Raw genomic sequence first — 51638 nt, 5'->3', positions numbered from 1 at the left:
AACACCTCCAAGCACCCATGAAGGCGCAATTGTCCGCCCGGCGCTTTCCACGGCAGGTTCAAAGCATAAAGTCAAAGCCAGTTCCATCCGGCTCAAGCCCGGAAAGCGTTCTGTCGTCCAACGGATCAATTCAAGATCCTTTTCTGTGAAAAGACGATCTCCGATCCAAAATGGCGGGTTCCATCGTGGCTCCGTAACCTATCACCCCAACGCTATGATACAACCACGCCATCAAATTGTCAACCCCTATCACATTAATTTATCGCGGCTCCTTAGTCTTTTGCATCTGCATGGATTTAAGAATATTGCCGCCAGCTTACGTAAACTGGGGTGGAATCGCGAACTTGCTCTGTCACTAATTGGTATTTAGTGTGACTTTGCCGGAGACCTGGGTATTGGTTTATTATTTTCTACTTCATCCAGTAACCATCCAGAAGCTGCGTCAATAGCCATGTCGATAGCGTCAGTTAAGGTATCGCCTTCGGTTATGCACCCCGGCAAATCGGGGAAAATGACAGTATACCCTCCTTCTTCGCAAGTATAAAAGCAGGCAGGATAAATTAATTTCATCAAGAATGACCTCCATTTATAATATATCGCATTCACAAGCTGAGGCTTACTTTAGCCCTGCTTGTTTCAAGATTGAGTTTATTGTCTTGGGCTTTATTTCTTTATTGTGGCAGGGTATCGATATTTTTCCGGGCTTGGTTGGATGGCTTAATAGCAATACGCATTATACGTATTGTCAACATGACTTTTAAAGTTTTTATGAAAAAGTTTTAAACGGCGCCTTCCCGGCTGGTAACCCCGCTCGGGGCCATGTGGAAGCGAAAGCTGGGATACTGCCTCCGGCTGCTCCCGCTTTTTATTGGTTAATAAAAACCCGGGTTATTTACCCGGGCTTTGTTATTTAGCAGTTTGTTTTTGTCTTTGTATATTTATTTAGGCAACTAACCTTCTAGAAACTATACTTCACAATCAACATCAGTTCATCAAGATTTGTCAGCTGTTCAGCGTCGGACATGGATAATGTAAACATTGTGTCCAAAGCAATATCACTGCTGTTTCCTTTATAGAGTAAAAAGTCGGATATCAAAGAGAAGTCTACATCATTCTCATTAATACTAATCGAAAATTCGGCCGGTTCACTCTTGGCTCTGGCCATGAAAATCACATCTTCTATGGCCGCATCCAGTGTTTGAGCCATGTAGGGCAGCCGGAATTTATCAATTTTCAAATCTACGGTTCCGTTTTTCTTTAATAAGTGCCATTCATTGGGGTAGTCATGTTTTAAATTGATGGCGACATGCAGGCCTTCCTGGTTAAGTCTTTGCTTTATTTCAGCCAGGCGTTCTTTCAAGGTGGTTTCCGCCAGCCCTCTCAGAGTTGAACCTCCTTCTCTGGCAGTGTATTTTACATGCAGAATGACGTCCGCAATTGTATTGTAATCAAACTGCCTGATTTCCTGCGGAAGCTCCAGTCTCCAGCTGCTGACGGCTCCGGCGCCTTCAAACGGCAGGTAACGCTCATCCCGGAAATTCAGTTCAAATACGCCGCTGTCGTTTTGCGAATTACTTGCGGCAATAGATTGAATAGCTCCCAGATTGTATGCAAACCGCTCATCATTGCCCAAGTCCTCATCATATTCTGTTCCCATAGCATTGTCCGGATTTGTGTTCTTCCTATACTTATTGCTTACCAAAGAAAGTTTTGCGCTCACAGAAGTATATGGTCCGGTGACGCAGGGCAAACTGATGCTTATGGATTTCAGCCTTCTGAAATATTGCCCCGGATAATCCATATCGAACAAAGCCTCCGGAAGATCAAAATCGCAAACTCCCGTTGACTTGAACTTAATTAAAGCCAGGGGATCCAGTATCGCAAGCGAAACATGTTTGGTAAGTTCGTATTCCCGCTTGTTCTTATCCAGGTAGCTGGTTTCCATGCGCTTTATATCGTAAAGGAGATGATCGGCGGTCTGCAAACCTTTTTTCATACTGTCCCAGTAACCATATTGAATGAATGTGTCATCTCTGCCCAGTTCAAACTGGTAACTTTTTTCCGCTTTTTTAGCAAAATCATGCGCTAATTGATAGGAACGGAAATACACTGAAGTGATCTGCCCGATCATCCAGTTGTACAACTCCACATTGGTAAACTTGCTGCGCATAAATTCATCTGTTTTCTTGGCGTTTTCGATTTGCAGTTCATGATTTCTCAAGTCGGTTTCTGCCATATCTTTCCTTATTTCTGCTGCGGCAATTTGTTTTTCTATTTGGGCCAACTCTTTTTTAGACAGACGTTCCTGCAGTTTCCAGTCATCATATCGTCTGTCGAACCCGGCCAGGATAGAAGCCCTGTTCGCTTCGTAGGAAGCCGCGCTGCTTAGAATATTCAACACATCCGCTCCTGCACCGGCAGCCTTGGAAAACGCCATACCTCCGGTTTGAAAAACTGCTTCCGGTGACCCACCGAATCCATTAGCGCCCAGATGTATTTCAGGAATAAGAGCCAGCGCTCCGGAAACTGTCCTCAATATCTGAGCCGACAGTTGATAATCCTGCGCTTCGCTTAATTTATCCAGATTTAATTGTTCTTTAGAAATTATCTTTTGAATACTCGAGTAATATTGCTCTCTTTCTTCAGTCACCGCCTTCGTTCTCTTCAGAACTTCGATCTGTCCCTTGGCTTCCTCAATCGCAAGCTGCTTCATATCCTTAACCATAAGCAGCAGTTTAATTTCCAGGGCGCTGCGGAGCAAAGACAATGCCTCGGCGTCTTTCTTCTCCATAGCCTGCAGCAGAGCGTTGCCCAGAGTTCTAACCTCCTGAGCCAATTCAGTCGCTTTTTGAGAAAGTGTGCTGAAGCGATAATATGGCGCCGGAGCATTCATGCCGGCAATAACGGCCGATATATCCAGACCTGCGGCGGCTGCCCGCACCAGCATACCAGGATCAATGGGCGGCGCAAATAGGGCCAGGCTTCGTTCCACCCCGTCAATGTTCTGACAATGGCGAATCTTGAACAGGCGATCAGCGATACGGTCCCAGTATTCCTGTATTTTATCGTTTTGGGGAATGCAGAAATAAAGCATGGACAGGGTGATTGGAGCAGGAGGCAGTTCTTCTCCTCCTTCCGGCAATGCCGATAAGTCGGGCAGGATATTCTCCAGTTCAATCAAGGCGTTGCCGAAGGAATCTATTTTGTTCTTGATCTGATTATAGGTTTCATAAGGTTGCTTAATGACCGGTGGTACGACTCTGGGTTTGGGACCCAGCAGTTTATCGGCCAGAATATACATTTGCGTAGCCTGCGCAATCGATTCCATGGTATCCTGTCTGAATAAGCAGTCGCCCCATTCGGTAAGATTGTCGATGTATTTCATCAACAAGGCTTTCTGGTAAGCCACCGGCCTGAAACGGGCCACCACATGCGGCTTAAACGGTTTGTTCCGCCATTGTTCGATAGCTGCTTCCAGTTCTTTTATTTCAGGCGTACCAGCGGCAACTTTATACATCAGATTATTAATAAGTTGATCTTCATATTCTTCATCGTGAGTAAGGTAAAACGGTTTGGTTACCCAATATTTCTGCGGCGCCGGGCCTTCCAATGCCCCGGTGGGATTAAACATAAAGTGGAACCAGGTCAACGCTTCTTCGTACCTCTGATTTTGGGTCAGCCGGGTGGCAACTAAAAAAGGCAGGTGGAAAAACAGCTCCCAGTTGTAGCAGCTGTAGCTCCCGCCGACCGTAAAATCGATATCCTCGACCGGATAAAAGAATATTTCTTTATCTAAGGTTTTGATGCCGTATGTTTTGGGAACAAGGGCTGTGGGCTGATAATAGTTTTTAAAATTAAAATCCGGATTGATGTACCGCTGTGTCTCCCGCTTCATTAAGGCAGGGATTCCGTCTTTATACAAAGCTGCCCTGAGCGGACAGACCAGGGGGTGATACATGTTCCTAAATCCCTCACCATATTTTAAACCGGTATAAACCTGAAACTCATGCACGATTTCCAGGACGTCATCAATAAGCTCAGCCTTTTGCTCCTCAGTTGGAGAGGAATTTGCTTTATATTGTATATAAGCTTGAATAAAAGCGACAATATCTTCAAGCAGCTGCAGGACATCTGAAACTGTCCGTTTTATATTCTGGTATTCAGTCTCCCCTGACCCGGAAATACTGATGTTTTCCCCAATTAATCCATCAGGCTTATTAACCTGGGCTGCCTTTTCGTAGAATCCGGGTACGATAACATAAGAATGTACGCTGTCTTCCATATAATAAGGAAGCAAAGTCCCCAGGGGTATTTTCGCATAACGTAATATGGCTTGAACACTGGCTGTGTTTTTTTCCATATTGGCATAATTAATTAAAAAAGGCCAACAGAAAGCAAGGATATCAATTATAGTCAACTGGTGCGGATATGTTAGTCTGAATATCCCCGGAGTCTGTAACAACAATTCGTCTATTTGTTTGCTGGCCAGTATTGAATGTTCACCTAAAACAGCCAAGTCATTTTCAACGTTTTCCGTCTCTATATAACGCTGGTTAATTAATTTGGTATCCGTAAACTTGGGAAGAAAATCAAAGGTTAACGGAGTGGCCGCAGGGATAAAATCAGCCAGTTCGGGATATCCTTTGCAGCCTGTAAGGTTAAAGGCGCCCGCCAACACTTCATTATCGAACTCTTCTGATTTAATTGTATTATAAATAACAATTTGCTGGGCAAACACATTGTAAAAAAGCTTGAAATTCTCTCTCGGTATATCATCAGAAGTATAATAATCCGGTGTCATGATGGCGTCGGCAGATATTTTTTTCGGCTGCCATTTTTGATTGGCAAATTCACTGATGGCCAACTGGACCTTGAGTTTACGCTTCGGCTTGTCTACAGGCTGCGGATCCGTTGTACTCTGATCGGGCAGAGTGTATTTCGGCTGCGGGTCCGGTTCTTCGGAGAACACCGGCCAGGCCAGGTATAAACGGTGATTGCGCATAAAGGCCAAAAGGTGGCTGCCGGTGATGTCCAGTTCCACTTTTCCCCATGGTGTCCAGTATCGTTCCTGCTCGAATCTGCGGTAATAATAGAGCGCCGGATCACCGCCTTTGGTCCTGGCAAAGACATGCATAGTCTTTATATCCACCTGGTACCATACAGCCACAACTTCCAGGAAAGATATATTGTCCAGCTTTTCCAGATATCTGATCAAGGCTTGTTCCGCATTGTAATCTGTGAGCTCATTTTGCTGCAGTTCATTTTCCATTTCAGTAAATAAGAAAGATTTATCATCTCTAAGTTCTGCTTCAATCCAGTTTTCGGGATAGAGGAACACCTTGCGGTTGGCTTCCCAGACACGGTAATTTTTCATCCATTTCCACTGTTCCCAGCCCGGGTCATCTTCCACATTTGCCGCTGCTTTAGGTTCAAGTCCCATCAGGCAGCGCTGTACAAAAAGCTGAACGACGCCATGTGCCTGTACAATCCTGGACGAAGGCATACCTGCTTCCATCTCTACATCTATTAAGAAGTGGTCATATAAATCATTGGTATCTTTAAATTCGGGATTGACGACCAGCAGATAGGCTATCAAGGCATTTCTTTTTTGCGGGCGGATTGAGTCCATTATTTCCTTGAGTGTAGTAAGCCAGGTATCTTCATCATAGCGGGATTTAAGGGATGTACGCAGCTGTTTGGTTTCCTCCGCGCTCAAAACCGGATCAATCAAAGCGAGAACCTTTTCCACGGTATAGCCCAGCTTCCGAAGGTGCTCCAGGCACGTGGTTATCGCTGTCCAGTTTTGGACATGGCGGTAATACTCCAAGCTAAAGACGGGACAGAGGTGATTGGCTGCCGCTGTTACATTTTCTTTATCATAACCGATTAACAAAGCAAACTTTTCCAGGTACTCTTCCTCTGTAACTGTGCTGCCGGGCAGGAGCAGTTCCAAAACATTGAAGAAAGTAACGGGATTTTCCGCATCGGCGGGATTAGGTACGGGAGTGAGCGTTTGAGCCAGGGAAAGGAATTGGGTAAAATCAGCATACTTTTGATAATCAATAGATGTTTGCCCGGTTTGGCAGGGAATGGCATCCAATTCCATCCATCCCAAATCAGCGTTATGGTTTAAGTACCACTCCAGTTCGTCATTTTCCAATTCTAAAGCACTAACCAGGGGAAGCAGTTTATGCAGCAGACGCAGGGACTGGAACTGCTCCGGGAATGCGGCAGCGTTTATAGAAGGCAGGACCGGTGTGGAGTGTGTATCGTTGGTATCGATCATGGCATCGGAGGATAAAATTTCGCTTAATAAGTCGTTTCCGGGCGCAGCCTGCTTCAGTTTTCCGTACTCCATGAGAGTGTTTATACATTCGGTATCTGCCTTGAAGGTAGCGGCAAGCTGCTCGGAGAGTACGGCTTTTTTATCCGTTGTGTACAGGTAAGCCGTTAAGGCTTCCATAAAAGCTTGCAGCAGGGCATTCCGCTCTGTTTCCAAGACAGCGTCAGAAGCTGCCTCCAGAGAATCTATGCAGGTTAAAATGCTTCCTATGGAACCCGTATCCAGGAATGGCCCAAGTTTGGCTGTAATCATTAATTTAGCGTCTGCGGCTGATGTCCATTGCCGGTCAATAAAGCCCATCATGGTTTGAACATCTTCTTCACTCAGCCCCGGATTTTCCGGATCGTCCTCATTGTATTTAGGCAACTGGGACAATAGCGCCTGCAGGCCTTCTTTTTGATTATCGGCGGATAAGTCAGGATTGAAAGGAGATTTATTGCCTGAAAAAGCCCTCTGGAATTCTTTTTGTAGTTTCTCCAGTACTGTTTGTACTTTTTCATCTTTTATTTCCCGGTCAAGCAAATTGGAGGCATCATGCCTGAGCATAAACTGCAGATCGGCAGCCTTTATTGGAGAAGCCTGAAAGATTCGTACTGCTTTCACAAAATCAAGCGTCTTTTGAGGCGCCTCCTGTATATTAATCCCTGTTAATTGAACCAGAATAATAAAATCTTCAGCTTTAATCTTCAGTTTGCGCATTAACCGTGAAGCCGCAAACAGGTAACTGAGATTGGCAAAGGTTACATGCCCGTCCGGTAAGATTTTGCATAAAACAGTTAAATCTTTTTCCGAAATTTGCAGGCAAACCGCAATACTGGTCAGGCAGTTTTCTAAAAGCTCAGAACCACTGTCTGCTTTCTCGGGCAGTAAGCGTTCATCGATAAAACCGGTCTTGGCTTTATTCAAAAATACCTGGTAATAAAGAGGCTTGGGCGCGTTATCAAAATCAAAGAAGCGGTGGGGAAGTCCACCGTAAAAACCGGCCAGTTCATCCGGCTTGATTCCTGTTTCTTCAGCAATTTGGGTTAATGCCGCCATGCGTATCAGACAGGCGCCGAGATGGTTTTGATCAGCGCTGTGCTGACAAATTATCTGATCAAGGACCTCTAATTTCAGCCCTGTCTTTTTCTGCAATCTAAGGAACCGGTGTATTCTGTCCAGAGCTGCGATATCAAGATTGGCTATTTCTTTTTTAGTAAGATCACTGGAAAACACAGGGTTGGCGGCGGATGGGTCGTCATAATTGTGGAGTATAAAAAGCTTCTGCTCCGGGTCAATAAAGTTGAGACAGAGCAGTAAAACCAGCTCATCATAAGTAAGGCCGGTCTTGTCCAGGAAATGGTCCAATCTTTTCATGTACTCCACGATGCCGCCATAAACAACGGGATCTGTATCCCAGTGTGAAGGAGTATTCCAGTACAATTCCTGATTGCTGATCTGCGGACGGGGATTGGCGATTAGATCACGCTCTTCGTCGGTCAGTCCCAGTATTTCCGCCGCAATGCCGCTGTCAGCCGGGCTGCCGGAAACCTGGAAAGCAGACATTAATTCAGCGCGGGAAATATTAAAACGGGAAAAATAAGCTTTAGCCTCGACATGGTTCAAATCGAAAGGAAGTTGGAAAGCAAACTTTGCGCCGGCCAATTCTTGATAAACCTGGCCGTTTACATACTCCGGCGCAGCATCAAGCTCTTCGGCGGCGGAGTATGTTTGTCTTAAACGTTTCACCCGCCAGCTGCCCCCGCCAAGATCGGTAAGTTTGCAGACGGCTTTGTCATCACGAAGATATTTTACAATTGGTGGTAAAACAGCCGGGGGTGGATCCGATATTTCCGTATCAAAGAGCTGTGCGTTTTCCGTAAGGGGAATATCAGCCGCTTTACAGGCTGCCAGGAGATCGGCAGAAACCGTTCCTGCGTCAGGGATAGGCCCATCGGAGAGAACCCCGCTGTATATAAATCCGTTATCCGGAATAATGGCATCTTCTAATTGTTCACAAACCAAATCAATGTAAGGCACAGGTGTTTCAGCATTTTCCACTCCTAAATCTATATCTCCCAAATCAGGGCGGCGTTCGAACAGTATTTCCTTTGCCAGGCAGTTACGTTTTTTCGGCGTGGTGGTCAGGTCTGTTACGATTCTATTGTCAAGAAACTCCAGGATCTCCACCAGGTAAGCGGCGGGACTGAGTACAGAACGTCCATGCTCACAGGCAAAGTAGTCTTTAAGTTTAAAAAGTGACTTCAGGTTGGGGAAATCCTGACTTACCGCTTCGAGCTTTTGGGGGAGTTTCTTTTTTTGCAAGGCTGCTAGGTCCGTAGACCGCATCATGTCCTGCATGTTGCCGGCAATCAGCATGGAAGCTACTGTAGTCTGCTCAGCCTTCCTGTAGATGGCTTTGGCTTCTTTTTCCTTGATTCCGGCTTTGGGCGCAACCTCTTTCAGGAACCGGGTCTTACCCAGGGCTGTTATACTGTATGCCGACCGGACTTTGTTTTCCAGCAAGGCGTTGGTTTTACCATAATGAGGGACTAATTTAAAAACACGCTGCATAGTTTTTAATTCTTCCCGCATAGATGAATCTGTCTCTGAAGTTAATTGCTTCTCTTTCAGAAAAAGATCAAGGTTCTGGCTTTGTAAATCGAAATCTTCATGTTCCGTTAAAAAGTCTGCGATGGCTTTTTGATTTTTGTATAAAGATTTTTTCTCACGTCCTAATTGAGCGGAAAATGCAGCCGTAGGATACAGTTTCTCCATTTTCCGCACCAATGAAGAAGCCTGTATGCTGATAACCTTTTTATTCAGTGGTTTGCCGGCCAGATTAATTTTATCTGCTGTTTTGGTAAGTACCTCCTGCCAGCCTTCTTTATTCAAGTAAGCCAGTTTCCGGATATCTTCCTTTTCATTAATTTTCAGTGATTCTTTGACTTCAGAGATAATCGTTTTTTCATAACCAAATAACTCACCGAGCATAACCGATATTTCCGATACGCCCGCTGCTTCGGCATCCGGATACACATTATTATCAGACATTGATTTCAGGAAAGCGCTTAGATCATCCTTATTTTCTTTGAACAGCTTTTCCACGGCTGATATTTTATCTTCCAGGATAAAGTTGCTGATCAGCCCGATAATTTTTTGCGGACGTTCATTTTGGTAATAGGCGGAAGCCTTATCCTTGTATTTCTGCAGTTTGGTATAATTATTTTTACATTCTTTTTTCATATTGGAGGAAACGATCATTTCCTTCACGGCAGTATCTACGTCCTGCTTAACTATTTTCCAGTCAACCAGGGCCATGTCATAAAGCAAAGGCAGAATCTCCGCATTGACATCTGCATTAAACCTTACAGGAAAAGACCCGGATGCTCCGCTTTTTAAAAAAGTGTCTTTGCGCAGGAGAGCGTAGAAAAAATCGGCGTCAATCTTCGATGCGGCCTGCAGGCGGTGGGCAACAACAAGGTGCTCTATCTTTTCAGCAGGCAGGCCGGTTTTCCTGGAAAGGAAAGTTATATCACGGTGCTGCTCATTTTCCTGTAATTCAGTAAGAGGAACCCGTCTAACGACTGCATTAATTTCTTCCAAAACAGAATCATAATCCGCTGCCTCGGGTTTAATATCTTTATCAACAATAATATTGATCTCTTCTCTGTCTGAAGCGTTAAATCTTACAATATCTAACCCTGAAGAAAACAGCAGATTTTTCTTTGTCTTTGTGAATACTTTGACGGTTATATCATCCGGCCGGCTGCTTTTCCATGTAATCTCGTATCTCCCTTTTTTATCGGTTACGGATTCACCCAGCAACTCCTCCGAACGCATATCGCGGTCATAAACACAGACTGTCAGATTAGCCAAAGGTTTGTTGCGCTTATCGGTTATTCTTCCAAACGCTTTTGACATTTAGTACCTCCCCTTTTTCTTAGACTATCCAAACTAAACTGCCTATTGCATCCATGAAGGCAGGTGGTCGGCAAGCCACCAGCCCAGGGTTTGAGTATATGCCGGCCTGGATTCATCTAGCACACCGGCGCTTCGCAATACCGATACGGCGCCTTGATCAAGAGCCGTTGCGCCTTCTGCGCCTAAGCCGCTGATGCTGTAATCCCCGTGCTGCCCTGAAGGCCGGGTAATCCCCCTCCAACTGTCTATAGCATCGCTCGCTCCCGTAACATTCATTAATCCGCCTACACCTTCATCCGCTAACCGCCCTAATGCATAACCGGCGGCGCCGGAACCTGCGACAGCAGCGGCAGGGCCCAGGGCAGCGGCGCCGGTCGTTAACGCTCCACCAACAGTAGTGGCGCCGGCAAGTTCCAATCCTGCGCCTGCCAATCCAACAGTCCCGACCCCAGAAGAGAAAAAGCCTAAGGCGCTGCTCACTGCATCTCCTCCTCTTTCCAAAACCGGACCTTGCCTGGAAATGGCGTCTTCAAAGCTGATCGCATTGCTGATTACCCCCAACGGAGCCAAGACTGCGCTTGCCCTGCTCATTCCCATGGGCAGCCGGCTGCCTACGATGGAGCCAGATGGGCCAAATACTCCAGGAAGCCTTGAGGCCGGCGCCGATATGGCATCCTCGGCGCGCAGCATGGCATCCCATCCCCTCATTCCCCTTAATCTGATCGCAGCATCCCTAAAAGTTGGCATGTTAATAGTAATCGGATTTACATTTTCAAAAAATCCGGCAGCGCCGCTGACTGCATTGTTTGTTGTAGAATTCCAAATCGGATTATCAAATAGTTCCCAATCAGAATCTTCGGAGGATGAGGTTTCCGATGCCGGAACATATATCTCAGAATGTGCAGGTTGAGGTGGAGCAGGAGTTGATACAGGGGCGCGGCATTCTGTCTCCTCGGGTTCGTATTCTAAAGAAACTGGCTCCTCTGTGTATTCTTGCTGAGGGGCAGGAGTATAAGTTTCGGGAGACTCGCAGACGCAATTTGATTCCAGTTCTTCCTCCCATGGAAGAGGCATACATGATTGTATTTCCGGATCACATGTACATAAGCCGCCGGGGTCATTGCTGCGCAGGGGATTATTTTCAACATACCGGAATACGTTTAAACCACCTCTAATCCCCAGCGGATCCGCACTTATCCATCTGCCGAGCCACGGTATATAGTACCTGGCGCTGTGATACTCCAGGCCGCTTTCTTCATCACGTTCCCTGCCTGTATAACGGTAGCGCTTGGCGGCAGATTTAATTGCTGTGTTTTTAGCCTGGAAGGCAGTGGCGCCATAGGGACGGTATTCCTCATAGGATATTACCCTGGCTTCGCTTGTGCCGTCAATTTCCAAACCGATTGAACCTATATGGTTGGACAGCTGATAGCGTACCAGATGTTTTTCTGTACCGTCATCCACATCGTTGCGTGTCTCTATAATTACAAAAAGATGCTGTTCGTCCATAAGACTAAGGCTGGTCCGTTCCAGCCCCGCATTATTACCGCTGTGCTTCTGGTAGAATTCATAACCGGCCAGGTAAACCCGTTCTTCTTTACGTTCAGGTGTAAGACCGGCGCCGGTTTGCTTTTCCGTAATTTTACGCAGGCGCTGCCCCTGGCTGTCATACTGGTAATAGGTTGTTTCCGGTGTCCCGTCATCTGTAATTCTCTGGCGAACGGTTCTTGCGATTTCCTCCTTAAAGTTCCAGCCTACTTCTTCCAGGTGGGGCATCGCGGTCATAAAACCATGCTGCGGGTGATAAGAATATTGATAATTATTCGTTCCGATCTGTGTGCTGATTAAGCGGTTGGTGTCTGTCTCGTAGCCGTAGGTCCTGGTCCAATTGTTGCCGGCAGCCAGATGCCGGATTTGCGCAATGTTTCCCGCTTCATCGTATTGGAAATTCTGACTGTAGTTGCGCATAACCATGGGATCGCCGGGATTGAAGCAGGCTGAAAAACATTGATCATGCCAGTTATCATTGCTGTCCAAAGCAAGAGCCGCATCGTTCTCCCTGCCGGAGGCTTCAACCAGCCGGTAGAGGGCATCGTAAATATAGCTGGATATGCCGGTTATTTTATGATTATCAAAGAAAACTGCCGGGATATTTTTATCTTCAATATGAGTGATGTTACCAACCGGATCATAGGTATAATACCAATCCTGCAGCGGATCACCATTACTTCTTTTGGATTCTAAGCGTTTAAGACTGAAAGTATTTTTATCATAGTAATATTTGGTGACTACATCATTTCCGTAAATGACTTTTTGGCGCTGACCTTTTTCATTGTACTCGATATTTTTAATATAGGTTGCGGTAATGGATGGATCCGGATGAACTACAATTTCTCCTTTAAGAAGCCCTGTATCATTGTAAGAAAAAATAATAATGCTGCCATCGGGTTTTATCTGTCTGGTAATTCTGCCGAGGGCATCGGTTTCCGAACCGAAGCTAAATTTTACCGGTTCAAGGTCTGCAGTTAAATGGTCGTCTGACCAGTTAACTTCAGTTTTGTAATTTTTAAACAGTGTTCTGATTGTTAATTCGGGATTCCCCTTGAAATCAAAGGCTGGGGTCTCCACAAGGCCGGCTGTATCAAAATGGCGTACAATTTTACCTTTGAGGTTTTTTAGTTTGGAACCGGGTTCCGCTTCTCCATAGAAGATTCTCTCAAATATATGATTAAGAGGCATGGCGCCGTCCCCGCCCAACACTGTATTTTGAAGCGGACGGTGTATAACGTCATAGGAATACCGGAACTCAAAACTGCGCTCATCCCATGTGCGCAGCGGCTGGCCCAGTATATTGACGAGCAGCCACCTTTGTCCCGAATCCATGCTTTTCTGATAAACCTTGTTGCCCAACATATCGTACTTATATTGCGCCACCACATTGCCGCGGGCGTCCTTTATGCTGCGCAGGCTGCCTTCCGCGTCCAAATCTGCCTTTGTGTAATAAAATTCGTCAGCGGCAGTTTCCGGATGCTTATTATGTTCTACAGATAAAACCGGTCTTCCCAAAGAATCGAAATATAATAAAGCAGGGGTATCCGAATGCCGTGCCGCCTGATCGGCGGCTGCCTTTTCCCTGCCGGGATCTTTGCCTTCCGCTGTAAGTTCGGCGTCAATGAGCCGGTTGGTACGATTATTGTACCAGGCTGTTTCCAATACAGTATCATTGCGGTCATAGACAACCTGTTTCCACGAATCAAATTCAACCTTGCTGAATGTGCTGTCAGGCATAGCCGTTTTAATTAGTCGACCAAGCGCATCGTAGTACAGTACCGGTGTGACACCGGTTTCTACAAGCTCCTTTAGATTTTCATACCTGTGTGTTACGGAAAAGTAGGGTTCGTATTTTTTAACGGTTTTACCTTTATTATTAAGCACTGCCCTGCCGCTGCCAATCCAGCGCAGCTGACCGGGCACAAGAGCAGACGTGTCTACTTCCAGAAGAGTATAGGTGTTGTCGGCATTAACGCAGACCTTTTTGGCCGGACCGGGTTCTGCCTGTACCTTTTTTAGCACTACTTGTCCTATTCCATTGGAGTATTCCAAAGTTATCTGCACAGGCGAATCAGGGTTTTTCTGAAAATGCTCTTCCCGTGCTATAGAAGCCGCAACAACCGGTTCCCCGTTTGTTTGGTATGCGTCAAGATCATAAACAAAACGCAGCGTTGCTTTCTGCAGCAATTCTTTGGCTGCGCTGATCAACTGGTCTGAAGCCGGAGCATTAAGAAATTCAGCTGCGTTTGAAGTTTCTGCCGCAGTTTCATAATCTGAAATTCCCGACAAATCATCCGCTTCATTTCCTTTCCCGAATAAAGCCGTAGCTTTAACAAAGCCCAGTTCATCGGCAACAGCTTCTGAGATATTGTCGTTTATATCTCTTATCCGCTGTGGAGACAGGGTCCGGAAATTTAAAAGATCAATTGAGGATTTACTGCCCAGGGCATCTTCCACTTCTCGTATATACAGATGATATTTATCGTCATATGTTACTTTGGTTCGGGCGCCGTAAGGATCAATATAAGATACGGGAATATAAAAACGGTCCTGTGCATCGGCTGATGTTTCCCCCTCGTTAATATGAAGGGTGGTCCCGGAACGAATCCACCAGTTTTCGTCCCCCTCGCTATGCGCAAACTTTCCTTCCAGCATCAGGGCATCGTTTACCCTGGTCCCGAAAATATCAGACAGCAAAGAAGGAGAGTAAGCCAGCTGATAGCTTTCAAACTTAAACGCTTTTGACTCCAGTTGGCTCAGAGACAAAGGAACTGTAAGGTCGTTCCTCAGATAAATTGTGCGTATATGCTCAATTAATCTTCTCTGGGCATATCCCGGGTCAGGTTCGGCATCCGTTAGGTGGTAAGGCACTTCTACGGCTGCAGATAAAATATTGTCAAAATCTGATCGCGTATAATAAGGGCCGGTTTTAGCAACCTCCTTAAGTTCATAAGTTCTTGTTTCCGATGGGAGACGGAGACGATAATAGTCATCATTTATGGCGTCATTGGTAAAGTCATTTATTGTGTAAATTATAGTTGTCCTGTTTTGAGCGTTCCTGGTCTCGGAAGGAAGAGAATCGTCCGCCAACAAACGGGGGTATACTATCGCGGCAGATTCCAGAACATTGCCGTAAGCATCTATTTTAAGATTGAGGCTGTGCTCTATCCGGGGATCTTCCGTATGGCGTTCATAGCTGTAAATGATTGACTCGCTTTTTTTAACTATAAAAACCGCATGTTTATTATTTCCCTTGGGTTGCAGCAGTTCTATAACACAATTACTGGCTGCTGCAGAAAAAGGTGTTAATTCCCGTCGCCGTTGCTCAGGGCTTGCCCCTGACAAAGGCGCATCCTTGGCAAATACTTCAGAACGCAAAGCCATACCTTTGCAGGCACGGATTGCCTCCCGGCGCTCTTCAGCGCTCAGATGCTCTAAGTTAATGCTATTTATTCCTGGTGCGGCGATAATCCGGGCTTCGGATAAGGATAATTCATAATTAACAGCAGAAAAGCCCTGCCTGGACATCTCTTCATACCAGTATTCATGCTCAAACTGATTAAGGATTTTTACTTCGTCTAAAAAGGCTCCCGTATGAAACCAATTTTTGGTCAATACCGGTTCCTGGTGCAGTTCCTTATCTGCAACATTGCTGAAGCTGCCTTTTTCCCAGTGTTCAAAGTATTCCGTATCGGTCTTCTCTGCCATACCGAAGCCTCTGAATTCTTTTTCGGCATGATCATAATAGCCATGATGGTACCGGTATGAAGTTACGAACCGGTAACCTGAAACGATGTCTTTTGTTTCTGACCTGGAAAGACAGTGAACCGGGAAATGCAGTTGGGTAACCCATGGTGTTCCGGCTTTTTTATCTTCAATGTAAAATTGTGTTGACGGTGTATATTCGAGGGTAACTTCTTTACCCATGTTGTTTTTATATTGGGCCATCAGGAATGGTTTCCTGCTGCTCATCAAGTCAACATACTGCAAAGGCGCATGGGTGTCTTTTTCCAGTGCGCTCGACCAGACGATACAGGGCAGGCCGCTGCCTAAAAAATCAACTACTGTAACTTTTGTTTGAGAATTAACCTCCGGCAGCGAGTCTAAATAAAAAGGTATTGTGCTCCAGGCGTTTCCGCTTTTATTCATCCAACAGCCGATCCTGTTTTTCCCCGTATAGACAATGTCAGTTGTTCCCGAGCCATCAATATCGGCCAAATGGATAAAATCAGAATTAAAATGATCCGGAAAATCAAAAACAGGAGCACAGTCCATGTTCACTTTAGCCCCGAATTTTCCGTAACCCAGGTTGGGCCAATAGCATACTTCACCGTTGCGGATTCTTACCAAATCAGTTAAACCGTCTCCGGACATATCGGCAAGGAAAATACTCTGATAGGGTTCGGAAAATAAAATACGCGGACCCTCTTCTTCGTCAAAAAACTGCGCAATCCGGCAGGCCTGTTTAAAACCGTTTCTGCCTTCGGACTCAAACCATATAAAAACATTATCTTCAGCAATGAGTATTTCCGGCATTCCGTCGCCGTTTAGATCAAGCAGCCGCATATTAGGATCCTGCATGTCAACGTTGGGGAAATGTTTAAACGCCTGGAATGATTGAAGGTCCCTGTCTTTGCTTAATTCAAAAAATCCTTTTATCCCATCGTTAAAACTGACCAGTTGTTTTTCACCGCCGGCATCCAGGTCCAGTAAACTTGTTTGTCTCCCTAATCCGCTGAAAGAAGGCCTGGGTGAAACCAACCTGGCTTGTTCAAAATTTCCCTGACCAAGATTGTGCTTATAATACCAACCCTGGGCCTGTTCGCTGAGAATGCCGGATAATCCTTCATTAAATAAGTCTACAAACTGGTAATTGGGTTCGGCCAAACCAGACGGCGCATGAATCAACTGCTCAGCGGCAATGGCGCTTACCGAACTGTTCCAGGCATGTTTTTGGTAGTCCAGTTCCAGGGCAGGCAATCGCTTGCAGGTATATGTTCCGTCTGCCTTTTTAATATATCCTGCTGTTGTAACGGACTTTAATAAACTGATTTCCCCAACAGAATCATGATCGTACTCAAAACTTAAGGATTTTACTAAAGCAGAACCACCCGGAAGTTCGTCAAAATAATGAAAAAGCAGAACCCGCTGACATATACGGGTGGTACGGATTTCGAAACCGGCCTTGTAAAAAGAGAAAGGGTCCGTCCTGAACAGCCAGTCGTTTGACTTTACGCAGGGGGGATCAAATGCGTATTCACCGTAATCAAATACCGTTTGAAACATGTAGCCGGATTCGGCAGGGAAAGGATCATTAAATTGGATATATGGACTTTTATTGCCGTATAAAACTTTATGCAGATATAAATTCGTATAAGTAATTTTACCGCTTTCAAACCTGTTCCGGCTGCACAACTGAGTTGAATCCATACCCAGTTCATTTTCTTTCAGGTAAAGATACCGGGAACAATTGCCCCTGTCATCAAAAACAAATTCAGGCAGCCATTCGAAAACTTTATTTTCATCCCGGGGATCGGCAATTCTGGAATCTAAGCTCCAGCCAAACAGAGTAATCACGTTGTCCTTCGTGATAACTCTCCATTTTAATTCCGGAGAAGTCTTGCCCGACCACCTTTCAATTAGGGCAAATTGGCCTTCAATTCTGGGCTTATAAAATCTGATCTTAAATAAACCGTCGCTGGAATCCTTTTCGTTTATTTCATAGTTACCCTCCGGATCCAGGACAAAATTACCCTCTGGATCCCTTTTAAACTCCGGCACTAGGTCTTCGCCACCGCAAAAAAGAAAGGTGTCAGAATCACAATCGTCCAGATACCTGGGCAGTTCCTGTTCTGTTTTTCTTTTTATAGAAGACAAATTCAATGACCAGCCTAATCCAAAGATACCGTTTCCAGCGCCGGAGTTATAGGTTAAGCTCAACGCCGGCGCCGCGCCGCGTGCGGGAGAAAAAGGAAGATCCAATGAAAAACTGACTGTACCGTTCACAGCATTAACAGAAAATTTTTCATCAATACCCCTGATGGCGCCGCCTCCTTTGGGTAAGTTTATAGACGGTACCTCAATTGCATTGGATTTGGTCTTGCCTCCATCAGTACTAAGAAATGGAGAAAAAGGGTTTTGCTTTTCGTCTTCTTGGTTCATCGTCACCCTCTTTTCTTATAATTTACAGGTAAACTTTTTTACAGGTTAAACTATCAAAGAAAGGAAATATCCATATAGAACAAATCGGATTATCAAAAAATTATTGGTATGCTTTTGGTTATTCTACAAAATGTTACCATATCCTTTTTTATTTTGATTTTTTATTCTCATACATATAGAGCTATACGAAAGTGACGAACAGCACTCATAATGTGCAGATCGTCAGTTTAAATCCGGCTGCTTATTTTTCTCTCTTCGACTTATATCGTATAAGGAATGATATGATTGTGAGTAGTTTCTTCGCAACAGGCCCCGGGATTATTAAAGTCGGGTTTAATATTCTCACTTTTTTATCGTGCTGATTCCAACTTTATTTTGGTCAATTGCGTGTATTTACTATTAATTATATAATATGCTGTAAAGTATGGGCTGTACGGGATATTATTCTTCGCAGTGAAAATGAAAACATAATAGACAGATGAGGGGAGATAAAGTCGCTATGTTTAAGGAAATAATAGAAAATGTAAAAAAAGAAATCCCGCTGATACACTGTATTACCAATTATGTAACTGTAAACGATTGTGCAAATATACTTATTGCTTGCGGCGGGGCGCCCATTATGGCTGATGACGCAGGCGAAGTTGAAGAGATGACTTCGATTTGCAGCGGACTTGTGATCAATATCGGAACGCTTAACCAAAATACAATCCGGGCTATGTTTTTAGCGGGAAAGAAGTCGAATATACTTGGCCATCCTGTCGTTCTCGATCCTGTCGGAGCAGGCGCATCAAAACTTCGTACAGATACGGCGAATAAACTTCTCGATGAGGTAAGATTTACTGTTATCCGCGGCAATATTTCGGAAATTAAGACGCTGGCAATCGGCAGCGGAACAACTAAAGGCGTAGATGCCGATGTCGCCGATATGGTTACGGATAAAACCATTGATAATGTGATCGCTTTTGTAAAAGAGTTCTCAAAAAAGACAGGCGCTGTCACCGTTATTACAGGCGCAATTGATATCGTTGCCGGTGAAAATATAGCATATGTCATCCGCAACGGTCATCCCATGATGTCAAGAATCACGGGCAGCGGATGTATGCTTACCGTTATGACGGCTGCTTATGTTGCCGCAAATCCCGGCGATATCATTAAAGCAGCAGCGGCAAGCGTTTGCGCGATGGGACTTTGTGGTGAACTTGCTTTTTCAAAATGTAAAACGGCCGGCGGTGGCAACTCGAGCTATCGCAATTATTTGATCGATGAAGTATACAATCTTGACGCCGAGAGCTTGATGAGAGGCGCGAAATATGAAGCTCGCTAAAAATTCAATGCTTTTATACGCCGTAACCGACCGTACATGGCTTGGCAAGCGAAAGCTTATTGAGCAGGTAGATGATTGTCTGAAAGGCGGAGCAACCTTTATTCAGCTTCGTGAAAAGGAACTTGATTATAAAGCCTTTTTAGCAGAGGCAAAAGAAATAAAGACTTTGTGCCATAGGTACAATGTTCCGTTTGTTATCAACGATAATGTAGATATTGCCGCTGCCTGTGATGCTGACGGCGTTCATGTCGGTCAGAGCGATATGAAAATAAATGAAGTCAGAGCGAGACTTGGCGGTAATAAAATAATTGGTATCTCTGCTGTAACAGTAGAACAGGCAATTATCGCCGAACAAAACGGAGCCGATTATCTTGGTGTCGGCGCTGTCTTTTCCACTTCAACAAAGCTTGATGCGGATACTGTATCTCACATAACCCTGAATGCAATCTGTAACGCAGTATCCATTCCTGTAGTTGCAATTGGCGGTATAACTTCACACAATATACTTGAACTGAAAGGCACGAACATTGATGGTGTGGCCGTTATTTCGGCGATATTCGCACGGCCTGATATAAAGGCGGCAACTGAAGAATTATTAATGTTATCAAAGGAAGTAGTGCCGGTATGAACCCGCCATCCAGGAGTGTCAGCGACAGTTTCATTAAACAGGCGCATAGAAAGTTTATCTAGATACAAGTAGACACGAGGTAGACACAAGGGGACGGTTCTCCTGTGCTTACTTGTGAGCACAAGGGTACCGTCCCCTTGTGTCCTTTGATGACGCTGCATTAGCAGCATGGATGTCTATCCGCAATACACGCTAAACTTTCCCGACACGCTCTTTGGAATAGTCAAAAATGTGCTCCCGCACATTTAAAGAGGGAGACATAACAACCATTTCACCAGTTTCTAGAGGCTCGCCGGTCTTGGGGTGGGGGCCTATACTTTTAACTACCCATTCGTTGAGCAACTGAAGGCCTCCGAGGTTTTCAGGAAATCCCCCAAAAAGGTCCCACACCCTGAAATATACTACCAGGTGAAGCCGCCAGATATTGTCCTCACGGTCACGCCTCATTTTAAAGGTAATTTCACGTAAGCAGGGCTCTGAGGCACGGCTTTCCGGGTCGTCGGGGGTTCTTAAGGCAGTGATGTCCTCCGGTTTGGCTATTGTAATAGAAGCTTTGGCATGTCCGAACCCCCAGGTCTGGAACCTGCGGATAACCTCTATAACTTGTGGAACAATCCTTTCGCCATATGTGTAGAAGGTGTTTTCCAGTACTAACGGGTTTAGGATGTAAGAGTTGAAGTACTCCTCGATTTTTGCGGCGGTAGTCGGGGGTGGAAAGCTCATATTATGCGGGATGATATCACAAAGGGGCCTAATGTGAGGCCTTCTAATCCGGCAAACGACGAAATCAAATTCTCTCCGGAGCATCCCGGGATATGAACCATGCTCGACGCGATACTCATAAGCATCGATATCCCAGAGCTTTTGCTGTAAAAGGTACCAGGCCTCAGGCAGGTTTTCGGCATCAATATTAACTATGTTTAATAGTTCCATAAGTTGTCCTCCTAAGAAATATTAATCAATTCCCATAATTTCCCGCCAATGTTCCCTCGAAAGGCCTGGTCGCACCAACGTTTTGGGAACGTCGGGAGTTCTGGCAACAATAATAAAGAGGATGTCTGTATATCTATTATATTCCATAAAGCGGGTTAAGTGGAAAGGTAGATTTAACGAATCAATGAAAATATAGTATTTTTATGATGTTTTTAAAAGTTTCTTATTAACTGATTGGAGGATTTTTGAAAGGAAACATCTAATTTAAATACAAATGCAGAGCAGGTTTTTTGCTTCTATCCTTTCCTGAACACCATCCTAGAATAGAGATTAAATCAAAATTCACTTAGACAAAAGACTATTTTTTTGATTAAAAAGGAGAAAGGGGATTTAAATGTCATCTTTTAAAAAAAGGTTTTCTCTAACATTGTTTGGCTGTCTCGTTTTAGGGTTATTCTTCCTGTTTGTTAATAGCGCCGGAGCTGAAAACGTTTCGCCTTCACAGGTAATTAAGCTTATTGTTAATAATAAGACGCTAACTGCTGATGTTCCCCCCGCTTTAATTAACGGAAGAACAATGGTGCCGGTCAGGGTGGTAGCTGAAGCATTAGGTATTTTGGTCGAATTCAACGATTCAACTCGGACAGTTACTGCTTCTCAGAATAATATCATAGTGAAATTGATAATCAGCGGTAACAGTCAATACGGATGAGGCAGGTTCTAATGACATCCAAAGCCTGCTAATTCCACAACGATATGACCCTGGTCCAATACGTCTCCGAGGGGATTGACTACTGCCAGGGCTGCCACCACGGGGCCTCCAGGAATGCAAAGGGAAGCTGTACCCAATCCGCCTTTCATCGGACTCCCGTAAAATTTTCCCACTGTCGCCCCTGCTCCGGCGCCCACATTCCCTTCAGTCACGGGACCCGTACTTGCAGCCTGGCAGGCGATGTATGCCAGGGCCGCATCAGGCGGATTTAAACCCCTGGCGAAGTCGAGATCGTAAATGACTGATGCAGGCACTACAGGCGCCTCGGCGATTACATGCTCGACAAGACAGCGCATCATTCCGCCCGCCGCTGGCAGCCCAAAGTTACTGTAACCTGTAAGGAAGACGGCCCGTACAGGATTTTCCTTGGCGCCGGGGCGTATTGCATCAGTTAGCTGCGTACCAGGATTGCCTCCCCTTACGTCTACACCTGGGACCGCTCCGGCCGGACAAAGAATCACTGTGCATCCTGTACGGCCGCTTTTATCCTCAGCGTTTCCCACCAGAATGCCGGGAACATCAGTAAGCCCTCCCTTAATGGCTGCTTTCAATCCCTGGCCCTTTTGATTACTCAATTACCTCACCCCAAGTTAATGATTTAAGTATAGAGAAAAACGCTAACCGCAGAGGCAGGCGGATTGTTGATGAAGGTCCAGCACCGAAGCTATCGCAAGAATAATGGTGAGTTACTCGCCGGCGCTGGGAGTTGTATAGTTCTGCCAGGATTGCTTCATACTACAAGTCTTGCAAATCCCAGCTGATGTCAGCATAGGCGAATGTATAAACTATTTTATATCTAATCATATATGTCATAATGATCCATAATATGCAATCTGTAAGAAGAACGAATTGGTAAAAATCTTGTTTACATCTGGAAAATAATAATGTAAAATTACATCAATTTAATAAAAAACTTCTAGCTCAGGATAAAACCGTCGAAAGACGGTGACACATAAGCCACGGATCTACTGCCTTTAAGCTATGATAGCCGGGTTGCGTGGAAGTAAGAATTCCTGTAAATATGCTATATACCTGTCATGGCGCCTGACCCCAGACAGGTTTTTTATTTTTACTTAACTTTCTTAAAAGTAACAAACTTATCTATCGAACAAGGTGATTGCACCGGCTTTAGGCAAACTCAATCCATTTTTTAAAAACTTGGGGGTACTTGATGTTGATCCCTCCGAACATAAGTACCCTCCCTTGGTTTTGGACCTTTATTCTTGATCACATGACAGTGCAATCCTGACGGGCTCGATCTTGTGGGGCAGAAGGAGTTTTATAAGGCAATCATCCGGCATTTGCCCAGTACAGGGGCTTTTTTGTTTAAAACGTTAATTGCATGGTGGATATAAATCTGTTATAATAGAGATATTCTGAATAGAGATATTCTGTTTGAAAAAGTTGATAAATTGGTGATTTTGGCATTTCAAAATCCAAAACTTCTTCGTTATAGAGACCAATTTGGCGTTAATCAAGGGATTGACGATTGAAATATCTCCACTATGTAATTAGTGTTTTATTTTGTTTTAAGAATAATACTTGCGGAAAACCATCATTAAACTTATCAAAAATACTCTCCTATCCTGAAAATTAACTTGCATTAAGGAGGTCAGTTACTTGTGTGCTTATTTTCGCTTCAGCAGCATGGATGTCTGACTTGCAGAAAATGTCGAAATACGAAGATTTCTCACGATAATTAATTAAAGGAATATTAGGATAATTGGAGAAGAAACACCTTAAAACAATAATTCCGGGAAAAGAAGTTTAACTTTGGAAAATACCTTGTTGAAACTTTTTCCCAAATAGCTAATTTCCAGGATCCTATTTTTTAAAGGAAGCCTATACGTCATGCGAAAGTTGAGAGTGAAAAATGAATCATCTTATATCTAAAATATCGGGGATACTTGTTAAGGTTATGGCATTGAGGGAAAAAGCGCAAAAAAACAGTGATGCTAAACTTGAACAAAATGATCAGGATAAATCTGAGGTAGAATACCGTATCCTGGTCGAAAATCTGGGTGACGTTATCTTTTCTCTGGATTTACAAGGTTTCATTACTTATATTAGTCCTGTTGCAGAGAAGATGTTTCTGCATAAGCCAGAGGAACTTATTGGTGAAAATATATTGCGATATGTGCATCCCGAAGATACTCCTATAGTCTTAGGCAGCATACAGCGCGTTTTAGTCAAGAAACCTGAATCAATTGAATTCAGGCTGGTAGATCTTGACGGGACTACTTATTATGTACAGACTTCCTGCAGAGCATTGCTGAAAGACAACAAGTTAGTCGGGGTGACAGGCATTCTTTCTGATATAACTGAACGGAAAAGAATTGAAAAAGAGCTCAGAGAATCTGAAAGTAAGTATCGGACACTTTTTGAAACAACCGGCTGCCCAACAGTAATCTTCGAAGAAGATTTGAAGTTGTCGATGATTAATCATGAATTTGAAAAGGTTTCTGGATACACGAAGGATGAAGTCGAAAATAAAAAAAGTGTACAGGATTTTATTGTAGACGAAGACAAAGAAAGGGTATTTAAATATAACGACAGGCAAAAAATGCATCCGGACGATTCAAAAAGAAATTATGAGTTTAAAATGAATAATAAGCATATGGATGTAATTAATATCCTGGCAACAGTCAGCACAATTCCTGGCGCCAAGAAACGTGTTGGTACTTTCCTGGACATTACAGACCGCAAACTCATGGAGAAAGCTTTGCAGGAAAAGGAATTGTTTTTAAGACAAATAACCGACAATATGCTGGATATCATAGCCAGAATTAAAGCAGATGGTTTTTTTGAATACATCGGCTCGTCTGTAAGAAACATTTTAGGGTATGAACCCGGGAAACTTGAGGGGTCATCTCTTTTTGACCTTATTCATCCGGAAGATTTGCAAAGAGTAAAACGCATCTATCAAACAACTGCTGCAAATAAGAATTCGGTCACAATTGAGGTCCGCTATAAGCATGCAAATGGCTATTATATTTGGCTGGAAGCCTTTGGCAAAGTAATAGAGGATGCTAACGGATGTCCAATTGGCGCTATAATCAGTGCACGTGACATAACGGCCAGGAAAGAAATGGAGGAAAGGTTAAAATATCTCAGTCTGCATGATGGCCTGACGGGAATTTATAACCGGATTTATTTTGAACAAGAGATGCTCCGTTTGCAAAACGGGCGGGATTACCCGATCGGCATGGTTGTTTGTGATGTAGACGGCCTTAAAATTATAAACGATTCCCTGGGGCATAAATTTGGAGATATCTTACTGAAAGAGGCCGCTGAAGTTATCAAAAAGTCGTTTCGCAAAAGCGATATGGTAGCGCGTATAGGAGGTGATGAATTTGCAGTTCTTCTTCCGGGCTGCGATTCTGACGTTATTCCAAATTCCTGCCGCAGGCTTAAGGAGAATATTGTTGTCTGCAATTCCGAAAACCCCCAATTAAATTTAAATATCTCCGTCGGTTATGCAGTTATGGAAACTCCAGGCGACCTGGTTCAGCTTTTTACAGAAGCTGATAAGAACATGTACAAAGATAAATTTCTCCACGGTGAAAGTATACTGAATAATCATTGCTCTTCAGCTTGAATTTTTTAATAAATTTATTACTTGTTATGCCCTCCACCCTCCTGATTCGATACAGGCGGGTTTTTTCTTTTCTTATGCTCCATCGCGGCGCAGGGTAACACAAATGGCTATAATTACATAAACTTACTAATAAATGTAACGCAGTTCCTGTGTCGGGAGTTGTTCTTAGTGGGCGGAGTATGCCCAATATTCTTTGCCGCCAAGTTCACCTGCTGATGATTAAAAGAATCTATTAAATAAAGTTTCAAAGAAACACTGCGTTAACAAAACGCAGTGTTTCTTTGAAACTTAATATTTAAGGAGGAGCGCAAATTGGCAAGGTTGTGTGTTGTTGGGTTGGGTTATGTCGGACTGGTCACGGCTTCGTGTTTCGCTAGTCTTGGACATAGCGTAACCTGCCTCGATAAAGACCAGAAAAAAATTGATCTTCTGTCCAGGGGAATCTCTACTTTTTTCGAGCCCGGGCTGGATGAACTCCTAAAAAAAGGACTGGAAAAAGGCATCCTTTACTTCACTGATGATTTTAAGACTGCAGTCAGCCAGGCTGAGATCATTTTTATATGTGTCGGGACACCCCCACATGAAAACGGTATGGCGGAAATGTCCCAGGTGGAAGAAGTTTCCCGCTCCATTGCCGACAGTATAGAAGGTTATACACTCATCGTTGAAAAAAGCACTGTGCCTGCAGGTACTTCGGAAAGAATCAAACAGACGATAAAAATGGCCCGCCGGAATGAAGCTTCATCCTTTGATTTAGCAAGCAATCCCGAATTCCTGAAAGAAGGCTCGGCTGTAGGCGACTTCATGCACCCGGACCGCATTGTGCTCGGCGCCGACAATGACAGGGCCAGGGAGAAACTGCGTGCATTATACCAGGATTTTAATTGTCCCATCCTGTTCACAGACATATCGACTGCGGAATTAATCAAGCAAGCCAGCAATGCCTTTCTGGCTATGAAAATTTCTTTTATAAACCTGGTTGCTGATATTTGTGAAAAAGTAGGCGCAAATATTAAACAAGTTGCGTACGGCCTGGGTTATGACAAACGTATCGGCAGGGATTTCCTCAATGCCGGCGCAGGTTATGGCGGAAGCTGTTTCCCTAAAGACGTTAAGGCCTTATCAGCCATGGCCGACACACTGGGTATCAATACTACCCTGCTTAAAGAAGTAAACCGCATTAATGAAAAAAGAATCTGTTTGATTGCTGATAAAATTGAAGATACCCTCTGGGTATGTAAGAACAAGAATATTGCAGTGCTTGGCCTGGCCTTTAAAAGCAACACCAATGATGTCAGGGAATCTCCGGGAATAAAGCTGATTAAGGAATTAACCGACAGGGGCAGCATTGTTTCCTGCTATGACCCGAAAGCAATGGATAACGCCAGGTCTGAACTTGGCAGCGCAAAAGGCCTGGTAACCTTTGCTGAAGATCCCTACGCCGCTGCAAGGATGACGGATGCTGTAGTTTTTATGACTGAATGGCCTGAATTCATTAAGATTGATTTTCAAAGATTGCGTAAAACTATGAGGACTCCGGTAATTATTGACGCCAGAAACATGCTTGATCCGGACGAAGCAGTAAAACACGGATTTTTCTACAACGGAATCGGGTATTGCAGGCACGGACAGTGAAAGATATCTCACACCCTGAAAAAAGTTCATATTATACGGGGATGTCTATTCTTTTTCATTTTCCCGATCCCTGCCTGCGCCTGATAAACCACATTAAAAAGTAATAAGAAACAAACCCTATTATAGCGGCATTAATCAGGCTGCCTAAAATAAAAGGGTAACCGTGTTCGAACAGTTTATCAAGAAAAAAGTCAAAAGTTGATATTCCCATATCATGGATATCCAGTCCTGTTTGTATATCCCCAAAAAGAAGCTTTCCTACAAAAAAATCAAGAGCATAAAAGGAAGGAACGGCCAGTTTAAGAATTACTACTGTAGATACTGCCGCAACAGGATTAACTTTTACCGCACGGGCGGCTAAATAGGATAAAGGTATACTGATTATGGGTATTGGAAGAAAATCAAACGCCAGACCAAGAGCCACCCCACCGGCGATCTTTTTCGGTGAATCAGATAAATTTAAGATTTTTTTCAAGTAGGAATGTAATTTACTACCCGGCCTCACGGAAAAAAGGTTTTTAAACTTGTTCAGTATCCGGTCTTTCCAAAGCCTAATACAGTATACAGCTTGTTTGCCCATTAGATTTTGTTCCTTATGTTTTATAATAAAAAACTTTATTACCTTTGGCTGTAAAAATTCATCTGGTAGAATTATAACACATAATGCGCCAATTGGAAAAAAAAGATAAATCAATAAGCTATATATTAAACTTACAAAAACACTGCTTTCCGATAACCAAAAAAACTTCACACTTTCTTCAATAATTCTCCATATCTATTTTGAGTTTATTTTGATAAAATTACCTGCAAAGGATGTTTTTATTTTTCAAGGAAGGTGAAAGATATGCCAAATTTTAAAAGAAACCTCTTTTTTATTGCCTTAGCCGCTTTTATTGCGGGAGTCATGTTTATGGGCGGGTGTCTTTTTGCCAACGATCTCCCCCTGTCCGCTCTAAGCAAAGGATCACTGGCTGCTAATTCAGCAGACGCCTCCGGAGCCGGTATCATTGATTCTGAGACAGTCGCTGATATAGTCAGCAGCGCCGGCCCTGCGGTAGTAAAAATCGATACATATACTACCCGCAGTGTTTATGTGGATCCCTTTTTTAATGATCCTTTCTTCAGACAGTTCTTCGGCAGTCCCTATGGTCAGTCGCAGACCAAGGAGGAACACGGTCTTGGTTCCGGTTTTATTATTTCCAGCAATGGTAATATTTTGACCAACGACCATGTCATCAACGGAGCCGACAGGATTACAGTCACCATCCAGGGATATAAAAACCCCCTCCAGGCAACTGTGGTCAGCGAAGATTATAATTTGGACCTTGCTGTCTTAAAGGTACAGGCAAAAAATCTGCCGGCGTTGAAACTGGGTGATTCAAATAAGACCAGGGTTGGAAACTGGGTCATCGCAATCGGAAATCCCTACGGCCTTGATCATACTGTAACAGTTGGTGTGATTAGCGCCAAAGGGCGTCCGATAACCGTAGGAAACCGCAATTACAAGAATCTGCTGCAAACTGACGCATCAATTAACCCGGGAAACAGCGGAGGCCCACTGTTTAACCTGTCCGGCGAAGTAATCGGAATCAATACCGCTGTAGCCCAGGCAGAGGGAATTGGTTTTGCTATTCCTTCAAAAACAGCCAGTGATGTTATTCTAGACTTAATAAGCAAAGGGTAAATGGTTAATTCTTAATAGAACTCATTTCATACTGCAGTAAGAACATGGCCAATTTTAAATGTCCAAAACAGATTGTAATAATAGAGAGTCTTGTAAAAAACTCTACCGGCAAAGTTGACAAAAATCTTCTCCGGGAAATCAGGAAAGAAATGGGATAAGCGAGGGAATTATTTGAGAGGGTTTTTCAATTGAACTGCCAGGATTCCTCCTTTACCACGGCTGCGGTGTATTCTGGTCGACTGTTACAAATGTGTAACCCTTTGATTTGAACAACTGAATAATCTCAGGCAATACTTTGACTACAGCCTCTCTGTTGGTGATATACGTTTCCATGCTGGGAGACGCTGCCGCTTTAACATCAACCTGGCCTCCGTCATGCAGTAGAACAATGGGTGTTAGATGAAGTTCTTCGACTAATATCAGACCGCTGGAAACACTTTGATAGACCTCTTCCGGTTTCAAGGCGCGGGGAGTAGTGTCGGCGCCGGTTATGTTCCAACCAATTGACTGATAACCGCTTTCCTTTAACTTGCTCCGGAAATCATGAGTTAAAAAGCTAACGCCGCCGGGAGGCCGGAAAATTTTTACGGGTTGTCCTACCAAATTTTCCAGCACTGTATTTGCCCGATCCAGATCAGCGATTAGAGCCTCCGGTGATGAATAAATTTTTTGGTAATCATGGGTATAGGTATGGTTAATAACGGCATGACCCTCATTAATCATCCTTTTAATTATGTCCGGATTTCTTTCCGCATTTTTACCGATTACCATAAAGGAAGCCTTTACCTGCTCCTTGTCCAGGATATTTAAAATGGGTTCCGTAAAAAAAGTATTCGGTCCGTCATCAAAAGTTAAATAGACATCCTTGCCAGGGACTTTATAAACGCTGCCGGCGACTGCTACACTATTCAAGGCGCTTTTTGAAAGCACAGATGAATTTTTGGAATCTGTTTGAAGTTCTTTGACGCCACAGCCGAATAATAAAAGCAGGATCGTCATAAAAATAAGGAATAAAGTCAGTTTTTTAATTGTTCTAAGTATGTTAAAACACCAGCTTGCAAAGATTGCCCGCTATTCTCTTTTTTTTCGACTTTTTTCCAATATACACCCTGCTCCTATGTAAAACAACTATTATTCATATTTGCAACTCTTTTTCTTTTTATATAGTCTGGGTTTCAATATTATCTCCCTTAAAAAAAAGCGCCCTTTAAGCGCATTTACATTAAAAAAGGGCGCCTTTCTTATTCAATCGACATTAATTATTAAACCGGTTTATTAACATGATAATCGGGGGTAAAGGGGGTCAGGGGGTAAAGGGGGTCAGGCTTGACTTATTATAAAAATTGACTTATTAAAAAAACAACTTCGCCGGGCTGCAGCAGCGGCGCTTCGCAAAGCGCTCACTCATGAATAAAGGCGTCCTATTTTAGCTATGAAAAAATAGCCCAGTTAACCATTTTTTAGCCGGTGATTACTTCAAGCCAAACAACTAAACATCAGCAACACTGTCATACTCTTCAACTAGAGAATCAAACAGATCCTTAACAGAAACAATTTTCTCCGCTTTATAAGCATTTGTGCCGGCAAAAGCAAATCCGTGTTTCATTTTTCCTTTTTTAGCATTCATCAAAGCAAGGGCTATACAATAAGGGCTGGACTCATGATTGCAGGTGATAATACAATGATATGGACACTTATAAGGTTTCTTGCCGCCTGCATTGACATCTTCGATGAACTCATTGATTATAGCTCTCCCGGGCATTCCGACAGGGCTTTTTATAATTCCGATATCTTCTTTTCTGCAATTGATATAGGTGTTTTTAAATTCTAAAGAAGCGTCACATTCTTCCGTTGTTACAAACCGTGTCGCCATCTGTACGCCCGAAGCTCCGAGCTGAAGGAATCTATATATATCTTCCCCTGTATATATGCCGCCTGCCGCAATTACAGGGACAGGTTTTGACGTCTTTTCTTCAATCATTTTTGCTACACCAATAACTTCAGAAACAAGCTTCTCCAATTTAAAAGCAGGATCATCAATCTGCTCGCTTTTAAATCCCAGGTGGCCGCCTGCCATCGGCCCTTCTACCACAATGGCATCCGGGACATGTTGATATTTTTCTAACCACCTTTTAGCGATCAGGCTCGCTGCTCTTGCGGAAGAAACAATAGGAACAAGCTTTGTAGCAGTTGACTTTTGTAAGAATAAAGGGAGATTCAGCGGAAGACCGGCGCCGGAAAAAATAATATCAATACCTTCCTCTACTGCCGTCTTAACCATGTCACTGAAATTTGATAAAGCTACCATGATGTTTACTCCCAGAATTCCCTTGGTAAGTTCACGTGCTTTTCTGATCTCTTTTCTAATCGCTCTGATGTTGGCCCCAAGATAATTTGTTTTAGAATCCGGTTCAGGTAGACCAATACCCGCAACAGATATAACTCCTATACCGCCTTGTTCGGCTACTGCTGACGCCAGCCCGCTTAGAGAAACACCAATACCCATACCGCCTTGAATAATTGGTAATCCGGCGGATAAGTCACCTATTTTTAAGCCGATCTCTCTCAACGAAACCATTACTGTTCTCCTTATTGATTTTTAGTATCTCACTGATCGGACCGCCGCAACCTGTATGCCGCAGAATCAGGGTCAATATCCAATAAAAAGTTCATAAACAAGAGCCCTGTCTCTAAAAAACCTCTCTTCTTCGACATATTTCTTCCGTCCCAAAGACTACTTTACCTCACACTGAATTGGCAGGTCAATGTTTTTTTAACTCAGTCTTACTCACATGAATCCACTCACCGTTAATCCATTCGTTAGCAATCGCTTTCCCCACTATCGGAAGCGCTTGTTCAATTTGCCCGGTAACCTGTTCCATACCGTCTCTTAGCTCAGGATGCGCGTGGGTGTTCTTGTTTCGCATAGCATATATATGCTTCATCCCTATAAAATCAGCTTTCCAAATAGAGTCGCTTGGGATTGAAAGCATATATGTGCCCCGTATAACATCCCGGTCGTCTGAATAATCCTTTCTGATATAGCCGAAACCGTTAAATTTGTATTCAACACCATTGATCTCTACAGTCTCCGGTATATTTACTTTAGACTTGCTTTCTCGCATGAGGCTTATTACTTCCCCCACACTCATTATCTTTTCGTTGTAAAACTCGCTCTTTTCGCCGCTGGCAAACTCAGCAAGTCTGGATGACGATCTGACGATACGGTTGTTCATTCTCTGCGCATGAGCGTCGAGATCACCCATCCCGGCCTTGTGCAAACCGACAGTCTCGACTGTAAAGTCAATAAACCTCAGAATGGTTTCATGATTTCGCTTATAGCCTAATTGTGCGCCATATTTTGTGATTTTTTTCAGCCAATCGCGGATTTGGGCGGTTTCCTTCGTATCATTATCGGGTAGATGAATGAATCCCGCATTATCGGAATACTTAGCAATTACTTTGCGGACATGATCAGCTTTCTCGTAAGTGTAACTCCTTTTCGACATAAACAGTGAGATGACCGCGTCATCTACTCCTGCAACTTTTACCAGCCTGAATAGCATATTTATTTCTCCTCGTATGATATCCTATCCGGCCCCTGTAGAACCAAATCCCCCTGCTCCACGCGATGTTTCCGGCAGTTTGTTTACCATATTCCATTTGATGTTAAACACAGGAATAAGAGCAACCTGACAAATACGGTCCCCGCGACTGACCGTGAAAACTTTATCTCTCCGGCTGTTATATAATAAAGCGCATACCTCTCCGCGGTAGTTGCAGTCTATAACTCCCGGCGAATTGGGGACCAGGATCCCTTCTGCCGCAAGCCCCGATCTTGCCAGTACGGCAAGCATAAAGCCATCCGGCGCCTGAATTTTAAAGCCAAGCGGTATGATGCAGGTTTCCCCCGGAAGAATATCAACCGGTTCTATAACAGCGGCAAATGCATCCGCAGCTGCATCACCACCGTCTCCGTGTGCGTATTTTGGAAGCGCAACACAATGCTGCAAAGGGATTACGTTAATTTTACTAGAATTGCAGCTCATTTGAAAGCTTTATCCCCTCTCGTGTTCCACTTATTTTACAGGGCTGAACGCACCAAGCGCGCGGCGGCAACCATATTTTCCAAGGATTTTCTTGCTTCAGGCCAGCCGCGTGTTTTTAGCCCACAATCCGGATTTACCCATATTTGCCCGCTGTCCAGAACTGCCAATGCGTTGTGAAGATGGCTGACGATCTCTTCAACCGAAGGCACACGGGGGCTATGAATATCATAAACACCCGGACCGATCTCGTTAGGGTATTGAAATTGAGCAAATACTTTCAGCAGTTCCATGTTGGACCGGGAAGCTTCTATAGATATGACATCCGCGTCTAATGCGGCAATTGAGTCAATAATATCATTGAAATTACTATAGCACATATGCGTGTGAATTTGTGTATCGTCTCGCACACCTGACGAAACCAGTTTAAAGGCATTTACCGCCCACTCAAGATAAGCCGGCCACTGTTTACGCCGCAACGGCAGTCCTTCACGCAGCGCCGGTTCATCTATCTGTATAACCTTGATGCCGGCCGCTTCGAGGTCTGCTACTTCATCACGCAACGCCAGGGCCAGTTGAAACGCGATATTTTGACGCGGTTTGTCGTCACGAACAAATGACCATTGTAGTATGGTAACCGGTCCAGTGAGCATTCCTTTAATAGGTTTATCTGTAAGTGATTGCGCATATTTAATCCAGTTCACTGTCATTGCCGATGAACGATAAATATCACCGAAGATTATCGGCGGCTTGACAAACCGTGTTCCATAGCTTTGCACCCACCCGTTTTGCGTAGACATAAGGCCATTCAACTGCTCTCCAAAGTATTCTACCATGTCGTTACGCTCAGCCTCACCGTGCACCAGGACATCCAAACCAATCTCTTCCTGAAAACGGATTGCATCAAAGATTGTTTTCTTCAGAAAAACACTATATTGTTCATTGGTAATTTCACCTTTCCTCACAGCGGCGCGCATAGTACGGACTTCGGCTGTTTGAGGAAAAGAACCGATGGTAGTAGTAGGTAGCGCCGGCAGTCGCAACGACGTGCGCTGCAATTCACGCCGGGCAGAATACGCGCTCTTTCGGCGCAGCATGGAGTAGTTAATAGATGCAGTGCGTGATTGTACGGCGGGTTGATGAATTCGACGGGACTGTCTGCGGTTTTCTACCCGTCTTTTGCTCTCCAGCAATACTTCCTTTACCGATTCGCGTCCTTCATTGAAAGCCTTTGTCAACACAGATATTTCACCCAGTTTTTGAACTGCAAAAGCCAGCCACCCTTTTGTCTCATCATCCATATTACTCTCTTCTGCCAGATCAACGGGACAGTGAATCAGTGAACATGATGGAGCAACCATAATATTTCTGCCGGATAGAATGCTTTTGGCCCGTTCAAGTACAGCAAGCGTAATATCAAGATCAGTCCGCCAAATATTTCGCCCGTCAATAATCCCCAGGGACAAGCACATAGTCTCCGGCACAAAATGTAATAATTGATCAATCTGCTCAGGCGCCCTTACCAAATCAACGTGCAGAGCCTGCACGGGCAGTTGGCAAACCATAGGCAACGTATCTTCCAGGCTGTTAAAATAAGTAGCCAGGCATATCCGGGCGGATGCCGCCGCACGATGCAGCCGCGTATAAACATCAGGAAATGCAGCCAGTACTTCCTGTGATAGATCAAGGGTTAAAACGGGTTCATCAATCTGTATCCATTCGGCTCCGGCGCCTGCAAGCCGGGAAATAACCAATTCATAAACAGGAAGTATCCTACTTAAAGACTGACCCAATGAAAAATATCCGTCAACACTCTTTCCAAGCAGCAGGAATGACACAGGCCCGAGTATGACGGGGCGCGTTAATATGCCAAGCGCAAGCGCTTCTTTGAACTCGTCGATTGGCTTTGTGGAAGCCAGGCAAAATGTTTGTCCGGCATGAAATTCAGGGACAATATAGTGGTAATTGGTATCGAACCACTTGGTTAACTCCATTGCGGTAACATCATTTGTTCCGCGTGCCATAGCAAAATATGTGGAAAGGCCGACTGTCTTACCTTGCCAGCCATATCTTGGCGGTACTGCGCCGACCATAACGGCTGTATCAAGCACATGGTCATAAAGCGAAAAATCATTGGAAGGAATATGTAATATCCCGTGATCCTGCTGCAATTTCCAGTGTTTCTGCCTTAATCCCGCCGCTGTCCTCTTTAACTCCTGCTCGCTAATAGTTCCAGTCCAGTACTGTTCGATTGCGTGCTTTAGTTCACGCTTGACACCAATACGTGGAAAGCCCAGATTTGCTGAAATCGCCGTCATAATAATCTACACCTCTCTTGTTATTATTGGTTAAACGCAAGAAGGATAAACTAAAACGGGCCCCCGCCAACTTTAGATGTTTAGAAGGAAGCCCGTAATAAGACCGCGCATCACTTGTTATCAACATCTCAGCCTCCGAAGATGCGAAAATTAAAGCTAGTCAGGCAGGTCTTCTGGCTCTCGGTTCAACCTATTCCCGATACCTTCCCGCAAGTTCCTCAGAGTTTACGAACATTGCAGTGGTTCTCACCGGTTTCGTCCCCGATTACAGCGGCGGGCCCGCGACGGATTTACACCGTCTTCCCTCTTAGTCCCGGATCTCTCCGGAAACCTGATTGCATGCATTATTCAATTACATAGGAAAATTTTATACAAAACCGTTCGGCATGTCAAGGTCTTCCGATAGGCACGGCATTATCAACGCTCTCTCCGCTGCTCCACGCCGACAGCGGCACGGCTTGCTTCGGACCGGACTAGCGGTGCTGCGTTAACAAACAGCATGGGTCTATCTCCTCTTTGACTACTTTACAAGCGCTGCCCGGTAATAATCTTGTCTTTGCTCTTCAAACCTGTTATGATTTGTAAAAACGGCGACAGAGGGATATGCTTATGGACAAAACTGAGAATCGCGAATCCGTAAAAAAGTATGCGCTGATCGTCTCTACCCTGGCTTCTTTCTCCACTCCTTTTATAGGCAATGCGGTTAACCTGGCTATACCCTCCATAGGAGAGGAATTCGGCAGCAGCGCTGTTATGCTGAGTTGGATTGTGAGCTGCTACTTGCTAACCTCAGCCGCCCTCCTGCTTCCCTTCGGCAGGCTCGGTGATATCATCGGCAGAAAGAAAGTCTTTATCTTCGGTTTGTCAATTTTCTGTATATCGACTCTCCTTTGTGGAACAGCCTGGTCAACGGAGTCACTGATTGTTTTCAGGGTTTTGCAGGGGATCGGCTCCGCCATGAGCTTCAGCACAAACATTGCTATCCTGACAGCTGTTTACCCTCCAAGTGAAAGGGGCAAGGTTCTCGGCATCAACACTGCCGCCGTTTATACCGGCCTGTCCCTTGGTCCTGTACTTGGCGGTATCTTGAACCGCCGGCTCGGTTGGGAATCAATCTTTTATTTTGTCCTTTTAATAGGAGTTACGGTGCTTTTTCTGGCCGCAACCAAGTTAAAAGGAGAATGGATTGGAGCAAAGGGCGAAAAATATGACAAAACAGGCGCTTTTCTTTACATGGTTGGGATGGTCGCCTTTATTTACGGTTTTTCTTCAATTGGCACATCTTCATCAGCCAAATATATCCTCGCCCTGGGGTTGTTCATCATCATCGGCTTTGCCATTCAAGAACTAAAAACCGAACAGCCGATTTTTAACATCAAGTTTTTCGGCAGCAATATTGCTTTTGCTTTTTCGAACGTCGCTGCTTTAATCAATTATTCCGCTACATTTGCTACAACTTTCCTTATGTCCATTTTCCTGCAGGTTGTTCAAGGATATAATTCGGAAACAGCCGGTTTTATACTGCTCTCCCAGCCGATCATTATGGCAGTGTTATCTCCTTTTGCAGGTTCCCTATCGGATCGGGTGGAGCCGCGGATTGTTTCATCTTTTGGAATGGGCCTTTCTACGCTTGGCCTTGTCTTCTTCGCCTTTTTAAGCAGCACTACCCCCGCATGGCTTTTAGTAATGAATCTGATGCTGCTGGGAACAGGTTTTGCCTTCTTTTCATCCCCCAATACAAGCGCCGTCATGGGTTCTGTACCCAAACAATTTTACGGCGTGGCCTCCTCATCACTTGGCACAATGCGGCTGATCGGCCAGGCGGTCAGTATGGCTATTGCAACCCTGATTATCGACCTGCATATAGGTAACACCCAGTTAAGCCCTGCCCTGGCCGGTTTGCTGACCAAAAGTGTGAAGATTTCGTTCTCAATCTTTGCCATAACATGCTTGTTCGGCATTTTCGCCTCTTTGGCCAGGGGTAATATCAGCATACCGGAAAGCGGGAGCAAGATTTATTAAAGAATAAGGGCGCCTTCAATTTTCCACAAACTTTTATTTAAGCTTTGGCTTTTTCTTTTTTACTGTGATATTTAACCAGACCCTGAGAACATACCCAGATGTCAATTTCCGGAATGTAATCGCGGCAGTCTAGTTTGCTGAATTCGGCTAATTGGTCGGCGATACATTTCCAGTACACTCCTTCGACATCTTTTAAAGTACCTCCCCTGGCCAGGACCTCCCCTGCTCCACCGGTAAGCTTTCTCATAAAGACCGGCGTACGACTTAAGACATTTTCTACATCCGTGATTACGCCGAAATGCGAAAAGTAAAGCTTTTCAGGAGCCAGTTTTCCAATCCTCTCACAGGAAGCAATTCCTTCGTCAAGATCATAGTCATGCGGAGGTGTGGCGTAGAAGTAGAAGTCATGACCAATAATGCTTGAAAGCGGGTAATAGACGGTACCCAGGGCATCACCGCAGAAAAGCCCCTTGGAAAAAGGATCGTCAGCTATAATGTGGTGCCTGGCGTGGCCCGGCGTATGATAAATTTTAATCACCCGCCCGCCACCGAGATCGATCTCTTCCTCGTCCGCAGGCGTATAAAGGAGTTCCTTGCTTACAGACTCCGTCTGCCCGAAAATTTCATAAAAGTCCGGCACGTCGTAAACGGACCTTACTCCCTTTTCCAACCTGGGAGCATCCATCAGAAACTTTGCCCCCTCCGGGTGCACGACCACACGCGCATTGGGCAGTTTCTTTATTAATGTGCCCGCTCCCCCGGCATGGTCCAGGTGAACATGTGAGACAATCACATAGTCAATATCGGAAAGGCGCGCATCGAGTTCCGCAAGCCCTGACAGCAAGTGCTCATGACAGTTGGCCGCTCCTGTTTCAAATATGGCCATTTTGCTACCCCTGATCAGGTAAGACGAAGTCCTTCCCGGTCTTCCCTCACCATAAACATCCATCTGATAAACACTGTTTCCCAAATCAATGACATTGGACAAATAAGAACACCTCTCCCTATTCTTTTGCTGATCAAAAGCCCTGTTGAGATTTTTATCTTCTGTTTCTTTCCAGGTCGTAAATCGCCTTTTCTATATACCATTTTTCGGTACGTCCGGGTTGTTTGTTTTTCAGCTTGATTATCTGCAGGCGCAGGGTTTCGTCAGCCGCGTTCGGCGACATAAAGGTCAAACGCCTGTACTTCTGCTTGAGCTTCTCAATTTCCGCTTTGCGGGAATAAAAAATGGTTAAAACAACTGCTGCGGCGATTGCAATAACCAGGACAAGGGCTATAAGTATGATTTTTAACATACTGCATCCATCATCCCTTTCTTTTCTTTATTTTATAACAATCACCCGCATTTTTTCCAGATTAATTTTTCAGTTAACGGGTATAGTCACTATGTGTATTTCCACTATGCAAGTCAAGAACCGTCCCCACTTACTCTGCCCTCTTGCTCAATAATTCGCCTTTTTTTGATTCTATTTCTTTCAATGTGTTTCCTGCTTTTTTCCCTTTGTAATAATTTGACGAATCAGCGGCAGGAAAACGGCTGCTTTTGTAGAATCTTTTGTAGAATATAGAATAAAAAAATGCGGGGGATGATTTCGGAATGGGTTTGAGGATTGTTATTATCGGCGGTGTGGCGACAGGGCCGAAAGCGGCGGCAAGAGCCCGGCGCCTGGATAAAGACGCTCAAATAACTATTATTGAACAAGGGGGCTTCCTTTCCTACGCCGGACGCGGCATTCCTAATTACAACAGCGGTCTGGTCAGTGAGTATACCAAACTTATATCTACGTCTCTCGGTGTCCTCAGAGACGCTGCTTTTTTCAAGGCAATAAAGAACGTCAAAGTTCTTACTGGAACGCACGCTGATTCAATAGATCGCTCTGCCAAAACTGTGCACACAACCAACCTGTCAACCTGCGCAGTAGAAGTTATCCCTTACGACAAGCTGGTTATTGCAACAGGCAGCAGGCCAGCGCTCCCGCCTATCCCTGGCCTTGATTTAAAAAATGTGCATACCTTAAAGAATATTGAAGACGCTCAGGCTGTAAAAGCGTTTCTTGAAAGCGGAAAGACAAAAAAACTGGCCATTATAGGCGGCGGAATGATCGGCATTCAACTGGCTGAGGCTTATAGCACAACAAGAAGAGATAATATAGAGATTACTATTTTTGAAGTAAAGGATAATATTCTTCCCGGGCTTCTCGACACGGATATGGCTTTTTTGGTAGAAAAACGGCTTCGTGCCGGCGGTGTGAATTTATTTCTCTCCGAAAAAGTGCTGCGGCTGGAGGGAGATGAAGGATTTGTCAAAAAAGTGGTTACACAAAACGGAACCTTTGAAGCCGATCTTATTGTGGTTTCTGCTGGTGTGCGTCCCAATGTCGAACTGGCTGAAAAAGCTGGGCTGGCCTTGGGTCCCAACGGCGCCATTCTGGTAAATGACCGTCTGCAGACAAGCGACCCTGACATATACGCCGGCGGAGACTGCGCAGAAAGCATTAATATTGTTTCCGCTCAGCATGTTTACGCGCCAATGTGGTCTATGGCTAACAGGCAGGGCCGGGTAATCGGTAACAATGTAACCGGCAGAGAAGACAGATTTCTCGGAACTGCGGCAACGTCCATTCTGAAGATGTTTGATTACACTGTTGCGAGAACAGGGCTTACAGAAAAAGAGGCTGTCAAACTGGGCTTTGAGCCGGTCTCCATAATTGTTGCGGAATCTGACCGGGAACTTTATATTAAACAGAGCAATTATATAATTATCAAACTATTGGCCTGCCGGAGGACAAGAAAGGTTCTGGGAGCACAGATTGTCGGACCGGGTGATGCCAATAAAAGGATCGATGTTCTGGCCTGCGCAATTACCCTGGGGGCGACTGTGGATCAGTTAGCTTCATTAGACCTTGCTTACGCGCCTACATTTTCCACCGCCATTGATCCGCTTGCGCACGCCGCAAACTCCCTGCGCAACAAGATGGCGGGGCTGGCTAATTCCATTAGTCCGTTGGAAGTTAAAGAAAAGATCGATCGCAATGACAACTTAATATTTCTTGACGTACGCTCCCCCAGGGAGTTTCAGGATGTTGGCCTGCCATACATGATTTTCCTTGACGTACGCTCCTCCAAGGAGTTTCAGGATGTTGGCCTGCCATACATGAAAACTTTTTTAATTCCGCTCGACCAGCTTCGCGAGCGCACCGGCGAACTTTCCCGGGAGAAAGAGATAATAATATTCTGTAAAAACGGCTTACGCTCATACGAAGCTCAGCTAATTCTTCAAGAGCATGGGTTTCAAAACGCAAAATTTATGGAAGGGGGCCTGTCTGCCTGGCCTTTTGAGTTAGAGCACTCTCATCAGGAATTAAACGGGAAAAAACATAATTCCTAGCACTCCAGGCCCGGCATATGTTCCCACAACAGCTCCAATTTCAGATTCAACAGGGGGTAAATATGATTTAGCTTGCTGCGGCTTTTGCACGAAGTTCTTCAAGACCGGCAGGGTCGGCGCTGTGGATAAAAGAACAGATAACCGGCCTTTGAGCCATTCTCTCCGAAACAAGCTGGACAAGGCGATCGATCGATCTGGTTTTTCCACGGACTTTTTCGTATGGATGAATAATCCCTTCCCTTATAGTGCAGATGGGCCGGATGTTCAGGACAGTCTTCAGGAAGGCTTGCGCTTTGCCTATTCTGCCCCCTCTGACCAGGTATTCCAGCGTTTCCAGGACGATAATTCCAAGACCCATACTGACCGGCCCCGACCGTGAGAATAGTTCTCTCGACCGGGTTCATAACCGCCTGCCGGGCAAAAAACGCTCCTTCTGTTAATGCGCGGGTAATATCCTGCGCCGTAGATGTTTCTTTATCTTTCAGGACACCGGCAAAACCGCTTAAAAACTGTGAGAGGATTACACCAGAATTTCCCCTGGCGCCCGGCAGGCATCCCCTTGCGGCCGCAGCTGCCATAAGGCCGATCTTCTCCGTATCGGCGCTTTCGGCTTCCCGGACCGCGTTCCTCAGACTGTTGAACATATTTGTCCCTGTGTTCCCGTCCGGCACTGGTAAGACATTTAGGGAATCGATTTCCCCTTTCGATTCTCCAAGCAGGTCAACAGCTCCCTGAAGCATTATTTTTAAATCGTTCCCATCAAAAGAGTAGACAGGCAAGCTTAAAAAACCTCCATGAAACTCTCGCCGGGCAATTCCCGATAATTTTAAAAATGCCTTTAATGCGTATAATCCCCTGCTATTAATCTTTATATATTTTTTACATCTTTGCAAGTCTTCTTGATCCCTTTTTTATGCCTGACAGGGCTAATATAGAAACAGAAAAGCAGAAAATGAACTAACAAACATGGGCGGCGCAGAATAAATGAATACGAGGAGGGTAAATATTGACGACTTTATTTTTGGCGGGGTGTTATCCGCGGCGATGCTTGCTTATCTTGTTTACTGTCTGATCAAAGCGGAGGTGTTATGATGTTTCCTGTCAGCGACATTTTTCAGCTGCTGCTGTATGTAATCCTGCTTACCCTGCTGGCCGTTCCGCTCGGTGGTTTCATGTTTAGTGTCTATACAGATAAGCGAACCCTGCCGGACCTAATAATGAGACCTTTGGAACAGCTTCTTTACCGGGTGGCAGGCATTGATCCGAAAAGGGAGATGAACTGGCGCGAATATACAACCGCGCTGGTTCTTTTCAACCTGTTCGGGATAGCTTTTGTTTTTCTCTTTCAGCTTTTACAAAACCATCTGCCCTTGAATCCCCAGCATTTGGGCGCGGTCAATCCCGTCCTCGCCTTAAATACAGCGGTAAGCTTTGCAACCAATACCAACTGGCAGGCATACAGCGGCGAGTCCACGATGAGCTATCTGACGCAAAGGAAAACAATACCAATGGGGCCGGTAGCCTCACAGGAAGCCATCAAGGAACTGGGCACAAACGGCAGCGGCTTTTTCAACGCAAACTCCGCCCATCCTTTTGAAAACCCGACCCCGCTGACCAACTTTCTTGAAATGCTGGCCATTCTTGTCATCCCTGCAGGGCTGACCTTTACCTTCGGACATATCGTCGGCGACATCAGGCAGGGCAGGATTATCTTTGCCGTGATGCTCGCCTTATTTGTAATTTTTCTTAGTCTCTGTTATGTCAGCGAAATATCGGGCAGCCCGCTTGTCAGAAGCCTTGGCGTGAGCGGACCCTATTTAGACTGATTATCGGGGCGCTGACCTTCTTCCCCGCCCTTGCTCTGGGTCCTATAGTAGAACACCTGATGATGTTTGCCGGCAAGTCTTTCTAGGAGGGATTTTTTAATTATGAATAACAACAACTACCCGGATAATAACCAAAGTATAGCGATCGAAGGCGTAGCGTCAGTTGACGAAAGCGCCATAACCGGCGAATCCGCTCCGGTAATCCGCGAATCAGGAGGAGACCGCAGTTCTGTTACAGGCGGAACCAGGGTTCTTTCTAACTGGCTCAAAGTAAAAATCACAGCCATCCCCGGAGAAACTTTCCCGGATAGGATGATCCACCTTGTGGAAGGAGCAAAACGCCAAAAAACTCCCAATGAGATTGCCCTGACTATTCTTATCCCCTTCAGCGCGCAAACCCGCATGAGCTGGGTAAACCTTGCCGGAAATGAGATACGCAAAGGAGTAGCGGACGCCATCGAAAAATATCTGCATAATTTGGGTGAAACGCTACCATCCAAAGTAAGGGAAATTGTCGAGGACATCGCCAAAAAAGGCGGGACACCTCTGGTAGTCATCGAAGGCGCCACCGCGCTTGGAGTAATTTATTTAAAGGATGTCATCAAGGGCGGAATCCGGGAACGGTTTGCCCAATTGCGGCGCATGGGCATCAAAACAATCATGATTACAGGCGATAACCCGATTACCGCCGCTGCCATCGCCGCCGAAGCCGGAGTTGACGACTTCCTGGCGGAAGCGACACCGGAAACAAAACTAAAACTGATCAGGGAATATCAAGAAGAAGGACATCTGGTGGCGATGACCGGCGACGGGACCAACGACGCGCCGGCTCTGGCCCAGGCAGACGTCGGGGTCGCCATGAACAGCGGAACACAGGCTGCCAAGGAGGCCGGAAATATGGTTGACCTCGACAGCAATCCCACAAAGCTGATCGAGGTAGTGGAAACAGGAAAACAGTTGTTGATTACCCGGGGTTCGCTGACCACTTTCAGCATTGCCAACGATGTGGCCAAATATTTTGCCATTATCCCGGCTATATTTATTACCTCCTACCCTGTGCTGGGCGCCTTAAATATCATGAAGCTGGCCGCTCCACAGAGCGCAATCCTCTCGGCGGTAATTTTTAACGCTCTGATCATCATTGCGCTGGTTCCCCTTGCCCTGCGCGGGATAGCCTACAAACCCCTTGGAGCCGAAGTGATCATCCGGCGCAATATGCTCATCTATGGACTGGGCGGCCTGATTGCCCCATTTGCCGGAATAAAACTCATTAACATGCTTCTTGCGCTGCTGGGTTTAAGCTGAGCAGCTTAGGCGAACATGAGCACATAGGCAAGGCAAAACAAGCGGTTCTCTAAAATTGATGGGAAAAGCAGTTTTAATGCCGAAGTTAAAAAGGCGATGTTGATAGTTATTCATATGTAGAAGGCAAGCAAGAACCGTCCCTACTTGCCTATGTAGAAGGCAAGCAAGAACCGTCCCTACTTGCCCTACTTGCCCATCGGACAACTACGCCTAAAAATTGAAAGCGATCCTTCACGTCCCCGTCATATTAAAAAAGAAAAAAAACAGGAAACAATGCAGGTTGCGCTGTACTTTCTTAAAGATACGGGCGTAGAATTGTTTCTGGTTCGCGAGGAACATACCATACCAAGAACAACCCAAGTAGCCAAAGCTGCGCTGGAGGAATTAATCAACGGCCTGCCGGCAACTGAAAACGCTTTCAAAGTGATCCCCAAAGGTACGAAAGTACTCGGTATTTCAATTAACGACGGCCTTGCCACAGTCGATTTTTCGCGCGAAGTACTTGACGCCAATGTGGGCTCTTCTGGTGAAGCTTTTGGTATCCAGAGCATAGTCAATACACTGACCGAATTCCCCACAATAGACAGGGTTGCCTTTGAAGTTGAAGGGAAACTTGACGAAAGAGCAAAAGACTGGTGGGGACATGTAGGTTTATATGAACAACCTTTCAAACGCGACTTATCTAACGTCAGAGAGCCGGTAATCTGGGTAACCTCGCCAAGACCGGGAAATGAGGTTTCCAGTCCCTCAACCGTACGCGGCGCCGCCATGGTTTTTGAGGCTGTTGTTTCCATGCGCATTGTCACCAAAGACGGGCAAAAGATCGCCCAGACCAACACAATGGCTGCCGGTGGAGCGCCATTAAGAGGTGATTTTAGTACCAGTATAAATTTAAATTCTGGATAGCCTTTATGACGGGGTTTATTTTGTTGATTTGAACAGAAAGATTACTTTCTGGAACAAGGCAGCCGAGAGAATTACGGGGTTCACAAAACAGCAGGTGCTTGGAACTCACTGCCATGACAGCCTGCTTAAACATATCAATAAAAACGGGGCTTTGCTTTGCGTGAACACATGTCCGCTTGCGCAGGCAATTACAGAGGGCAAGGAAAAAGAGGCGGAGGTTTTTGTACATCACCGCGAGGGACACCGGATACCGGTTCTTGTTCATGTCTCGCCGGTGAGGAACTCTTTCGGGGTAATTATCGGAGCGGTTGAAAACTTCAGCGATAATTCTTCCCGTTCCAATTTACTTGACCAATTGGAGAAATACCGCAACCTGTCCCTGGTTGATCCGCTTACCGATCTTTTAAACAGAAGGTATCTGGAAGTTCATCTTCAAAATAAACTAATTGAACTGAAAGTATATCAACATTCATTTTTCGGCGTTCTCTTCATTGATATTGACTTCTTTAAAAATATTAACGATTCCTTCGGTCATGACGTTGGCGACAATGTGCTGAAGATGGTCTCAAAAACTTTGAAAAACAGCCTCGGTAATGATGAAGTCGTCTGCCGCTGGGGCGGCGAAGAATTTATTGCGGTTGTTCAATGTGACAGCTTTTACTCCCTCTTTTCAAAGGCGGATCTGCTCCGTTTCCTCGTCAAGCAGTCTTTCGTTCCTGTAAACGGCCAGATGGTTTCAGTTACAATGCTCGTTTATTTCGCATCTGCCTTGCCTTCTAAAGCAGCGCCGCCTGGTCCTGTCCGAAGCGAACCGTGACAACAATAGCCTGAGACGAACATGAACACGTAGGCAGTTGACCTCCCTAAAGCAAATTAATTTTCAGGATAGAATAGAAGGATAATATACAGACACTGGAGAATAATATCATATTCTATCAGATTTTTGGGGGATTTTTCATAATATGACGAAGACTCTTGATGAATTTTTGGACCTGACGCTGCAGGATGACTTCAAAGGCCTCAACAATCTCCACCGCAGTATGGTTAACGCGGTCAGGCGCATGAAAACAGCAGGCGACGAGGGCAACCTGGAAGCCTTGCAGCAGGCGCTGGCCCGCTATGGGGAACTGCTGGACAGGCAGCAGGAAACACTGCAGGTTCTGTTGGAGAAAATGCCGGCATTTAATCTGCAATCTTATCTGCAGGAGGAATTTCACCGGGGCTTTTTGGATGCCCTGGCAGCGGAAAGCTTGGCTGTGGAAGCGGAATACCCTGTTTATGAAATACTTCCGTTTAAAGTCCGTGTGCTGCCGGAGAAAGAAATGCTCACCATCAATGATCGGGTTCATCGCAGCCTGCGGCCCCGTGTTCTGGCCGGATACTTAAAGAAAAGCATCGATCGCTTAAATACGTCTTCCTTCGATGCCCAGCGTTTTCTCCAATCCCTGGCGCTGGCTTACGATACGGAAATGGCCAAACAAATCGTCAAAACAAAAATCGAAGTTAGTGAACAGGAAGTCCTTTTAAAGGACGTCTATAATACTCTTACACCGCTGCCCCGTCAGAAGCGCGACTATCCGGCCCAGTTTTTTGCCTTCGACCTGCACCGTGTGCTGAAAAGCGGTCTGATGAACATACCTGACGGCAGGCGTCTCTGGCTGGGCAACGTACGCAACAACAAACAGGCGCTGATTGTCCTGGACGCCCAGGGGCAGCCCCAGCGTCTCGGCGTGATGAAGTTTTACTTAGGAGGGATAGCCGGTGGAGCCGGCAGCCAGGGAAGAAGCGATGGAAAGTTTGCAGCGGGGCAGCCCGCCGCCGGATCTGCAGGTACTTAAAGCCATCACGGTGGGAGAAGAGGCAGGGATCTGGAATTTCTGGCGGGACTATTACCTGAGCGACTACATAGCCTGCGGCGGCAGTAAAGTGAAGTTTCTCACCGGCAAGCCGGGCTCGGGAAAAACTCACACCCTTCTCCTGATGCTGGAAGAGGCCCGGCGGCTGGGCTATATCACCTTTTTTGCAAATACCCGCCGGTTGCGTCTGAATAAATTTGACTCAATCTACCAGGCTGTTCTGGATGTAGTGGATGTTGAAAATCTGGTTACAGATTATTGCAGCGCCTTGATTGGCCGCCTCGGCTATCAGGCCGGCCAGCTTGCGCCGGAGCAAGACTTTTTCAGCTGGGCGCAGGCGCGGGGCCGGGCGGCGGATAGTTTACGGCGCGAAATTCAAGAAGAACTGGACACTCTTTATCAAAACAGAAAAATAAACCATAACTTTGCCCTGGCTTTTACTCAGCTCTGTGCCCACCACCTGGGCTCGCGCCGGTTGGCGGACGGGCAGAAGGAAATCCTGCAGGAATGGCTCAAGAGCCGCTCCCTGCCGGCCAGGGTTTTAAAACCTCTAAAGATCTTTACACGCATTGACAAGTACAACGCCAGACACATGATGACGTCTTTTCTTTGTTTACTGCGGCTATGCGGCCACCGGGGACTTTTTTTGGCGGTGGACGACCTGAGCGCGCTGATGGAGCGCGGACCGGAAGGGAGGGCGCTCTATGGCAGGTCAGCCCGCAATGAGGTTTACGAGAGCCTGCGGCAGTTGGTGGACGACTTTGCCGGATTCGAGGGGGCATTTTTTGTCTTTGCCGGGCGGACGGAACTAATCCACAATGAAAGGGAAGGCTTTAAATCGTACGAAGCGCTATGGATGCGGATCCAGAACGAAGTCTCGGGGGCGCGGCTGAACAGATTTGCCGACCTTGTCAACCAGGATCTTATAGTTAAGGATTTTTTTACTGTCGACACCTGCCTGGAACTTCAGCAAAGAATGAATGCAGTCTTAAGCCTCAACTCAAACTTGCAGCAGGAGGATTTTCACTGCCTGGTGGAAAACGTCAGCATGTTCTCGCCTGTGCGGCGGGTTGTGGAGGCAATAATCAGCCAATCTGAAGCGGGAGATGAACGGAATGGAAAAGTTTTCAGCCAGGCAGGTTATTGAATGCCTGCGTTCAGGAGTTTCCTCCCGCAGCTTAAGCGTAATTTTTTCTTACGGGCGGGAGGCAGCGTGTGAGCGTGTAGAACGCGAGCTGGAGCGGGTGCGCTCCGGCGGCGGTGTTCTTCCCCTGGTAATAAAGGGTAACTTCGGCAACGGTAAAACGCACTTCCTGAACATTATCGCACACAAGGCGGAAAAGATGAACTTTGCCGTCAGCTTCATGTCGCTTTCCAAGGAAGCTCCTTTTGATAAACTGGACCGTCTGTATCGCATGGCGGCAGCCGGCCTTTATCTGCCGGGCTGCTCCCAGCCTGGTTTCACATCCTTGCTGGAAACACTGCAGACGAACAGCGATCAGGCGGATGAGATGCTTAACTATGCTGCCCGCAACCTGCACCCGAAACTTGAGGCCGTGCTGAAAAACTACCTGAACGGCAGCAGCGACGCCTACAACCAACATATTCTGGCCAGCGACTTATCGGGCGACTTTGTCCCCAACACACAACTGAAATCCATCTATCGCCTGAATTTCGGAAAGACGCTTTCTTTGACGCCTTTCAAGGTGAAAGAAAACTCCTTCGATTACTTTCGTTTTCTCTCCCGTCTGATCCGGGCCGCCGGTTACGCCGGGTGGGTGATTCTTTTTGATGAGTTTGAACAGTTGATGTATCTGGGTATCACGGCCAGGGCCAACGCTTATCTGAACGCTGCCCGTTTTATGGCGCCGTCTTTCGGCATGACGGCTACTTATACAGCGTTTTCGGCTTCATCCAATCTCTGGTCGGAACTAATCTGGAAGCAAAAAAACAGCGATTATGACAACGTGCCGCAAAAACTGGCGGCTAAAGACAGGCAGTATGACATCCCCACAGTGCGGGAGGTCTTCAGCAGTTTTTTAAAAGAAAACCTCTTTCTGGATACCCTCTCCGCCTTCGATGTCCGCCGTATGCTCCAGGCCGTCCGCGACCAGCACGCCCTGGCTTATGACTGGCAGGCGCCGGAAGACATCGGTCCGGCTACGGCGGGTATTCCAGCCGACAGGCCACTGCGCACGGTCATCCGCGCCCTGGTGGAGTGGCTGGACCTCCAGTACCTATACGGCGCCTGGACGGAAGTTGAGACGGTCATGCCGGAAGAACTCCTGCCGGGCGATTTTCCGGACAACGAAACGGAAAATGAAGATCTAACGGTTTGAAGATCATAAGCATGGACATTTTACGAGCTTGAAGCCGGTATTCATACGGACGAAATTTATATTATTTAAATATGGAAGATCTAAAAAACGAAGCGCCTTTTTGTATAACGTCTGAGTTGATCAATGCCTTTAATGGGGCGCTGGCCGAAGAAATAGAATACCTGCGCAATGAGGGAGGCCGCCCCTTGGTGGTCCTGGACGGAGTTCTGGTCTGCCGGGACCAGCAGGGGTTTCTTTATGCCTTCGACCTGGAGGTGGATGCCTTTCTTCCGGACGGGACGCCGCTACGCCTGCGCTGCGGCTCCCGTGAAACCGGGGGAGAAGTGGTAACCGTGCGCGGCTCGGAGTTGACTCTGGCGCTCCATGAAGACATGGGTGAACTTATAGAGCGGGCTGAAGTATTTTGTGAACCATGGTTTTTATTGACTGCCCTGCAGGAGCGGCTGAGCGAAGCACCGGAGAAAAATTTGCAAATGGCTCTGGCCGTTCTGGAGAAAATACCGGAACGGCGGCGGCGTTATGTTTCGCCATCCAACGCCGCCGGCGCCCAGGAAGAAGCATTGCGCTTGGCCGGGGAAAGGAAAATCACCTTTATTTGGGGACCGCCAGGCACCGGCAAGACCGAAACCCTGGCCCGGATTGCAAAGCTCTTTTATGAACAGGGCGGCCGGGTACTGATCCTGTCTCATGCCAATGTAGCTGTGGACGGCGCTGTGCTCAGGGCTGCAGCCCGGATCGGAGCTCCTTTTTCTTCAGGCGTGGTGACCCGTTACGGCTGGGCCAGACTGCCTCAGCTGCGGCAAAGCGGCCTGCTGGCCTCCAGCCTGGCCGCCGCCGGCTTTCCGGAGATATGGAAGTCGCTCAGAGAGCTTGAGAACGAGCGCGGCGAACTGCTTGCCGGACTGCGCGCCGGCGGAGTCCGGAGAGAACGCCTGACTGAAGTGGAACGCACTTTGCGTACCCTCAGAGAGAACCTGAAAGAAGCAGCGGCGCGAGTATGCCGGGAAGCGCGGGTAGTCGGCTGCACACTGTCCACTGCGGCCGTCGATCCGGTGATTTATAAGGACCGCTACGACTTCGTGCTGCTGGACGAGGCCAGCATGGCCTATATCCCCCAGGTGTTTTTCGCCGCCTCCCTGGCAGGCAGTAAACTGGTTGTAAGCGGCGATTTCCGCCAGTTGGCTCCCATAGCGTTAGCCGGGACTCCGGGAGTGGAACAATGGCTGAAGCGCGACATCTTTGAGGAAGCCGGAATCACGGCCTCTTTTGAAAAAGGACAGGCGTCGGATATTGCCGTGCTGCGCCTGCAGCGGCGGATGCATCCGGCCATTGCCGGATTTGCGAATGACTTTGTCTATGGGGGGCTGCTCTACAATGCTCCCGAAACGTCCGAACGCGCTGCGCTGGCTGCTGCCGGACCGTGCCCCGGATCAGCGCTGACGCTGGTGGATCTTAGTGATCTGCCTGCTTTTTGCTACCAGCATGGTTCTTCCCGCTTAAATCCCTTATCCGCTTTCCTGGCTTTAATACTGGCCGCGCAAATCAGGCAGGGCGGCCTTACGGTGGGCCTGCTTACGCCATATGCAGCCCAGGCCAGGCTACTTAACGCATTGACGGCAGGACTTCTAAGCAGCGACAGTGTCCGCAGCGAGGCTTCCGGCCTTGTGGCCGCCACCGTCCACCGTTTTCAGGGAGCGGAGCAGGACGCGGTGGTGCTTGATCTTGTGGACTCTTTTTCCCAACGTGGTCCCGGCGGACTCCTTTCCCGCCGGGAAGGAAGCGCAGGGCTGCGGCTGATTAACGTTGCCGTTACCAGGGCGCGTGGCAAGCTTTTCGTCCTCGCCTGCCGCGATTTTCTGGAAAGCAGGCTGCCGGGCGACTCTGCCGTGTGCGGGCTTTTCCGCTTCATCCGGGAAAACGGCCGGGTGATTGGAGGCAGGGAACTACTGGCCGCCCTGCCCGGTTGCGTTACGGGCAATAAAATAGAAATGAAATGGCACGCCGAACGACGGACGGCCCTGGAAGCCTGGGAAGCGGATATCCGCCTGGCCTCGTCCGTTCAAATCGACTGGCCCGCCCCAGCCGGCCCGCCGGAAAGACAGGTAGTGAAAGCTCTGCGGCAGGCACAGGAGCGCGGCGCCCGCCTTTCCCTGCGCGTCGGCAGACCGCTGGTCTGGCCGCCCGAACTGCAGCCTTACACCGTAAGATATACTGCCGTCAGGACGCCGATGACTGCGGTGAATCGGGACATCTTCTGGTATGGAAACCCCTGGCCGGAAGACGGCAGGGTAGATCACTTCAGTATACGGATGACGGGAGAGAAGGCCTGCCGTACGCTGCTTTATCTTCTGGAGATGGACCTGCGCGGCGGGTTTGGCGGGAAACGTTACGCAGGGCTAAAGGCATACATTGAAAACCAGCTTACCTGCTCCCGCTGCGGAGCCCCGTTGACTATACGCGCGGGAACCGGCGGAGGTTATTTCCTGGGTTGCACCGCCTACCCGCGCTGCGATTCTCCGGCTGCCAGGCTCACTTTGGAAATTATAGAAGGCTACCTGGCTGCAGACGGACTGACCTGCCCGGCCAACCATCTCTTAAAGGTTGTCCCGTCAAAACACGGTCCTCTGGCAGTCTGTTCCCACAGCCCTGCCTGCCGCTGCATTTACCAGGTACGTGACCTCCTTTAAGGATGGCAGAAGAGAATGTTGACCATTCGTCGCGCATTCTCTTCTGAACCCGGCATCGCTTCTACCCTGATGACCATATAAGCCGCTTGTTGACGATAGCTCCTTTACTGACGCACCTTATAATGATATAAATTGTTCTAAAGAAAAGTATATCTTTTTTTGTCCTTAATTCAAAATATAATGATATTACACCAAATAATTCCGTTGATTATTAAACGAAACTTAATAAAATTATAAATAAAACCCGAAATCTGCGTAAGCCTTTAGAAAACAGGCTTAACCCATTGATATATAAGGAACACGAGGAATTAAACTTCTCACCCAAAAGGTGAAGCAAATATATACAAAAAGTGCCCTCAAAGTGGTATAATTAGTGGTGTTGAGCCTACTAAAAACCCAAAGAAAAGGA

30 protein-coding genes, 2 pseudogenes and 2 riboswitches are annotated in these 51638 nt (G+C 46.1%); of the genes and pseudogenes, 17 read left to right on the top strand and 15 right to left on the bottom strand.

Features of this window, described 5'->3' with window-relative positions:
- Positions 1-366: 366 nt before the first annotated feature.
- From DEH07_01465 to DEH07_01450, 4 genes and pseudogenes are all read right to left on the bottom strand, one after another.
- Positions 367-570, bottom strand: coding sequence for a hypothetical protein (locus DEH07_01465; GenBank protein ID HBY03221.1), 204 nt, complete (start codon positions 568-570; stop codon positions 367-369).
- A gap of 46 nt (positions 571-616) precedes the next feature.
- On the bottom strand, positions 617-727 hold the full coding sequence (locus tag DEH07_01460) for a hypothetical protein (protein HBY03220.1): 111 nt from the start codon (positions 725-727) through the stop codon (positions 617-619).
- A 231-nt stretch (positions 728-958) separates the two neighbouring features.
- Positions 959-10246 carry a hypothetical protein gene (locus DEH07_01455; protein ID HBY03219.1) on the bottom strand — a complete coding sequence of 3096 codons (9288 nt, stop codon included), beginning with the start codon at positions 10244-10246 and terminating at the stop codon, positions 959-961.
- A 1107-nt stretch (positions 10247-11353) separates the two neighbouring features.
- Positions 11354-17959, bottom strand: a pseudogene (locus DEH07_01450) (insecticidal toxin complex protein).
- A 499-nt stretch (positions 17960-18458) separates the two neighbouring features.
- On the opposite strand from DEH07_01450, the gene DEH07_01445 reads away from it, so the two are divergent.
- Positions 18459-19283 carry a hydroxyethylthiazole kinase gene (locus DEH07_01445; GenBank protein ID HBY03218.1) on the top strand — a complete coding sequence of 275 codons (825 nt, stop codon included), beginning with the start codon at positions 18459-18461 and terminating at the stop codon, positions 19281-19283.
- On the top strand, positions 19270-19911 hold the full coding sequence (gene thiE, locus DEH07_01440) for a thiamine phosphate synthase (GenBank protein ID HBY03217.1): 642 nt from the start codon (positions 19270-19272) through the stop codon (positions 19909-19911). The genes DEH07_01445 and thiE overlap by 14 nt, the downstream gene beginning before the upstream one ends.
- Before the next feature lie 192 nt (positions 19912-20103).
- Here the strand turns inward: thiE and DEH07_01435 are convergent, their stop codons facing one another.
- Positions 20104-20844, bottom strand: a complete 741-nt coding sequence (locus DEH07_01435; GenBank protein ID HBY03216.1) for a hypothetical protein — start codon at positions 20842-20844, stop codon at positions 20104-20106.
- Positions 20845-21238: 394 nt separating this feature from the next.
- Between DEH07_01435 and DEH07_01430 the strand changes: the two genes are divergently transcribed.
- Positions 21239-21556 (top strand): hypothetical protein, encoded by a 318-nt coding sequence (locus tag DEH07_01430; GenBank protein ID HBY03215.1) that lies wholly within the window; start codon positions 21239-21241, stop codon positions 21554-21556.
- Between the two features lie 8 nt (positions 21557-21564).
- On the opposite strand, the gene DEH07_01425 is transcribed toward DEH07_01430, so the two are convergent.
- Complete coding sequence (locus DEH07_01425) at positions 21565-22191, bottom strand: peptidase S58 family protein (protein HBY03214.1); 627 nt, start codon at positions 22189-22191, stop codon at positions 21565-21567.
- Between the two features lie 340 nt (positions 22192-22531).
- Positions 22532-22617, top strand: a riboswitch (cyclic di-GMP riboswitch).
- A gap of 872 nt (positions 22618-23489) precedes the next feature.
- Here DEH07_01425 and DEH07_01420 point away from each other — a divergent pair.
- Together DEH07_01420 and DEH07_01415 are read left to right on the top strand one after the other, a co-directional pair.
- Positions 23490-25214: a hypothetical protein gene (locus DEH07_01420; GenBank protein ID HBY03213.1), complete on the top strand. Its 1725-nt coding sequence runs from the start codon at positions 23490-23492 to the stop codon at positions 25212-25214.
- Between the two features lie 312 nt (positions 25215-25526).
- Complete coding sequence (locus tag DEH07_01415) at positions 25527-26849, top strand: UDP-glucose 6-dehydrogenase (protein ID HBY03212.1); 1323 nt, start codon at positions 25527-25529, stop codon at positions 26847-26849.
- Between the two features lie 55 nt (positions 26850-26904).
- Here the strand turns inward: DEH07_01415 and DEH07_01410 are convergent, their stop codons facing one another.
- On the bottom strand, positions 26905-27600 hold the full coding sequence (locus tag DEH07_01410) for a hypothetical protein (GenBank protein ID HBY03211.1): 696 nt from the start codon (positions 27598-27600) through the stop codon (positions 26905-26907).
- Positions 27601-27693: 93 nt separating this feature from the next.
- On the opposite strand from DEH07_01410, the gene DEH07_01405 reads away from it, so the two are divergent.
- Positions 27694-28533 carry a peptidase S1 gene (locus DEH07_01405; protein HBY03210.1) on the top strand — a complete coding sequence of 280 codons (840 nt, stop codon included), beginning with the start codon at positions 27694-27696 and terminating at the stop codon, positions 28531-28533.
- A 210-nt stretch (positions 28534-28743) separates the two neighbouring features.
- Here the strand turns inward: DEH07_01405 and DEH07_01400 are convergent, their stop codons facing one another.
- From DEH07_01400 to DEH07_01380, 5 genes are all read right to left on the bottom strand, one after another.
- Positions 28744-29532, bottom strand: coding sequence for a hypothetical protein (locus tag DEH07_01400; GenBank protein HBY03209.1), 789 nt, complete (start codon positions 29530-29532; stop codon positions 28744-28746).
- A gap of 490 nt (positions 29533-30022) precedes the next feature.
- Positions 30023-31111, bottom strand: a complete 1089-nt coding sequence (locus DEH07_01395; GenBank protein ID HBY03208.1) for a nitronate monooxygenase — start codon at positions 31109-31111, stop codon at positions 30023-30025.
- A gap of 184 nt (positions 31112-31295) precedes the next feature.
- A complete protein-coding gene (locus tag DEH07_01390; GenBank protein HBY03207.1) occupies positions 31296-32099 on the bottom strand; it encodes a hypothetical protein in 804 nt (267 codons plus the stop codon).
- Between the two features lie 24 nt (positions 32100-32123).
- The gene (locus DEH07_01385) at positions 32124-32582 is read right to left on the bottom strand and encodes a dUTP diphosphatase (protein HBY03206.1); all 459 of its coding nucleotides are present in this window, start codon (positions 32580-32582) and stop codon (positions 32124-32126) included.
- A gap of 35 nt (positions 32583-32617) precedes the next feature.
- The gene (locus tag DEH07_01380) at positions 32618-34897 is read right to left on the bottom strand and encodes a 5-methyltetrahydropteroyltriglutamate--homocysteine S-methyltransferase (protein HBY03205.1); all 2280 of its coding nucleotides are present in this window, start codon (positions 34895-34897) and stop codon (positions 32618-32620) included.
- A 145-nt stretch (positions 34898-35042) separates the two neighbouring features.
- A riboswitch (cobalamin riboswitch) is annotated at positions 35043-35247 on the bottom strand.
- Positions 35248-35506: 259 nt separating this feature from the next.
- On the opposite strand from DEH07_01380, the gene DEH07_01375 reads away from it, so the two are divergent.
- Positions 35507-36919 (top strand): MFS transporter, encoded by a 1413-nt coding sequence (locus tag DEH07_01375; GenBank protein ID HBY03204.1) that lies wholly within the window; start codon positions 35507-35509, stop codon positions 36917-36919.
- A gap of 37 nt (positions 36920-36956) precedes the next feature.
- Here the strand turns inward: DEH07_01375 and DEH07_01370 are convergent, their stop codons facing one another.
- Together DEH07_01370 and DEH07_01365 are read right to left on the bottom strand one after the other, a co-directional pair.
- Entirely contained in the window at positions 36957-37907 is a 951-nt protein-coding gene (locus DEH07_01370; GenBank protein HBY03203.1) for a hypothetical protein, read from the bottom strand.
- Between the two features lie 52 nt (positions 37908-37959).
- Positions 37960-38187, bottom strand: coding sequence for a hypothetical protein (locus DEH07_01365; protein ID HBY03202.1), 228 nt, complete (start codon positions 38185-38187; stop codon positions 37960-37962).
- A gap of 332 nt (positions 38188-38519) precedes the next feature.
- Here DEH07_01365 and DEH07_01360 point away from each other — a divergent pair, with 332 nt between their 5' ends.
- Positions 38520-40310, top strand: coding sequence for a pyridine nucleotide-disulfide oxidoreductase (locus DEH07_01360; GenBank protein HBY03201.1), 1791 nt, complete (start codon positions 38520-38522; stop codon positions 40308-40310).
- Between the two features lie 98 nt (positions 40311-40408).
- On the opposite strand, the gene DEH07_01355 is transcribed toward DEH07_01360, so the two are convergent.
- Entirely contained in the window at positions 40409-41203 is a 795-nt protein-coding gene (locus DEH07_01355; GenBank protein HBY03200.1) for a hypothetical protein, read from the bottom strand.
- A 198-nt stretch (positions 41204-41401) separates the two neighbouring features.
- Between DEH07_01355 and DEH07_01350 the strand changes: the two genes are divergently transcribed.
- The 9 genes and pseudogenes from DEH07_01350 to DEH07_01310 all read left to right on the top strand — a co-directional run bounded on the left by DEH07_01350 (position 41402) and on the right by DEH07_01310 (position 51229).
- Positions 41402-42136 carry a hypothetical protein gene (locus DEH07_01350; GenBank protein HBY03199.1) on the top strand — a complete coding sequence of 245 codons (735 nt, stop codon included), beginning with the start codon at positions 41402-41404 and terminating at the stop codon, positions 42134-42136.
- Complete coding sequence (locus tag DEH07_01345; protein ID HBY03198.1) at positions 42064-42222, top strand: hypothetical protein; 159 nt, start codon at positions 42064-42066, stop codon at positions 42220-42222. Before DEH07_01350 ends, DEH07_01345 begins: the two co-directional genes overlap by 73 nt.
- A gap of 34 nt (positions 42223-42256) precedes the next feature.
- Positions 42257-43441: pseudogene (locus DEH07_01340) on the top strand (hypothetical protein).
- 273 nt (positions 43442-43714) lie between these two features.
- Positions 43715-44347, top strand: coding sequence for a spore gernimation protein (locus DEH07_01335; GenBank protein HBY03197.1), 633 nt, complete (start codon positions 43715-43717; stop codon positions 44345-44347).
- 28 nt (positions 44348-44375) lie between these two features.
- The gene (locus tag DEH07_01330) at positions 44376-45164 is read left to right on the top strand and encodes a sensor domain-containing diguanylate cyclase (GenBank protein HBY03196.1); all 789 of its coding nucleotides are present in this window, start codon (positions 44376-44378) and stop codon (positions 45162-45164) included.
- Positions 45165-45309: 145 nt separating this feature from the next.
- Positions 45310-46185 carry a hypothetical protein gene (locus tag DEH07_01325; GenBank protein ID HBY03195.1) on the top strand — a complete coding sequence of 292 codons (876 nt, stop codon included), beginning with the start codon at positions 45310-45312 and terminating at the stop codon, positions 46183-46185.
- Entirely contained in the window at positions 46109-47350 is a 1242-nt protein-coding gene (locus DEH07_01320; GenBank protein ID HBY03194.1) for a hypothetical protein, read from the top strand. Before DEH07_01325 ends, DEH07_01320 begins: the two co-directional genes overlap by 77 nt.
- Complete coding sequence (locus DEH07_01315; protein ID HBY03193.1) at positions 47310-48542, top strand: hypothetical protein; 1233 nt, start codon at positions 47310-47312, stop codon at positions 48540-48542. Before DEH07_01320 ends, DEH07_01315 begins: the two co-directional genes overlap by 41 nt.
- Before the next feature lie 71 nt (positions 48543-48613).
- Positions 48614-51229 carry a hypothetical protein gene (locus tag DEH07_01310; GenBank protein HBY03192.1) on the top strand — a complete coding sequence of 872 codons (2616 nt, stop codon included), beginning with the start codon at positions 48614-48616 and terminating at the stop codon, positions 51227-51229.
- Positions 51230-51638: the final 409 nt, after the last annotated feature.

Origin of the sequence: Desulfotomaculum sp. (assembly GCA_003513005.1) — a bacterium.
In the GTDB taxonomy this organism is placed as follows: Bacteria; Bacillota; Desulfotomaculia; order Desulfotomaculales; family Nap2-2B; genus 46-80.
This window is presented reverse-complemented; position numbering and strand designations above follow the sequence as displayed.

Excerpts from the sequence above, each read along its gene's own strand:
- DEH07_01465 (HBY03221.1), bottom strand. The coding sequence starts at position 570 with ATGAAATTAATTTATCCTGCCTGCTTTTATACTTGCGAAGAAGGAGGG.
- DEH07_01455 (HBY03219.1), bottom strand. The coding sequence starts at position 10,246 with ATGTCAAAAGCGTTTGGAAGAATAACCGATAAGCGCAACAAACCTTTG.
- DEH07_01445 (HBY03218.1), top strand. The coding sequence starts at position 18,459 with ATGTTTAAGGAAATAATAGAAAATGTAAAAAAAGAAATCCCGCTGATA.
- thiE (HBY03217.1), top strand. The coding sequence starts at position 19,270 with ATGAAGCTCGCTAAAAATTCAATGCTTTTATACGCCGTAACCGACCGT.
- DEH07_01435 (HBY03216.1), bottom strand. The coding sequence starts at position 20,844 with ATGGAACTATTAAACATAGTTAATATTGATGCCGAAAACCTGCCTGAG.
- DEH07_01430 (HBY03215.1), top strand. The coding sequence starts at position 21,239 with ATGTCATCTTTTAAAAAAAGGTTTTCTCTAACATTGTTTGGCTGTCTC.
- DEH07_01420 (HBY03213.1), top strand. The coding sequence starts at position 23,490 with ATGAATCATCTTATATCTAAAATATCGGGGATACTTGTTAAGGTTATG.
- DEH07_01405 (HBY03210.1), top strand. The coding sequence starts at position 27,694 with ATGCCAAATTTTAAAAGAAACCTCTTTTTTATTGCCTTAGCCGCTTTT.
- DEH07_01400 (HBY03209.1), bottom strand. The coding sequence starts at position 29,532 with ATGACGATCCTGCTTTTATTATTCGGCTGTGGCGTCAAAGAACTTCAA.
- DEH07_01395 (HBY03208.1), bottom strand. The coding sequence starts at position 31,111 with ATGGTTTCGTTGAGAGAGATCGGCTTAAAAATAGGTGACTTATCCGCC.
- DEH07_01390 (HBY03207.1), bottom strand. The coding sequence starts at position 32,099 with ATGCTATTCAGGCTGGTAAAAGTTGCAGGAGTAGATGACGCGGTCATC.
- DEH07_01385 (HBY03206.1), bottom strand. The coding sequence starts at position 32,582 with ATGAGCTGCAATTCTAGTAAAATTAACGTAATCCCTTTGCAGCATTGT.
- DEH07_01380 (HBY03205.1), bottom strand. The coding sequence starts at position 34,897 with ATGACGGCGATTTCAGCAAATCTGGGCTTTCCACGTATTGGTGTCAAG.
- DEH07_01375 (HBY03204.1), top strand. The coding sequence starts at position 35,507 with ATGGACAAAACTGAGAATCGCGAATCCGTAAAAAAGTATGCGCTGATC.
- DEH07_01360 (HBY03201.1), top strand. The coding sequence starts at position 38,520 with ATGGGTTTGAGGATTGTTATTATCGGCGGTGTGGCGACAGGGCCGAAA.
- DEH07_01350 (HBY03199.1), top strand. The coding sequence starts at position 41,402 with ATGTTTCCTGTCAGCGACATTTTTCAGCTGCTGCTGTATGTAATCCTG.
- DEH07_01335 (HBY03197.1), top strand. The coding sequence starts at position 43,715 with ATGCAGGTTGCGCTGTACTTTCTTAAAGATACGGGCGTAGAATTGTTT.
- DEH07_01325 (HBY03195.1), top strand. The coding sequence starts at position 45,310 with ATGACGAAGACTCTTGATGAATTTTTGGACCTGACGCTGCAGGATGAC.
- DEH07_01315 (HBY03193.1), top strand. The coding sequence starts at position 47,310 with ATGAACGGAATGGAAAAGTTTTCAGCCAGGCAGGTTATTGAATGCCTG.
- DEH07_01310 (HBY03192.1), top strand. The coding sequence starts at position 48,614 with ATGGAAGATCTAAAAAACGAAGCGCCTTTTTGTATAACGTCTGAGTTG.